At 39.1% G+C, this 57,671-nt stretch carries 53 protein-coding genes, 1 tRNA gene, 1 riboswitch and 1 other annotated feature (2 of these 56 cut by a window edge); of the genes, 7 read left to right on the forward strand and 47 right to left on the reverse strand.

Annotation, left to right across the window (positions count from 1 at the left end; all coding sequences use genetic code 11):
* From ACIQAA_RS03360 to ACIQAA_RS03400, 9 genes are all read right to left on the reverse strand, one after another.
* A protein-coding gene (locus ACIQAA_RS03360; RefSeq protein ID WP_402614949.1) for a PilN domain-containing protein crosses the window boundary here: on the reverse strand, window positions 1-365 show its beginning. It extends 424 nt beyond the left edge of the window; 365 of the gene's 789 nt are visible here — the first part of the coding sequence; it begins with the start codon at window positions 363-365; the stop codon falls past the left edge of the window.
* Entirely contained in the window at window positions 365-1,360 is a 996-nt protein-coding gene (gene pilM, locus ACIQAA_RS03365) for a type IV pilus biogenesis protein PilM (RefSeq protein ID WP_402614952.1), read from the reverse strand. The genes ACIQAA_RS03360 and pilM overlap by 1 nt, the downstream gene beginning before the upstream one ends.
* Before the next feature lie 16 nt (window positions 1,361-1,376).
* Window positions 1,377-2,129, reverse strand: coding sequence for a prepilin peptidase (locus ACIQAA_RS03370; protein ID WP_402614954.1), 753 nt, complete (start codon window positions 2,127-2,129; stop codon window positions 1,377-1,379).
* A 2-nt stretch (window positions 2,130-2,131) separates the two neighbouring features.
* A complete protein-coding gene (locus ACIQAA_RS03375; protein ID WP_402614957.1) occupies window positions 2,132-2,542 on the reverse strand; it encodes a prepilin-type N-terminal cleavage/methylation domain-containing protein in 411 nt (136 codons plus the stop codon).
* 140 nt (window positions 2,543-2,682) lie between these two features.
* Window positions 2,683-3,888, reverse strand: a complete 1,206-nt coding sequence (locus tag ACIQAA_RS03380) for a type II secretion system F family protein (protein ID WP_402614959.1) — start codon at window positions 3,886-3,888, stop codon at window positions 2,683-2,685.
* Entirely contained in the window at window positions 3,881-4,930 is a 1,050-nt protein-coding gene (locus ACIQAA_RS03385) for a type IV pilus twitching motility protein PilT (protein WP_402615603.1), read from the reverse strand. Before ACIQAA_RS03385 ends, ACIQAA_RS03380 begins: the two co-directional genes overlap by 8 nt.
* 13 nt (window positions 4,931-4,943) lie before the next feature.
* Entirely contained in the window at window positions 4,944-6,605 is a 1,662-nt protein-coding gene (locus tag ACIQAA_RS03390) for a GspE/PulE family protein (protein ID WP_402614962.1), read from the reverse strand.
* Window positions 6,606-6,623: 18 nt separating this feature from the next.
* Window positions 6,624-7,916, reverse strand: a complete 1,293-nt coding sequence (locus ACIQAA_RS03395; protein WP_402614965.1) for a G5 domain-containing protein — start codon at window positions 7,914-7,916, stop codon at window positions 6,624-6,626.
* A gap of 27 nt (window positions 7,917-7,943) precedes the next feature.
* Window positions 7,944-8,723 carry a hypothetical protein gene (locus ACIQAA_RS03400; RefSeq protein WP_402614967.1) on the reverse strand — a complete coding sequence of 260 codons (780 nt, stop codon included), beginning with the start codon at window positions 8,721-8,723 and terminating at the stop codon, window positions 7,944-7,946.
* A gap of 266 nt (window positions 8,724-8,989) precedes the next feature.
* Between ACIQAA_RS03400 and ACIQAA_RS03405 the strand changes: the two genes are divergently transcribed.
* The 3 genes from ACIQAA_RS03405 to ACIQAA_RS03415 are packed head-to-tail and all read left to right on the forward strand — an operon-like array spanning window position 8,990 to window position 11,266.
* Complete coding sequence (locus ACIQAA_RS03405; protein ID WP_402614970.1) at window positions 8,990-9,430, forward strand: type IV pilus modification PilV family protein; 441 nt, start codon at window positions 8,990-8,992, stop codon at window positions 9,428-9,430.
* Window positions 9,431-9,437: 7 nt separating this feature from the next.
* Entirely contained in the window at window positions 9,438-9,914 is a 477-nt protein-coding gene (locus tag ACIQAA_RS03410; protein ID WP_402614973.1) for a prepilin-type N-terminal cleavage/methylation domain-containing protein, read from the forward strand.
* Window positions 9,914-11,266: a hypothetical protein gene (locus ACIQAA_RS03415; protein WP_402614976.1), complete on the forward strand. Its 1,353-nt coding sequence runs from the start codon at window positions 9,914-9,916 to the stop codon at window positions 11,264-11,266. Before ACIQAA_RS03410 ends, ACIQAA_RS03415 begins: the two co-directional genes overlap by 1 nt.
* 88 nt (window positions 11,267-11,354) lie before the next feature.
* Here ACIQAA_RS03415 and ACIQAA_RS03420 read toward each other — a convergent pair whose 3' ends face one another.
* From ACIQAA_RS03420 to ACIQAA_RS03430, 3 genes are all read right to left on the reverse strand, one after another.
* Complete coding sequence (locus ACIQAA_RS03420) at window positions 11,355-13,070, reverse strand: sensor domain-containing diguanylate cyclase (protein WP_402614979.1); 1,716 nt, start codon at window positions 13,068-13,070, stop codon at window positions 11,355-11,357.
* A gap of 71 nt (window positions 13,071-13,141) precedes the next feature.
* Complete coding sequence (locus ACIQAA_RS03425) at window positions 13,142-14,464, reverse strand: bifunctional folylpolyglutamate synthase/dihydrofolate synthase (protein WP_402614982.1); 1,323 nt, start codon at window positions 14,462-14,464, stop codon at window positions 13,142-13,144.
* Between the two features lie 73 nt (window positions 14,465-14,537).
* On the reverse strand, window positions 14,538-17,183 hold the full coding sequence (locus tag ACIQAA_RS03430; protein ID WP_402614985.1) for a valine--tRNA ligase: 2,646 nt from the start codon (window positions 17,181-17,183) through the stop codon (window positions 14,538-14,540).
* A 70-nt stretch (window positions 17,184-17,253) separates the two neighbouring features.
* Window positions 17,254-17,489: a binding site (T-box leader), on the reverse strand.
* Between the two features lie 171 nt (window positions 17,490-17,660).
* On the opposite strand from ACIQAA_RS03430, the gene ACIQAA_RS03435 reads away from it, so the two are divergent.
* Entirely contained in the window at window positions 17,661-17,858 is a 198-nt protein-coding gene (locus ACIQAA_RS03435; RefSeq protein ID WP_402614988.1) for a hypothetical protein, read from the forward strand.
* 17 nt (window positions 17,859-17,875) lie between these two features.
* Here ACIQAA_RS03435 and ysxE read toward each other — a convergent pair whose 3' ends face one another.
* The 8 genes from ysxE to hemA all read right to left on the reverse strand — a co-directional run bounded on the left by ysxE (window position 17,876) and on the right by hemA (window position 26,512).
* Window positions 17,876-18,913, reverse strand: coding sequence for a spore coat protein YsxE (ysxE, locus tag ACIQAA_RS03440; RefSeq protein ID WP_402615606.1), 1,038 nt, complete (start codon window positions 18,911-18,913; stop codon window positions 17,876-17,878).
* 86 nt (window positions 18,914-18,999) lie between these two features.
* Window positions 19,000-20,100 (reverse strand): stage VI sporulation protein D, encoded by a 1,101-nt coding sequence (gene spoVID / locus ACIQAA_RS03445; protein ID WP_402614991.1) that lies wholly within the window; start codon window positions 20,098-20,100, stop codon window positions 19,000-19,002.
* 183 nt (window positions 20,101-20,283) lie between these two features.
* Window positions 20,284-21,570 (reverse strand): glutamate-1-semialdehyde 2,1-aminomutase, encoded by a 1,287-nt coding sequence (gene hemL, locus ACIQAA_RS03450; RefSeq protein ID WP_402614995.1) that lies wholly within the window; start codon window positions 21,568-21,570, stop codon window positions 20,284-20,286.
* 27 nt (window positions 21,571-21,597) lie between these two features.
* Entirely contained in the window at window positions 21,598-22,578 is a 981-nt protein-coding gene (gene hemB / locus ACIQAA_RS03455) for a porphobilinogen synthase (protein WP_402614998.1), read from the reverse strand.
* A gap of 32 nt (window positions 22,579-22,610) precedes the next feature.
* Entirely contained in the window at window positions 22,611-23,384 is a 774-nt protein-coding gene (locus ACIQAA_RS03460; RefSeq protein ID WP_402615001.1) for a uroporphyrinogen-III synthase, read from the reverse strand.
* Window positions 23,378-24,316 (reverse strand): hydroxymethylbilane synthase, encoded by a 939-nt coding sequence (hemC, locus tag ACIQAA_RS03465; protein ID WP_402615003.1) that lies wholly within the window; start codon window positions 24,314-24,316, stop codon window positions 23,378-23,380. The genes ACIQAA_RS03460 and hemC overlap by 7 nt, the downstream gene beginning before the upstream one ends.
* Window positions 24,317-24,325: 9 nt before the next feature.
* Window positions 24,326-25,159 (reverse strand): cytochrome C assembly family protein, encoded by an 834-nt coding sequence (locus ACIQAA_RS03470; protein ID WP_402615006.1) that lies wholly within the window; start codon window positions 25,157-25,159, stop codon window positions 24,326-24,328.
* Window positions 25,160-25,171: 12 nt separating this feature from the next.
* Window positions 25,172-26,512, reverse strand: coding sequence for a glutamyl-tRNA reductase (hemA, locus tag ACIQAA_RS03475; RefSeq protein ID WP_402615009.1), 1,341 nt, complete (start codon window positions 26,510-26,512; stop codon window positions 25,172-25,174).
* Between the two features lie 232 nt (window positions 26,513-26,744).
* Here hemA and ACIQAA_RS03480 point away from each other — a divergent pair, with 232 nt between their 5' ends.
* Complete coding sequence (locus ACIQAA_RS03480) at window positions 26,745-27,233, forward strand: LiaI-LiaF-like domain-containing protein (protein WP_402615012.1); 489 nt, start codon at window positions 26,745-26,747, stop codon at window positions 27,231-27,233.
* Window positions 27,234-27,264: 31 nt separating this feature from the next.
* Here ACIQAA_RS03480 and yihA read toward each other — a convergent pair whose 3' ends face one another.
* The 6 genes from yihA to ACIQAA_RS03510 all read right to left on the reverse strand — a co-directional run bounded on the left by yihA (window position 27,265) and on the right by ACIQAA_RS03510 (window position 36,315).
* Window positions 27,265-27,846, reverse strand: coding sequence for a ribosome biogenesis GTP-binding protein YihA/YsxC (yihA, locus tag ACIQAA_RS03485; protein ID WP_402615015.1), 582 nt, complete (start codon window positions 27,844-27,846; stop codon window positions 27,265-27,267).
* Window positions 27,843-30,170, reverse strand: coding sequence for an endopeptidase La (gene lon / locus ACIQAA_RS03490; RefSeq protein WP_402615017.1), 2,328 nt, complete (start codon window positions 30,168-30,170; stop codon window positions 27,843-27,845). Before lon ends, yihA begins: the two co-directional genes overlap by 4 nt.
* Window positions 30,171-30,373: 203 nt before the next feature.
* Window positions 30,374-32,041, reverse strand: coding sequence for an ATP-dependent protease LonB (gene lonB, locus ACIQAA_RS03495; protein WP_402615019.1), 1,668 nt, complete (start codon window positions 32,039-32,041; stop codon window positions 30,374-30,376).
* Window positions 32,042-32,203: 162 nt separating this feature from the next.
* Window positions 32,204-33,466 carry an ATP-dependent protease ATP-binding subunit ClpX gene (gene clpX, locus ACIQAA_RS03500; protein WP_402615022.1) on the reverse strand — a complete coding sequence of 421 codons (1,263 nt, stop codon included), beginning with the start codon at window positions 33,464-33,466 and terminating at the stop codon, window positions 32,204-32,206.
* Between the two features lie 394 nt (window positions 33,467-33,860).
* Complete coding sequence (gene tig / locus ACIQAA_RS03505; RefSeq protein WP_402615025.1) at window positions 33,861-35,138, reverse strand: trigger factor; 1,278 nt, start codon at window positions 35,136-35,138, stop codon at window positions 33,861-33,863.
* 151 nt (window positions 35,139-35,289) lie between these two features.
* Window positions 35,290-36,315, reverse strand: coding sequence for a tetratricopeptide repeat protein (locus ACIQAA_RS03510; RefSeq protein WP_402615028.1), 1,026 nt, complete (start codon window positions 36,313-36,315; stop codon window positions 35,290-35,292).
* 267 nt (window positions 36,316-36,582) lie between these two features.
* On the opposite strand from ACIQAA_RS03510, the gene ACIQAA_RS03515 reads away from it, so the two are divergent.
* A complete protein-coding gene (locus ACIQAA_RS03515; RefSeq protein ID WP_402615031.1) occupies window positions 36,583-37,164 on the forward strand; it encodes a hypothetical protein in 582 nt (193 codons plus the stop codon).
* A gap of 22 nt (window positions 37,165-37,186) precedes the next feature.
* Here ACIQAA_RS03515 and ACIQAA_RS03520 read toward each other — a convergent pair.
* From ACIQAA_RS03520 to ACIQAA_RS03575, 12 genes are all read right to left on the reverse strand, one after another.
* Window positions 37,187-37,263, reverse strand: a tRNA-Arg gene (locus tag ACIQAA_RS03520).
* Between the two features lie 110 nt (window positions 37,264-37,373).
* On the reverse strand, window positions 37,374-37,892 hold the full coding sequence (locus ACIQAA_RS03525) for a metallophosphoesterase family protein (RefSeq protein ID WP_402615034.1): 519 nt from the start codon (window positions 37,890-37,892) through the stop codon (window positions 37,374-37,376).
* A gap of 2 nt (window positions 37,893-37,894) precedes the next feature.
* Window positions 37,895-38,503, reverse strand: a complete 609-nt coding sequence (locus ACIQAA_RS03530) for an XTP/dITP diphosphatase (RefSeq protein ID WP_402615036.1) — start codon at window positions 38,501-38,503, stop codon at window positions 37,895-37,897.
* 12 nt (window positions 38,504-38,515) lie between these two features.
* A complete protein-coding gene (gene rph / locus ACIQAA_RS03535) occupies window positions 38,516-39,268 on the reverse strand; it encodes a ribonuclease PH (RefSeq protein WP_402615039.1) in 753 nt (250 codons plus the stop codon).
* A 133-nt stretch (window positions 39,269-39,401) separates the two neighbouring features.
* Window positions 39,402-40,454, reverse strand: a complete 1,053-nt coding sequence (locus tag ACIQAA_RS03540; RefSeq protein WP_402615042.1) for a GerMN domain-containing protein — start codon at window positions 40,452-40,454, stop codon at window positions 39,402-39,404.
* A gap of 136 nt (window positions 40,455-40,590) precedes the next feature.
* Entirely contained in the window at window positions 40,591-41,385 is a 795-nt protein-coding gene (gene racE, locus ACIQAA_RS03545; protein ID WP_402615043.1) for a glutamate racemase, read from the reverse strand.
* A 17-nt stretch (window positions 41,386-41,402) separates the two neighbouring features.
* Entirely contained in the window at window positions 41,403-41,852 is a 450-nt protein-coding gene (locus tag ACIQAA_RS03550; RefSeq protein ID WP_402615046.1) for a MarR family winged helix-turn-helix transcriptional regulator, read from the reverse strand.
* 196 nt (window positions 41,853-42,048) lie between these two features.
* On the reverse strand, window positions 42,049-42,273 hold the full coding sequence (gerE, locus tag ACIQAA_RS03555) for a spore germination transcription factor GerE (RefSeq protein WP_009796032.1): 225 nt from the start codon (window positions 42,271-42,273) through the stop codon (window positions 42,049-42,051).
* 164 nt (window positions 42,274-42,437) lie between these two features.
* Window positions 42,438-43,022: a class D sortase gene (locus ACIQAA_RS03560; protein ID WP_402615049.1), complete on the reverse strand. Its 585-nt coding sequence runs from the start codon at window positions 43,020-43,022 to the stop codon at window positions 42,438-42,440.
* 257 nt (window positions 43,023-43,279) lie between these two features.
* A complete protein-coding gene (gene sdhB / locus ACIQAA_RS03565) occupies window positions 43,280-44,041 on the reverse strand; it encodes a succinate dehydrogenase iron-sulfur subunit (RefSeq protein ID WP_402615052.1) in 762 nt (253 codons plus the stop codon).
* Window positions 44,042-44,047: 6 nt separating this feature from the next.
* Window positions 44,048-45,805 (reverse strand): succinate dehydrogenase flavoprotein subunit, encoded by a 1,758-nt coding sequence (sdhA, locus tag ACIQAA_RS03570; protein ID WP_402615055.1) that lies wholly within the window; start codon window positions 45,803-45,805, stop codon window positions 44,048-44,050.
* 60 nt (window positions 45,806-45,865) lie between these two features.
* Window positions 45,866-46,474 (reverse strand): succinate dehydrogenase cytochrome b558 subunit, encoded by a 609-nt coding sequence (locus tag ACIQAA_RS03575; RefSeq protein ID WP_402615057.1) that lies wholly within the window; start codon window positions 46,472-46,474, stop codon window positions 45,866-45,868.
* Between the two features lie 448 nt (window positions 46,475-46,922).
* Here ACIQAA_RS03575 and ACIQAA_RS03580 point away from each other — a divergent pair, with 448 nt between their 5' ends.
* Window positions 46,923-47,375: a YslB family protein gene (locus ACIQAA_RS03580; protein WP_402615060.1), complete on the forward strand. Its 453-nt coding sequence runs from the start codon at window positions 46,923-46,925 to the stop codon at window positions 47,373-47,375.
* A 211-nt stretch (window positions 47,376-47,586) separates the two neighbouring features.
* Here ACIQAA_RS03580 and ACIQAA_RS03585 read toward each other — a convergent pair whose 3' ends face one another.
* From ACIQAA_RS03585 to ACIQAA_RS03625, 9 genes are all read right to left on the reverse strand, one after another.
* A complete protein-coding gene (locus tag ACIQAA_RS03585; RefSeq protein WP_402615062.1) occupies window positions 47,587-48,807 on the reverse strand; it encodes an aspartate kinase in 1,221 nt (406 codons plus the stop codon).
* A gap of 119 nt (window positions 48,808-48,926) precedes the next feature.
* A riboswitch (Lysine riboswitch) is annotated at window positions 48,927-49,105 on the reverse strand.
* 69 nt (window positions 49,106-49,174) lie between these two features.
* Window positions 49,175-50,947: an excinuclease ABC subunit UvrC gene (gene uvrC / locus ACIQAA_RS03590; protein WP_402615065.1), complete on the reverse strand. Its 1,773-nt coding sequence runs from the start codon at window positions 50,945-50,947 to the stop codon at window positions 49,175-49,177.
* Window positions 50,948-51,168: 221 nt separating this feature from the next.
* A complete protein-coding gene (gene trxA / locus ACIQAA_RS03595; RefSeq protein ID WP_402615068.1) occupies window positions 51,169-51,483 on the reverse strand; it encodes a thioredoxin in 315 nt (104 codons plus the stop codon).
* Between the two features lie 165 nt (window positions 51,484-51,648).
* Window positions 51,649-52,626 (reverse strand): electron transfer flavoprotein subunit alpha/FixB family protein, encoded by a 978-nt coding sequence (locus tag ACIQAA_RS03600; RefSeq protein ID WP_402615070.1) that lies wholly within the window; start codon window positions 52,624-52,626, stop codon window positions 51,649-51,651.
* Between the two features lie 59 nt (window positions 52,627-52,685).
* Complete coding sequence (locus ACIQAA_RS03605) at window positions 52,686-53,459, reverse strand: electron transfer flavoprotein subunit beta/FixA family protein (RefSeq protein ID WP_402615073.1); 774 nt, start codon at window positions 53,457-53,459, stop codon at window positions 52,686-52,688.
* Window positions 53,460-53,548: 89 nt separating this feature from the next.
* The gene (locus ACIQAA_RS03610) at window positions 53,549-54,322 is read right to left on the reverse strand and encodes an enoyl-CoA hydratase (protein WP_402615076.1); all 774 of its coding nucleotides are present in this window, start codon (window positions 54,320-54,322) and stop codon (window positions 53,549-53,551) included.
* A gap of 30 nt (window positions 54,323-54,352) precedes the next feature.
* Window positions 54,353-54,937, reverse strand: coding sequence for a fatty acid metabolism transcriptional regulator FadR (locus ACIQAA_RS03615; RefSeq protein ID WP_402615079.1), 585 nt, complete (start codon window positions 54,935-54,937; stop codon window positions 54,353-54,355).
* A 203-nt stretch (window positions 54,938-55,140) separates the two neighbouring features.
* A complete protein-coding gene (locus tag ACIQAA_RS03620; protein ID WP_402615082.1) occupies window positions 55,141-56,844 on the reverse strand; it encodes a long-chain-fatty-acid--CoA ligase in 1,704 nt (567 codons plus the stop codon).
* A gap of 254 nt (window positions 56,845-57,098) precedes the next feature.
* A protein-coding gene (locus tag ACIQAA_RS03625; RefSeq protein ID WP_402615085.1) for an IucA/IucC family protein crosses the window boundary here: on the reverse strand, window positions 57,099-57,671 show its 3' portion. The gene runs 1,206 nt beyond the window's last position; 573 of the gene's 1,779 nt are visible here — the last part of the coding sequence; its start codon lies off the right edge, out of view — the gene reads right to left on this strand; the stop codon is at window positions 57,099-57,101.

The following is a 57,671-nucleotide window of genomic DNA, read 5'->3' on the forward strand; positions in this document are numbered from 1 at the left end:
ACTGTACCAGCCTCTGTATAAGCAAAGGTTTGGATAAAACCACGTTCTGGCAATAAACCTGTCAAATGCTGCATAACAGGGATGGTTTGAATCGGATAGCTATTAGCCCACTCAACAGCACTTTTTAAAAGTGTAATAGATAATTCTGATTCACTTTTATTTGTATTCTTTTCTTCTATCGCCTCTAAATCTTTTGTCATTTTGATTTGACTATCCATATAAGTAATATCATTTTTAGTTGATTGAATTTGCAAGAAATAATAAGTGCCTAGGGATAGAAAAATAACTGCCATAGCAGCGATAATAATAAAAAAGCTTTTTTTTCTAGGTTCTTTTTGGGGAAGCAGGTTAATTTCGACTAACATCATTTCACCTCTTTTAAAGCGAGACCTAAAGATAATAATAGATTAGCCGGTACGCTTCCTGTTTTACCATTTTCAATTCCTTCCTGTTCAATCCTCTCAACAGGTATTTCAAATCTTTCGTTCATTTCGTCAAAAATCGCCGTCAGCATTGGATGGTCGCCATTTAAAAGGAACTTCGTTATATCCTTTTTTTCGTTCGATAGTGTGTAGCGATAAAAGTCTACTAACTTATTAATTTCATTTAATATATCTTCAAACTGCAGAACTAATTCTTCTGTATCCCCCGTGTATTTAAATAACATCGAGCCGGCAATGTCTTGTTTGATATCCCATTTATCCATATCAAAAGGAAGTGGAAACTGTCTCATGACAAGAGGCACAGTCTCTTCAAAAATGCACAAGTTAACACTTGTTAAGTCAAACTGTACCGTAAACAAAACCTCATTTTCTCCAGCTTGTCCGATTTGATGGAATAAACGATACAATGCCAGCGGCGAAATATCTGCTGCAATTGGGTTCAGCTTCAGACTAGAGAATAATTCTGCATATTCCATTACATATTGTTCTGGGGCAGCAAACAAAAGCAGGTCCTTTGTTTTCCCGTTATTAGCGAGTGGAAAATAATCAAAGACTGGTTCTTCAAATGGTAAATGTATACTAGAACCAAGTTCCAAATATAAATATCCCTTGATTTCATCATCCTGAATATCAGCAGGTATAGAGACTTTACGGATAATCACTAGTGGGTCAGGAACAAGAAAACGTACCTGACGACCTTTAATTTTCCATTCGTCTATACACTCTTCCAGTATATTTGCCAGCGAATCAATATCCGTAATCTTCCCTTCGGTAATAATTCCGGGGGGAAGGAAGCGTTCGCACCATTTTTGTGCAGCAGGGGGGTTCGCTTGTTTTAATTCAACAAAACGAACCGAATGGTCATTTATTACCAGGTTAACTATTCGATTTTTTGATGAAAAGAGGGAAAATGCCATAATAATTACCCCTTACTTAAAAAGCTGTATTAAGAAACTGTAAGTATAAATCGATGAGTTCCGAACCCCAATAATAAGCCGTTAATGTCCCGGCTGCAATAAATGGACCGAACGGAATCGGCTGCTTTCTTTTAATAATCTTAAAAATAAGCAACAAACCGCCAATGACGGCTCCAAATAATGTAGAAAAAAAGAAGGATAAAAGTACTAGTTTAAAGCCTAGGACGAAACCCAGCAATGCATATAATTTAACGTCTCCCATCCCCATGCCGCCTTTACTAACAAGCGCAACGATGAGCAAGAGCACAAAACCAGTTACGGCTCCGAGCAGGCTGTCCCACCAAGGTGAGAGCGGCCAAACAATTCGTTCCAATAAAAAAATCCCTGCAAACCAGATTAAGATCTTATCAGGGATGATCATATAGTGAATATCAGATACTACAATTATGATAAACATTGAAATTAGGGTAAGTGCTACCACTAATTCCCCGGACCATCCAATTACAAGAGGTGCTGTTGCAAACAAAACGCCAGTCAAAAATTCAAAAAAAGGATAGATAGGAGAAATCCGCGACTGACAGCCGCGGCATTTCCCTTTTTGAATTAGATATGACATTACTGGTATCAGTTCATACGGTTTTAATTGGTGCCCACAGGTTGGACATGATGAGCGTGGAGCAACAATAGACTGTTTTAATGGTACTCTGAGACCAATTACGTTATAAAAAGACCCAAAAATGATACCATAAATGAAGATAATAAATTCCATTGTTACTTAGTGTATTCTAATAATTCTTGTTCTGTTGCACCGTCACTAGGGTCGTCTTGGTCAGCAAGAGCAACTGCCTCATGTGTTTTTAAAGTATACGTATATTTTCCGGATGCAGTTAAGCCAATAGCTACCTCATAGGTATCATCTTGTACTTTATCAAGGTACTCTACTAATTGGACCTTGTCTATATCACCTGCTGCAGGTCTCGTATCTGCAACATATAACTTTGCAGCATTGATTATTTGTATACCTTCTTGTACCTTTGCCTTATTATCAGATTTACCAATAACACTTGTTATTGCTGGAATTGCAATTGCAGCAATAATCCCTAAAATAACAATTACTGCTAATAATTCGATTAATGTAAAACCTTTTTGTTCCTTAAGTTTTGAACCTAATTTTTTTAACATATTCCATCTCCTCCTGGTCCTATGAACCTAGTAATATTTCTCTATGAGTATACAATAAATGTAAGCTATTGAAAAGAGAATTTTATCGCATTTTGTCTTAATTTTAACATATTTGTAATATTCTCTAATATTTTGTTACATTAGCTCATTTGGTCAAACATCGAGAACATTGGCATCATAATTGAAAGGACAATGACACCGACTACACCAGCAAGGAATACAATCATGATAGGCTCTATTAACGATTTAAGCCGATCTGTCCCTTGTTCAACTTCTTTCTCGTAAAATTCAGCGATTTTAGATAGCATCGAATCTAATGCTCCAGTGCTTTCACCGATAGATATCATTTGCGTCACCAATGGCGGGAAAGCCCAATGATTCATCATTGGTTCTGTCATTGAGCGACCTTTCTCAAGAGAATTTCGAGATTCTCGAATTACTTTAGCAATCACTTCATTTTCTACAACCTTTTCAACAATCGACATTGCTTGCAAAATAGGAACGGAACTAGAAAATAGAGAACTAAGCGTACGCATCATTCGTGCTAATGCAGCTTTTTGCAGCATATTACCAAATATCGGCATTCTTAAAAGGCAATAATCTAAATAATATTTAGTTTTTCTATTTTTCTTCATATAAATAATTGCAAATACAAAAGCTAATATAATAAGGAAAACTAACCACCAAAATGATTGCATAAATCCACTAGCATTTAAGACGAATTTCGTAATTCCTGGAAGTTCAGCACCCATATCTTCAAACATTGTAACGAATGTTGGAACCACCCCAACTAGTAAAAAGATTACTGCTCCAATTGCTAGAATCCCGATTACAGCAGGGTAGGTTAAGGCAGATTTCACTTTGGCTACAGTATCATGCTGCTTTTCAAAATCGTCTGCCAGCTTTTCTAATGTTTCATCCATATTCCCTGCAACTTCGCCAGCCTTAACCATGTTAATAAACATTGAGTTAAAAATCTTTTTATGCTTTGCAACTGACTCGGAATAAGGGTTCCCTTCACGTAAGTCCTGTTCTACTGCTATTAATGCCTTTTTCAGCGCTTTACTCTCTGTCTGAACTGCTAGAATCTCTGTTGCTTCAACAACGGTTACTCCTGCTTTTATTAAAGTAGCAAACTGCCTTAAATAAATAACAAAATGCTGAAGCTTTACCGGGTTTCCAATTGTTAACTCCATTGTCATAAGAGTTTCAGGTACTTCCTTCATTTCAATGACTCGGATACCATCTTCTTTTAGTTTAGCCATTGCCTCTCTTCTGGAAGCAGCGGTTACCGTTCCCTCTTTTTTCCCTCGTTTGTCACGGCCTGAATATTTAAATCTAGCCATCCAGCATCATCTTTTCTTGTAGATATTTATTTGCTGCTTCTTTTTGAATTAGATTACGGTCAATTAAGTCTCTAATACTCATCTCAAGCGTATGCATTCCTTGGGCACGTGACGTTTGCATTGTACTTTGAATCTGGTGTATTTTTTCATTTCGAATTAAGTTTGCGATAGCCGGGTTATTAACAAGAATTTCTGTTGCTGCTTTACGTCCTTTCTTATCAACTGTTGGAAATAGACGTTGGGAAATAACGCCAACTAAAACTGACGCCAACTGAACCCGAATTTGCGGCTGCTGTGCAGGTGGAAATACGTCGATTATACGATTAATCGTTGATGGAGCACTGGATGTATGAAGTGTCCCCAATACAAGGTGTCCTGTCTCCGCAGCCGTAATGGCAATTCCGATTGTTTCTAGGTCACGCATTTCCCCCACTAGAATGATGTCTGGGTCTTGTCTAAGGGCGCCTTTTAAACCATTAGCATAGGATTGCGTATCAAAGCCCACTTCACGCTGGTCAATGATCGAGTTTGCATGCTTGTGGAGATATTCGATTGGGTCCTCTAATGTGACAATATGCTTACGCATCGTTCGATTCACATAGTCAATCATGGAAGCAAGTGTGGTTGATTTACCACTACCAGTTGGACCTGTCACCAAAATTAGCCCCTGCGGTCTTTCAACAAGCTCCGGAATAATTTTAGGCAAATCTAGTTCTTCAATGGTAGGCGTTTTTGAAGCAACTACCCTTAGCGCTAATGACACGCTTTTCCGTTGATGATAAGCATTAACACGGAAACGTGAAACTCCAGGAATTCCATAAGAGTAATCGAGTTCCCCTTTTTCCTTAAATAAATCATACATATTTTCAGGAATCGTTATTTTTGCAATTTCCTCTGTGTCTGCAGGAAGCAATATGTCCTTCCCGTAACGTTTAATATCCCCATTAATACGAAAGATGGGCGGGACACCAACAGTCAGATGGATGTCTGATGCCTTAAATTCCAGCGCCGCCCGCAATATATTCTCTATTTTTTCTCTCATCATGTTTGTTCTCCTACTCCAAGATAGCTACACGCAATACTTCTTCTGTGGTAGTTAAACCTTGTTTTACCTTTAGTAAACCATCATCAATCAAGAAGATGGTTTTATTTTTTATGGCAACCTCTTTTAATTTATGAGTTGAGTCCTCATTCATAATTATCCTGCGCATATCATCATTGAGGACGAGCACTTCGTGAAGGGCAACCCTTCCCTTATAGCCAGTCATATTACAGGATTGACAGCCTTTTCCGCGAGTGATTTTTTCAATTTTCATTCCTCGACGAGCGAATATATCTATTTCACGTTTCGTCGCGTCCTGAACCTCTGCACAGTCACGGCACACCTTACGCACTAACCGCTGAGCAACGATCCCTGTTAGGGAAGAGGCAATTAAAAATGGTTCAACCCCCATATCAATTAACCTTGTCACTGTACCTAGTGAGTCATTTGTATGCAGCGTACTTAGCACTAAATGACCCGTCAAAGATGCTCGTACAGCAATCTCTGCAGTCTCTTTATCTCGAATTTCTCCGACCATGATAATATTAGGATCTTGTCGAAGAATCGAGCGTAATCCAGCTGCAAATGTCATTCCCACATTCGTGTTTACCTGAATTTGATTAATTCCTTCAAGCTGATATTCAACAGGATCTTCGATCGTAATAATATTTACTTGTTCGCTGTTTAAACGATTCAGAGCGGCGTAAAGGGTTGAAGACTTACCTGATCCTGTTGGCCCCGTAATCAAGACAATCCCTGTTGGCTGCTCAATCATCTCCGAAAACCGCTTCAGATTAAGCGCATTGAAACCAATCTTGTTTAAATCATTGAGGACCGCACCCATGTCCAATATCCGCATAACAATTTTCTCTCCGTAAACCGTTGGCAGAGTAGAAACACGGAGATCAATAGGGTGAAAGTCAAGATTTATTTTAATCCGTCCATCCTGTGGAATCCGGTGTTCAGTTATATCAAGATTGGACATAATTTTAACCCTTGCAGTTAGGACACTTCTCATATGACGAGGCAATACTCGCTCAACTCGGAGTACACCATCCACACGGTAACGAATAACCACTTTCGTTTCCTGTGGATCAATATGAATATCACTTGCCTTTTGTATAACCGCATTGGTTAAAATTTGGTTTACTAGACGTACAATCGGTGAATCGAGGTCATTAATATCATCGTCACGGCCTCGTTCACTCGGTGAAAGTTCATCAAATAGCTCCTCAAGTCCTTCATCAACATTGTAATATTTATTAATTGCCCTTAAGATACCTTCTTTGGTTGAAATTGCGGTTTCAATTTGGAAGCCTGTTGATAGACGGAGGTCATCTATTACGATGAAGTCCATCGGATCAACCATCGCTACGTAAAGTTTATTACCTTCTTTTTTCAAAGGAACAATTAAATTACGTCTTGCTGTTTCTTTTGATATAAGTGAGAAAAGGTTCGTATCAAATGGATACTGCATGAGATTGATATTCGGAATTCCAAGCTGAACCTCTAATACTTCCGCCAACTGTTGATCCGTAATATATCCTTTTTGCAGAAGGGCGTCCCCTATTTTTTGATTGGGAGCTTTTTCATCTAATGTTGATTGAAGCTGCTCCGGTGTAATCAACCCTTCCTCAATTAATAAATCTCCTAGTCGTCTACGTGTTTGTTTCATTTTTTATCACTACTTAAATTATTTTGGTTGTTCATTTGGTTTCCCCCAAAGGTCATCATCTGAATTCTGTTCGATACTTTCCGAAGATGTTGTTGATGGATTTCCAGTAGGATTAGTTGCTGCTGAGCTTGGTGTTACGGTAGAAGCCTGCTGTGTTCCTATTAAACCATGGACTTCGACACGATATACAGGTGGGTAATAATCTTCCGATAATAACTCACTCGTTATCATTTGTTCTCCTTGATAGGTTTCACGGAAAATCTTAACAATTTGCCCATCTAAACCATTCGATTCTACCTTCGTTTGCCCAGGCAGCAGGAATGGACTATATTGGACAATCGTTTTTGGTTTTAATTGCTGTTCCTCTTTTTTGCTAATTTTGTAATCGTATAGTAACTTTTCTCCCTTAAGGGTAACGATTAAATCCTTATTTTCTAATTTCAGATCTATCGTATATGGAGTTGTATTAGGATTAACAATTATAAAATCAGCACCATTAACCACATTAACCTTCGCTTCAAATCCTACTCCTGTATAATTCGGAAGTGCATTACTGATATTTCTTTCAAGTATTTTAAAATTAGTTGGTAAAACTGACTGATAGATACCAGTTGCAATAATACTTAAGGAAGCTGAACTTTCAATTTTTTGCAGTTTAGCGAATTCTAACAAAGAGAAAGTTGCACCTTCAGCAATTTGAAACTCAGGGTTAGCTTTAAGTATTGAACCTAAGTCATTCGGGACATCTGTTAATCTCACAATAGATTTACTAATGACATTATCTTTTTTGCTCGCTTCAACTAGTAGATAATCTTTATTCAAATTAAGTAGATAAGAACCAGCTTCAAATTTTGACGCTGTGTTTGTTAAATCAGCTAAAAGCTTCGTCAGTTCAAGTTCTTGTGTGTTAATCGTTGGAAATTGTAACTGTATTTGTTCCTCAACCGGTAACAGCTCAATGGTCATTGAAACTGCATTTCCTTGTCCGTCCTTAATTGCATAGACCGATTGGGCTGCATCAAAGCTAAAAAGATTCATATCGAATGGTACTATTTTTTCACTATATTGAAATTCAAACATTGTATTTTTTACCCATTCCACATACTTTTCTTCTAACAAAGCAATCGTTTCACTTTCTGTTTTTCCAGAAATATTTATAGAACCAATTGTCGTTCCCTCTGAGTATTTTCCATCAGAATCATTGGTTATATTTTGAAATGCTTTGGCACCAAAATGGGAAGAACTAAAAATAACAGCTGTACTTAAAAATAGTACAACAAATAATTTAATGAATGGTTGATGTTTGCTCAAACTCTATGCTCCCCCCCTCTTTAAAAGTTACTTTTGTAATTCAAGGACTTTCCTTGATTTGCTTTCATTATTATCAGATGATTTTGATGCCGCTACTTCTTTATCCGTAAACAACTCTTCTAATTCAAAATCCTCCAATTGTGGTTCCAAATTAGGGGTTTTTTCTTCATCCTTGATTACAGAGAGTTCAGCTAATTCATCTAGCCAGCCTTCCTCTTCAAGTGATTCAAGCTCATCTTCCTTTAAATCGGCCACTACTTGGGTACTATCCTCTAGTAGACTCTCAATATCAGATAAATAACCAACCCCAAGTTCGTCATCCTCGATGACTTCCTCACTAATGCTTTCAAGTTCTCTTTCCTGTAAGAAGGAAATGTCTTCGTCTAGTGAGTCATCAGATAGTATATTTTCATCTTTTTTATTAACAGGAGAAGATGAGGAAGTAATCTCCATTTCCGATAAATCCATCAATTCTATGTCTAAAGTTTTCTCAGTCTGATTTGCTGGAGTAGATGAAGATTTAGTGTCTTCAAAATCAATATCTTCAATGAACTGCTCTTTAGTCATATACATAACTTTCCCTAAACGGCTATCCATCATATAAGCCGCTAAAAAAGAAAGAGCCAGTAGAACTAAAAACGTTTGCCAAACAGGAACGGAAGTAACTGCTGCAAGTCCTCCAATTGCTAACAAGCCACTTGTTACCACAACGATAAACTTTCCTTTTTTCGTGTATCCAAGTGGTAATAACAAATGAATCAATAACATCAATAGCATAGAACCTAATACCCAAATAACTGGTAGCATTCATTCACATCCCTTTTTATTAGTGCATATATACTATGAAACTACATTTTCTCTCAAAAAGTTATATTTTTTATTAGCAAATACAAAAAATAGACAAAAATCGTCTACTAGATATTGTATAATACTTTAGGATAGTTTAAAAGAAGCTGGAAAACATTTATAGGTCATAATTACTGTAATTTGTTATTTTTTGTCTAAAAAATTTGTTAATATGAATCTATTATATTTATAATATACTATTTTCTGCCCAGAAGGGACTGGATTATATGGAGATATTGAAGGGTGAAAAAGGTGTTACCTTAGTAGAGGTTTTAACATCGATTACTCTTTTGTCTATAGTTTTAATTACATTAATGAACATATTTCCACAAATGGGAATGATGAATAATCACAACAAAATGAAAAACCAGGGAATAAATACAGCAAAAGAAGTTCTTCTTAAATGGCAGAATGACAATGACAGATTAAAGAATTTTTTTGCTACCCCAGATGTATCGGTTATTCCAGAGTATAGACCAATTACCGGTAACGCTTATAATTTCGAGTATGTAAACGGGGATTTTTTAGTAAACGTTAAAATTAATAAAAACTTTAGTAAAGAATCCGACATCTATAACGCACATCTTATTGTTGTAAAACTATATAACATAAATAAAACAGATACAGTCGTTAGTGAAACATACGGCTACGTAAAACTTAGGAGATGAGTTTTTAATGCGTGATGAACGCGGGTTAACATTAGTAGAGGTTTTAGCTACTTTAACAATACTCTCAATTGTCAGTTTAATCATTTGGAGTATCTTCTTCCAAGGTCTTAATTTTTCAAAAAAAGCAACTTCAAAAAACGTTATGATCCAAGAATCTAATATTATTATTTCCAATCTTACAACTATCCATCGCGGAGAAAATAAGTATGAGATAACCAGCACTGGAACAAATAATTGTGAGATAACGGTTACAACAGATATTAGTGATACAGAAAAACAAACTCAGACCTTCACTCATCCTCAGATGTGCTTTGAATTTACTTCCGATATTAAGAATAAAAAAGCAGGTGATCCTGAACCGAATAAAATAAATCCAAATGAGAATGATGTTAGTCTCACAATTACCGTTAAAGACAACAATGATCCAACTAACAAAGTAACTACGAGTACTTATCTTTATCGAATGAAAGGAGTTGGATATTAGTGAATAATTCTAAGAACGAACTAGGATATGCTCTCATTACAGTAATGCTAATTATAACAGTCTTTACTGTTTTAGGTTTCACCTTCACGGCGATGGCCTTTAATAGCGTTAAGCAGACACAAAAAGTAGAGAAAACATCTCAATCAGTAGCTTTAGCAGAAATGGGAGTAGCCTATTTAGATGTTGCCATTCAAGAGATCTTAAAAAATACTAAAATTGACATTGAGGGAAAAGTAGCAAGGAAAGAACTAATATCTGTACCACAAGTAATAGATTACATGAAATCATCCCTAAAAATCGGAATTAAAAATATTACACCCGAACAGTTAGATCCAAACTCATCTTATTCCATTGTTAAGGATGATGATAAGATTGATATTATAGCAATAGGCAATTTGTTGAAAATAAGAGTTAATGTTACGGGTACAAAAGTTAACCCAAATAGTACTGAGGATGCTGTTAGTACACTATTTGTAGAAATGGCAATTGATAATCTTGGTGATATAAAAATAATAAAAGCAGATGATGCAACTGCCCCTGAAATTACGTTTGGACAAGTAACAAGACCAGATGTAGCGGTTGCAGCTGAATGTACGAATCCATTATCTTTTGCAAATATTGGCCAAAGTAATGGGAACAATGGTAATGGGAACAATGGTAATACGAATAATAATATCATCTGTGCAGATGTAATAATTGATCAGCCAGTAGGCGGAATCAAAACTTATACTGGTCAAAACGATGTAAATGTCGAGAAAGTTTATTCAACAGTTGGTTTAAATTTTACTGGGAATCTTAACAATAGATCTGGATTAGAAATGTATGCTGTTTCATTGCAATTAGGTTCAAACTTTAATAATCCAAAGGATGTAGTTGTAGAAACGAAACACAACCTCACAATTGGAAGTAATGTTCAGAATACCGATCACACTAGTTTTTATGTTGGCGGGCTGCTTGATATTAATAGTCACCTCGATTTAGAAAAAAGTTCTAAAGTATTTATTCGTGGAAAAAGAACTCCAGCTGAAATTACTAATAATACAATGTCTAGAATTAATGGGAAATTAAATATATTAAGTGGTTCTAGAATGTGTGTTAACGGAGACTTAAAAGTAAAAGATGAATTAACCATACCAGAACAATATGGGCTAATCATTAAGGGGAAGGTGTATGACTTCTCTACACCTGCTAGAGTAAAAGAAAATGCTAATATATATTATGTAACAGAATCTACGAATAAAGATTGGTTAAAGACAATGTGTGGAAATACGTTTGACGAAGCCTCTACATTAAACAGTATTGAATGGGGTAACTTAACAAATGCAGTACTAAATGATGTTACTTATAATTAATATTAGAAAAGGTGAAAGAAATTAGTGCTAGTATCACTAAAATCTTTCACCTTTTCTTTTTATCTTTACTTCTCCTAGCCCACTTTTGTTAACAAGAAGAATACTCCGCTACCCGATTTCTCCCAGCCCTCTTCGCCCCAACATACAACGCTCTATCTGCATGTCGGATCAATGCCAACGGATCTTCGGCATCCTCAGGCGCTGTTGCTACCCCAATCGATACAGTTATCTTCGCCTGGTGTTGAGTAGGATCTAATGAATGCTGCAATGTAAATGGCCAATTGGCGATGGCTTGTCTGATCATTTCTGCCATCTGGTAGGCCTCTTCTTTTTGAGCCTCTGGCAATAGCACAACAAATTCCTCGCCACCGTACCTTGCGACAGTTCCACTGGTACCGACTATTTTACACAGTCTTTCAGCTAGTTCACACAGAATTTCATTTCCGCTTTGATGCCCGTATGTGTCGTTGACAGCTTTAAAATGGTCGATATCAAGAATAATCAACGATAATACTTTACGTTCAAACTGAAATAATTTATTGAATTCATCAGTCAGTATTTTTTCAAAGTAGCGATAATTATATAATTTCGTTAACGCACAGCGTTCGCTCTGAGTTTTTGTGAGTTCGTAATGCTTAGCATTTTCAATCGCCACTGCAAAGTAGGAACAAAGAATATCCACTATCATCAGCTGAGATTTTTCGTATGCTCTTTTACGCTTTGAAGCCAGCATTAATACCCCAATGACTTTTTTATTTCTGACAATTGGAACGGCTAATACACTTTCTGCATCACCTGGGAGAAAGCCTTTAGAAAAAGGTTTCCAATCTTTTTTTGAATGATATAAATAACCTTTTCGCTTATCCCATACATAACCGCTAATGCCCTGATTTTTCTTAATTTTAGCTGTCTCAATAGTAATTCCAGTACCACACTGAATGCGGCGGACTAATTGAAGCTCGTCCTCACTGATGACATCAAAAATATAAGCGTAGTCAACCGGAAGCATTTCACTTAGCTTCTGAATAAAAAGGTCAATCACTCCATTAACCTCTAGACGTTCTGCCATTTGATGACCAATTTCAGCAGCTTTTTGTAAATATTCATTGATATTTTGACTTGAATAATAGAGCTTAAAAATGACCGATAAACTTACAAATGGAACCGCCACGATTAATAAAGCTAATAAACCTTGTTGGTTATAAAACATATATAGTACAAAGCCTAGCGGCAAGGTAATAAATGTCGTGATGGTCTCAACAATGAAATCCTTCCCAAAGTAGGATTCCTTACTTTTATAAATGAAGTATAAATAAAAGGAGATAATAACCTGATTCAAAAAGTAATTTACAACTGCATATATCGCCGCAAGCCATATAGCTTGTGGGTCATTTATTAGGCTGGGGCCAGTTTGACCACCTAGTGCGTAGTAGACAGCTCCGCTTACCAAAGATACAAGGAAAAACATGATCAAATTTAGCGGGATACGGAAATATTGTTCCTTTGGAACCCGCAGCCTTAAGAGTAACAAAACAACGGCCGCTTGGGCAAAAATCATTTCTATGAACAAGCCAAAACTTAAAAATGTTGCAAGTGAAACCCATTGAATTAGAAAGATAGGAGTATTATTAATGACCATGGGCATAAATGCCACGACTGATGTTAACGTCAAAAAGGCCAATAAATCCCACCATTGTCCTGAGAAGTGAGGAGGAAAAGCTTGATAGGTAAACCACATTCCTGCAGGTACTAACAACAACCAAACAAGAAAGATTGCTTTCTTCATTTTCGGTTGAACTGCCATTACACTCCCCCTCCCACTTACATTATTTTGAAATTGAGATATACTAATATTATCAAAAATACTTTAACTTGTCATAGTGAAATTTTATTGTTTTTTAAAAATTCACTTAAATACGGCTTAGCCTCAGAGATGAAATATAAGGAACCTGTAACGACTAGTATGGAATCAGGCTGCAGGTTTTGGATACATTTGGAAAGATAAGAATCCCAATGCTCACCGATCCTTTTATTTTTCGAATGACTTAATGAAAACAAATCAATCGCTTCTGCTGCTCGTGGAAAATCAAACGATAAAAATGAGATTTCATCCGCAACTTGGTCCAATTGAGATATCATTCGGTCTAGTTTTTTATCCTTTAATGCTGCAAATACAATATGAATCGTATAGTTAGAATAACGATTTGAAAGTTCATGGACAAGTGCCGAAATTCCCTCATCATTATGCGCACCGTCAATAATCACGAGTGGACTTTTAGAGAGGATTTCAAACCTGCCTGGCCAATACGCTCTCTTTAAGCCTGTCCTTATTGCATGATCAGAGATTGTAAATTCTTCATGATGATTGATAGATCGTGCTGCCATAACCGCTAATGCGGCATTTTCTGTTTGATGCTGGCCAATCATGCTAATTTCTAATTGCTCGAATAGATGATTAGCACTACTTAATGTAAACACCTCGCCAGTTTCTCGTGGACTGTGAGTAGTAATGGCGAAATCCTTGTTCAATGTAAAAAGTGGAGCATGCTTTTTATCTGCCTGTTCTTTTATTACCTTAATGGCTTCCTGATTTTTTACAGCAGTAAAAACAGGAATCTGTTCTTTTATGATACCCGCTTTTTCAAATGCAATTTCCTCGTACGTGTGACCAAGGATGTTCGTATGGTCAAGACCAATATTAGTAATAACAGAAGCTATTGGCTGAATAATATTCGTTGAGTCAAATCTTCCCCCTAAACCTACTTCATAAAGTACAATATCCACCTGATTTACATTGGCAAAGTAATAGAAAGACATTGCTGTGATGACTTCAAACTCAGTCGGACCGCCAAGCTCCGTTTCTTCTAATTGATCTGCAAGCGGAACAATTACATTGGTCAGTTCCAAAATCTCTTCATCACTGATCGGCTGGCCATTAACTGAAATTCGTTCATTAAATTGTTCGATATATGGTGAGGTAAAGGTACCTACAGAATAGCCAGCTGCTTCGACAACCGATCGCAAGAAGGTTACAGTCGAACCTTTGCCATTTGTACCGCCAATATGGACGGTTTTCATTTTTAATTCAGGAGACCCGAGTTTCTCCATCATCCATTCCATGCGGGCAAGACCTGGTTTAATGCCGAGTCTTAATCTTCCATGAATCCATTCAAGGGCTTCGTTATAGGTTGTAAACATTTCTGGCACCCCAACTTTACTTTTCTAAAAGAAGACGAATCCTTAATGAAGGACTCGTCTCGATTTGTTTTTATTATAAACCTTTTAACTCATTTAAACGAGCCTCTACTAACGCTCTTTTTTCGCGATAGTCTTTTTCTTTTGCCCGTTCTTCGGCAACAACACTTTCAGGCGCCTTTTTCATAAAGCCTGCGTTGTTGAGTTTCTTTTCTACTCTTTCTACTTCTTTTGTAAATTTATCGTATTCTTTTGTAAGACGGGCAATTTCCTCTTCGATATTAATCAATCCTTCTAGCGGAAGAATGATTTCCAATCCGGTAATGACTGCCGTCATAGCCTTTTCTGGTGTTTCGAGGCTGGTTCCCATTTGTAATTCTTCTGGGTTACAGAATTTTTCAATATAGGCACGATTTTTTTCGATTGCCTTCAGAACTGAATCATCCTTTGCCTTAACAAGCATTTTAATTTTCTTGCTCATTGGTGTGTTTACTTCAGAACGGATGTTCCGAACAGAACGAATCATTTCCATTAACATCTTCATTTCTTGTGCAGCTTGTTCATCACTGTATGCTGGATTTACCTCCGGCCATTTTGCTGTTGTGATTGATTCTCCACTGTGTGGAAGGTTCTGCCAGATTTCCTCGGTAATGAATGGCATGAATGGATGTAACAAACGCATCGTCTGATCAAGAACATGTGCAAGAATCGAACGAGTTGTTTTCTTGGCAGCTTCGTCCTCACCATATAATGGAAGCTTTGCCATCTCAATATACCAATCACAGAAATCATCCCAGATAAAGTTGTAAAGAGCGCGGCCAGCTTCTCCGAATTCATAACGCTCTGAAAGCTTTGTAACAGTTTCAATGGTTTCATTTAATTGAGTTAAAATCCATTTATCTGCAACTGATTTTTCACCGCTAAAATCAATTTCATCGTAGGTCATGCCATCCATATTCATTAAGGCAAAACGTGAAGCATTCCAGATTTTATTGGCGAAGTTCCAAGTAGATTCAACCTTTTCAAAGCTAAAGCGTAAATCCTGACCTGGAGAGCTTCCTGTTGAAAGGAAGTAACGTAAGGAATCAGCACCGTATTTTTCGATAACATCCATTGGATCCACGCCGTTTCCAAGGGATTTACTCATTTTACGACCTTGTTCGTCACGAACTAAACCGTGTATGAGAACGTCTTTAAATGGTCGTTCACCTGTAAATTCTAGGCTTTGGAAAATCATTCTCGATACCCAGAAGAAAATGATATCATAACCGGTTACGAGTACATCAGTTGGGAAGAAACGCTTGAAGTCCTCTGCTTCCACATTTGGCCAGCCCATTGTGGAGAACGGCCATAACGCAGAACTGAACCACGTATCCAATACGTCTTTATCCTGCTCCCACTTTTCGCTATCTGCTGGTGCTTCGTGTCCAACAAATATTTCACCTGTCTCTTTATGGTACCAAGCAGGAATTCGGTGACCCCACCATAGCTGCCTTGAAATACACCAGTCGCGGATATTTTCCATCCAGCGCAGGTAGGTTTTTTCAAAACGATCTGGAACAAAATTCACTTTGTTTTCTTTACTTTGGAGAGCGATTGCCTCATCCGCAAGCGGCTGCATTTTAACAAACCATTGTGTTGAAAGGTATGGCTCAACTACTGCCCCGCTGCGCTCGGAATGACCAACGGAGTGCAAATGCTCTTCAATTTTGAAAAGAACGCCTTGTTCTTGAAGATCCTTCACAATTTGCTTACGGCATTCAAAACGGTCCATCCCTTTGTACTTACCGGCTCTGTCATTCATTGTGCCGTCTTCGTTCATAACAAGAACACGCTCTAAATTATGACGGTTACCGATTTCAAAGTCGTTCGGGTCATGTGCTGGTGTAATTTTAACAGCGCCAGATCCGAATTCCATATCTACATAGTCATCGCCAACAATTTGGATTTCACGGCCAACGATTGGAAGGATAACGGTTTTGCCGATTAAGTGTTTATAGCGGTCATCCTCCGGATGAACGGCAACTGCTGTATCTCCCAGCATAGTTTCTGGACGTGTTGTTGCTACTTCAATGTGTCCTGAACCGTCTGCTAACGGATATTTCATATGATAGAATGCACCTTGAACATCCTTGTAAATAACCTCGATATCAGACAATGCTGTCTTCGTGGATGGATCCCAGTTGATAATGTATTCGCCGCGATAAATAAGTCCTTTGTTATAGAGAGTAACAAATACTTCACGTACCGCTGCTGACAAGCCTTCATCTAAAGTGAAACGCTCACGGCTGTAATCTAATCCTAAACCTAGCTTTGCCCACTGCTGGCGGATATGGGAGGCGTATTCTTCCTTCCACTTCCATGTTTCTTCAACGAACTTTTCACGTCCTAAATCGTAACGGCTTTTGCCTTCGCTGCGGAGTTTTTCTTCAACTTTTGCTTGCGTTGCAATTCCAGCGTGGTCCATACCCGGGAGCCAGAGAACATCGTAGCCCTGCATTCGCTTCATTCTTGTAACGATATCTTGTAATGTTGTATCCCAAGCATGCCCTAAGTGCAGCTTTCCGGTTACGTTTGGCGGTGGAATAACGATTGTATAAGGCTGTTTGCCCTCGTCATTCTGTGCTTCAAAAAACTTTCCTTTTAGCCACCAATCATAACGACCTTGTTCAATCGACTGAGGATCATACTTAGTCGGCATGGTAATTTCCTTTGTTTCCATTTGACCATCTCCTTAATTTCTCTTTCTGTCTCTTAAGTAAAACAAGACAAACAAAAAACCCCATTCGTCATAAAAGGACGAATGGAGTTTGCTTCGCGGTACCACCTTTTTTCCAACCATAAAAAATGATTGGCTCTTAAATGGATAACGGATTTGCTCCGTCTTCAACTAGCGGGATTGGTTAATCCGTTCATTGAAGAAGCTCAAGGGCGACCTTCCGAGTGTCTGCTTAGGAAACCTTTCAGCTAATGGCATCCCTCTCTTAAAGCAGGTGAACATCGTACTCTTCCCTGTCTGTGCTTTTGTGTTTTTAATTATATTGTTTATACTACCCAAAAAGTGTTCTAGACGTCAATAATGATAACCAATTTTTTTATATTATATACCATTTTGTAAAAAACGTTAAGGAAATAGGGGAATTCATTAGGTGGGAAGAATATACATAAAAGAAATGCCATTTTGGAGAGGAAGGAAGAGATGAAGCGGAGGAAATTTATCACCAAATACTCCTACACTCCCTGGTATCGAACCTGCAGGAGAGTTTGCGAGCAGCTGATTTTGCCGTTTACGATATTTCAATTAATCCGAACAATATTTATACCAACTGTCTTTGACGTCTTATTATTAGCAGTGTTTATTGCGATTGCCGTATCGATTTATTTTGAAATTGTTTAAGAGCCCAATTAGCAATTTTATTGCTGCTGGGCTCCTTCTTTTGCCTGCTTTTCTTGCTCATCGAGTTCCGTCATTCTCATTACTACATATTCGGAATTCTTTAAATGCCAATATTTGCGCTGGAGCATTCGGACAAATTTCAGCTCGTTTTTTGGCTGTTCTTTTTTATAATAGCGTTCGACTACTTGGATAATTGGAATTGGATAAGCTAAATAACTAAAGAATAGCAGTTTTTCATTTGTCTTGAAGGGAAAAAATTTAAAGTAGTGGTAAACCCATTCAACGGCTTCATCATTTCTTTGTGGCTGGGTATTAAACGAACGAGATAAATATGGTAATAAATCATGAATCGGCGAGCCATAGCGGGCATTTTCAAAGTTAATAAAATAGCCGTACCCTCTATCGTCATAAAGAAAATGCTCGGATGATATTTTTCCATGCGTTATAACCATTCGTGCTTTTTCTTCTTCCTTTGTTTTTTCATACCATTCTTCGAATTTGGTTTTTGAAAAGCGAAGTGCCTGACTTATTTCGTTATAGTACAAGCAAAACACCAATTCAAATGGGGACATATAGGTCTTTTTTTCACATTCACCGATAAATCCGTCCAGAAACTCCTGATTCTTATCGAGCACAGCTATCGTTTTTTCGTAGTGCTCTGTCCGCTCCTCTTTATTCACCGTGATGTCTTTAGCAGAAATCGTGTGCAGCCTTGCCAGCTCACGAAAGAGCTGCTGGTGCTTCTGCGTCCGGTCTTCCTTTACTTCATTCGACATCCACGGCATTAAGTAATATAAGGCTTTATCATGGAGAACGGCATATCTTCCGTCCAAGGTCGGATAAATGGGGACAATCCGATTGAAGCCCTTTTGGTAAAGAAGGTGAACATGACGAATAAAATCGGTACCATTTGTCGGTTCAATTTTCTTTAATGCAAAGGTCCCTTTATTGGAATAGATTTTCTTAATATTGCCGTGTTCCTCAACAAAATAAGGTTTTACTTGGTAGTTATTTAAAATGGGTATAAGTGAATCTACCTGATATGTGTCGCGCATCAACATTCATCTGCCTTTCAGCCAGAGCAAAATCCTTAAAAAGATGTGAGCAGGTTAAAAACCCGCTCACCATGTTGTTTGGTTGATTATTTTTTTGCTAATGCGACAGGTACATATAATACTTGACCCTCATATACATCTTGATTGAGCTCAAGATTATTGTAACGCAGCAGATTAGGAACTGATACGTCATAACGGTCGGCAAGACTATCTAGTGTATCACCCTTTTGGACAATACAAACTTTTATTCTAGCTTGATCAGAGCTGTCTTCCTTGCGGGCAAAGAACTCCGTTAATGTCATGGTTTTCTTCTTTGAGGCCTTCTTTTTGACTTGTTTCGGCGGTGCCTCTGGCGAAGAAGAACTCTCCTCTAGAACTGGTTCTTTTGCTTCTACAGGCTGCTCTGCCTCTTGTTCTGCAATTGGCTGTACTGGAGCTTTTTCGAGGATTTCTTCCTCTTGGACGGGCTCACTCGCTTCACTTCGTGCATGTTCAAAAACAACAGGCTGCTGTGGCTGCTGAGGTTCTTCCTCTTCTTCAGGCTCTTGATACGTAAAGGTTGGGAATTTTGGAAAAGCTTCAACCTTTTCCTCTTCTGGCTGTTTTCTTGCTTCAGCCTCAAACAAGAAAGTATCCTCAAATTGATTCTCTTCTGGTTCCGCTTCTTCTTGTTCTTCTGCTCTTGGAACTTCTACTTGATAACGATGGAGAACTTCATATTCCTCTTCTTGTTCCTCAGTTTCTTCCTCTTGTTGTGTTGAATCATACAAACCGCTGATGGTTAATTCTGCTGACAGTTTAAGACAACTGCGCTCTGGAATGGAATAATCAAATGACTCCACAATGACGTCGATATCATAAATGCTTTGAATCCGATTGTTGGGAATGGTAATATCGACAGGAAAACGGTGTGAGAATTCACAAATACCTTCCTCTTGTGGATCCACTCTTTCTACATACTTTTGGTTAGGTACATTTTCTTCCTCTTCCACTGTACTTTCTTCGTCATTTCTATATTCGCCAGTTAGTTCCAGCGAACCACGTATGGTTACGTATTGATCATTTTCCTGGATGGTGATATCCGGGTCTAGAGAAATCGACACAAGTTCAGCCACTTCCTGTCCTTTTCTAAACCACAATGACTCCTCCAAGGAAAATCGCAGGCACGATTGATTCTCCTGAGACAAAGCGACTCCTCCTTTCGTTTCCTTTTAAGCAAAATCACTATGTCACTTACACTCTATGAACCAATAGTTTTATTTATGATAAAAAAGCCTTCTTATGTGAAAAAGTTTGGGTTTTGTTGCATTTAACTATTCACACGAATAAAAAAACACCCGCCAAATAAATGGTGAGTGCCTTAAAAAGTGTTATTTTAGTTTTGAAAAAGCAATTTCTACAGCTTTGATCGTCTTTTCAATATCCTCATCGGTATGTTCCGTAGATAAGAATAGTCCTTCGAATTGAGATGGTGGCAGGAACACACCTTGTTCAGCCATTTCACGATAGTAAGCAGCAAAATACTCTAGGTTAGACGTTTTGGCTGTTTCATAGTTGATGACAGGTTCATTGGTGAAGAAGAAACCAATCATCGAACCAGCACGGTTAAAGGTAACAGGAATATCATATTTTTCAGCCGCTGCTGTAATTCCTTTTTCAAGTAAATCACCTAAGCGCTTGAACTCTTCGTAATGCTCTGGTGTTAATTGACTTAAGGTCTCATAACCAGCCGTCATCGCAAGCGGGTTTCCTGAAAGTGTACCTGCTTGATAGATTGGTCCTGCCGGAGCAATCTGCTGCATGATTTCCGCTTTACCGCCGTAAGCGCCAACTGGCAGCCCGCCGCCAATTACTTTTCCAAGACAAGTGATATCAGGTGTGATATTGAAATAGCCTTGCGCACAATTGTAGCCAACACGGAAGCCCGTCATTACCTCATCAAAAATCAGCAATGCTCCGTTATCAGTCGTAATCTCACGAAGTCCTTCTAAGAATCCAGGAAGCGGCGGTACCAGACCCATATTCCCTGCAACTGGTTCAACGATAATACAAGCAATATCATCACCGAACTGTTCGAACGCATATTTAACACCTTCAAGGTCATTGTATGCCACTGTAATCGTGTTCTTAGCCACTCCTTCAGGTACACCAGGGCTGTCTGGTAATCCAAGTGTAGCGACACCAGATCCTGCTTTAATTAATAAGGAATCACCATGTCCATGGTAACAGCCTTCAAATTTCAAAATTTTGTTACGGCCTGTGTAGCCGCGTGCTAAGCGCAGTGCACTCATGGTTGCTTCTGTACCGGATGAAACCATCCTGACCACTTCAATTGATGGTACACGTTCAATCACAAGCTTTGCCAGTTCATTTTCCATTAATGTCGGTGCACCATAGCTTGTACCAAGCTCAGCAACCTTTTTAATTCCTTCAACCACTCTGTCATTTGTATGACCGAGGATAAGCGGTCCCCAAGATAATACGTAATCGATATATTCATTACCGTCGATATCATAGATTTTTGAACCTTTTCCTCTTTCCATGAAAATCGGATCCATGTTTACAGATTTAAAAGCACGAACCGGGCTGTTAACACCGCCAGGCATTAAGTTTTGAGCTTCTTTAAATGCTTCTACTGATTTTGTATATGAGCGCATGATCTGTTCCTCTTTTCAAAGTCGTTATTATTTGTCTTCTTTTAACCAGCGGCACGCGTCTTTTGCTGCATACGTAATAATTAGGTCTGCGCCTGCACGTTTGAATGCGATTAACATTTCCATCACCGTTTGTTTCTCGTCAATCCAGCCGTTTGCAGCAGCTGCTTTGATCATGGAATATTCACCGCTGACGTTATAGGCTACTACAGGTAGATTAAAGTTATTTTTAACATCCCGAACAATATCAAGGTAAGGCATACCTGGTTTCACGATTAGGAAATCAGCACCTTCTGCTACATCGGATTCTGCTTCCCTGAATGCTTCCATTCGGTTTGCAGGGTCCATTTGATACGTTTTACGATCACCGAATTGTGGTGCACCTTCTGCTGCCTCACGGAAAGGTCCGTAAAAGGCAGAAGCATATTTAACTGCATAAGACATGATCGGGATATCTTTAAATCCTGCTTCATCCAAACCAGCACGAATCGCTGCCACAAAACCATCCATCATATTCGAAGGGGCAATAATATCCGCACCTGCTTCGGCTTGGGCGATGGCTGTTTTTACCAGTAATTCAAGAGACTCGTCGTTTAAAATTTTGTCACCTTCAACCATACCACAGTGTCCGTGGCTGGTATATTCGCACAAGCACGTATCCGCAACAATAATTATTTCTGGATAATGTTCTTTAATCCATCGGGTTGCCACTTGGATAATGCCATGGTCATGAAATGCTTGTGTACCGCACTCATCTTTTGTGGTTGGAATACCGAATAATAAAACAGACTTAATTCCATGTACAACGATATCGTCCATTTCAGCTTGAAGATTATCCATTGACACTTGGAATACACCTGGCATTGAAGAAACTTCTCTGCGAATGTTTTCACCTTCATAGATGAATAACGGATAGATGAAGTCGTCTGGTGTTAGGTGGTTTTCTCTAACGAGTGCACGCATATTAGCGCTTGTACGTAATCGGCGATGACGTGAAAATTGAAGTTCCATTAATATTTACCCCCAAATTCTATTTTCGAATATCATTTTTCTAAAAATTGAATCGTGCATTTAATCATTTCTTTTACTGTATACTCCTCTGGAGAAACGTGGACGGGCAATCCATATCCAAGTAATCTCTTCTCTGTAACGGGTCCAATGCAGCTAATCACACATCTTTTTATATGATTTTCGAGTTTATACTCTTTTACAACGCTCATAAAGTGATTAACAGTCGAAGGACTCGTGAACATTAAGATATCCAGTTCATCATCAGCAAGCATTTTTGCTAGTTTTTCACGACTCTCATCAGGCATATAAGTCTCGTAGATAACGATTTCATCAACGAGGACACCATGGTTACTAAGAGAAGCAGAGATATATTCCCTTGCCAGATTTCCCTTTGGAATCAGCACTTTCGAACCACTCGGTACTATAGGCAAGAACTCGTCCGTAAATACCTCGGTCACATAGGCGGAAGGTACAAACGCTGCTTTAAATCCTTGTTCCTGCAGTACCTCTTCCGTTTTCCTGCCAATCACAGCAATTTTCGGAAATGGTTTTTGATTAATATTTTTATAAAAAGAAAAGAACGTTTCGACAGTGACATTGCTAGTAAAAACAATCCAGTCATATGTATGAATCTGATTCATAGCAGATTGTAGCTGCTCTGTGATTTCAATTGGCCGAAATGCAATAAGAGGGATTTCGATTGAAATCCCTCCATACTTTTCGACAAGTTGTGAAAAGGATTTGGCCTGACCTGCACCACGAGGTACCAGGACCTTTTTGTCTTTCAAACCTAATGGTTTTAGCATTGACCTTCGAGCTCCCGTTTAACCTTCTCAATCAGGTCCTTAGCTCCTTTTTCGATTAATAGGTCAGCGGCGGCGATACCAAGCTCTTCAGGATTCGTCCCTCGAAGTTCTTGTTTGAAGATTTCCTTACCCTCAGGCGAACCCACCAAGACATTAAGAACGATTTCATCATTATCAGCAATATAGGCAAAACCAGCAATTGGCACTTGGCAGCCGCCTTCCATTTTATGAAGGAAAGAACGTTCTGCTTTAACGGCTCTTTCTGTTTTCTTGCAAGTGAATTTTTCAAACAGTTCAAGAAGTTCTTTATCATCCTCACGGCATTCGATGGATAATGCCCCTTGACCAACGGCTGGAACACACAGTTCGGCATCGATAAATTCAGTGATCGTTTCTTTTGCCCAGCCAAGACGGGAAAGACCTGCAGCAGCTAGGATAATAGCATCATACTCTTCATCTTGAAGCTTTTGTAATCTAGTATCAACATTTCCGCGGATCCATTTAATTTCTAAATCAGGGCGTTTTGCTAAAAGCTGTGCACTGCGGCGAAGGCTGCTTGTACCAATGATCGCACCTGGCCTCAAATCCATTAATTTAATATGATCTCTTGAAATTAGTGCATCACGGTGGTCCTCACGGAAAGGAATGCACCCAATTGTAAGACCCTCTGGAAGAATAGCTGGCATATCTTTCATACTATGTACTGCCATATCTATTTCTTTATCCATCATGGCTTGCTCAATTTCCTTAACAAACAAACCTTTTCCGCCTACTTTTGACAGCGTAACGTCTTGGATTTTGTCCCCTTTTGTGACAATTTCTTTTACTTCAAATTCAAAGTTGCCGCCAAGCTTTTTAAGCTGTTCTATGACCCAGTTTGTTTGAGTTAGAGCCAATTTGCTGCGTCTAGAACCTACGATAATTTTTCTCATGACTGCCTCCTACGAGTACCAAAAATGAAATGATGATAATTGACCAAATAGAAAAAAGTTAATTAATACAATTAAAAATGAACCGACGTTCCAAAAGGCTAGTTGTCTGCCTGACATATTTTTAACAATACGGAGGTATAAATAGATACTGTATCCGGTTAATAGAATAAATGAACCAATAATTTTCATATCGTACCATGGCATTCCTGGAACCTTTAAAAAGGCCCATTGTAATCCGAGGATTAGACTTAACAACAGCATAGGAACCCCAATTACTACTAATATATAAGAGGATCGTTCCAGCTTGCTTAAATCTGCAAGTCTCAAAAGCCTTGTCCCCCATTTTTTCCTTTTCAATAAATCATATTGAATCAGATAGAGAAGGGAAAGGACAAATGACACAGAGAAGGCCCCATAAGATAGAATGGCCATTGTGATATGTATAAGCAAGAGCTCAGACATTAGCTGATTGCTAATGACATGTGATTCATGGTTAATCGGAGCAAATGTATGAATCGCGATGACGATAAAACCAAGTATATTTGTAAAAAAGACGATGAAATCTACTTTTAATAGACGGTTGATTCCAAGTGATAGAGTTACCAACACCCAGGCATAAAAATAAAGACCTTCAAAGATTGTTAATGCAGGGAATCTTCCCGTTTTTAACATATAGGAAGTTAGAAAGACTGTTTGTAAAACCCATACAAACGCAAGTAACCAGAAGGCGATACGGTTTGCCTTCCGGTTATGGTGAATGAAATCGAAAAAATATAACAACACACTGAAGGCATATAGGACTACTGTCAATTCGTGCAGCCGCGTCATATGGAAGTCAAACATATTCAGTACCTCTTATGACTGAAAGGAAGCCTGCGGTACATGAACCACTGCATTATTCGTTTCGGCTGCTTTCGTTTGTTTTTCTACAAGCTCTTCAATATTAAATATTTTCATAAATAAATCCAATGCCTCTTCAGCGTCTGGACGAGCAGCCAATTCTTTTGCTTGTAAGATAGGGTCTTTTAACAGCTGGTTGATAATGCTCTTTGTATGTTTATTTAAAACCTTAATATCTCTGTCCGATAAATGAGGGAGCTTGCGTTCAATGCTGACCATCGTTTCGGATTGAATCGCAGCTGCCTTATCTCTTAGAGCCGAGATAACAGGAACTACTCCCAGCAATCCGAGCCATTGCTTGAAATCAACAATTTCCTTTTCAATCATCAGCATGATGACTTGAGCCGCTTTCTTCCGCTCCTGAAGGTTTGCCTCAACAATTCCTTCTAAATCATCGATATCATACAAAAAGACACTTTCAAGCTCTGCGATTCTTGGATCTAAGTCACGCGGAACAGCAATATCAACCATAAATAATGGCTTGCCCTTACGCTTTTTCTCAACTTTTTCCATCATTGCTTTTGTAATGACGAAATCTTTTGCTCCTGTTGAACTGATCAGGATATCAGCGTCGATCAAAGAATTTTGAAGATTATCAATCGTTTTGGCCTCACCGGCGAAACGGTTAGCAAGAACTTTCGCCTTTTCAAACGTACGATTGATCACGGTAACTTTTCTTACACCATTGCCATGCAGGTTTTGCGCCGCCAACTCACCCATCTTACCGGCACCAAAAATGAGAACATGCTTATTCTCAAGAGAACCGAAGATTTTCTTCGCTAGTTCAACAGCAGCATAGCTGACTGAGACTGCATTGGCACCAATATCTGTTTCAGCATGCCCGCGCTTCGCAAGTGTAATCGCCTGCTTAAATAGCTGGTTAAAGACGGTACCTGTCGTTCCTAGTTCTTGAGCTAACATAAAGCTGGTACGAACCTGCCCTAATATTTGTGTTTCCCCTAATACCATTGAATGAAGGCCGCATGCCACCTTGAATAAATGCTCCATTGCACCGTCTTCTTCATAAACAAAAAGAAAAGGTGAGAACTCAGATTGTTCAATGCCGAACCATTCAGATAAAAATTCTTTAATATAATAGCGTCCAGTATGCAGCTGATCGACAACCGCATATATCTCTGTACGATTACATGTAGATACAATGATATTTTCTAGGATGCTTTTTTTCGTATTTAATTTTTTTATTGCATCCCCAAGCTCGGCTTCATTAAATGTCAACCGCTCACGGATTTCCACAGGGGCAGTTTTATAGTTTAGACCGATCACTACAATATGCATTTTTGAAGTACACCCCCAATAAGTAATACAAAAACTACTAATACATTATTAACTAGTCTGATTATAACACGGGTTTTTTCAACATTTACCCGAAAAATGTGAACAGAAAACGAAACTATATGTTACTATATATAGGAAAAAAAAGTTGAGTAATAAATAAATATATCATCTTATGTACAGTACCAAAAAAATAGACTAGATTCAAGTAAACCTTTCTGGAAGTGGTGTTAAAATGAAGAATCAGCGTATTTTCCCTGGAATTATTCTTATAGGCTTTGGAGCCTTTCTATTTTTACAGCAATCTGGCTTTACGGCTCTACAAACATTGTATTCCTGGCCGACACTTCTTATTATTATCGGTATCGCTTTTTTAGGACAGGGATATTCTGCAAAGGATCATGAAGCAATCTTACCTGGAGTCATCATCGCAGGTTTTGGCCTTCATTACCATTTAGCCGGTAAAATCTTAATCTGGCCAAACAATACCATCGGCATGCTGGTATTGTTTATATCAATTGGCTATTTTCTTCGTTTTCAAAAAACGAATAATGGCTTGTTTCAAGCATTTCTCTTTTTAGTATTGGCATTATTGCTATTATTTTACGATAAAGTTGCCGAATATCTTGGATTACTTCAAAATGGTCTGAGTTTGGTTTGGAAGTTTTGGCCTGCGGTCATTATTCTTATTGGAATTTACTTTCTTTTTAAAAGAAAAAAATAAACGTCAGGCGAAATCCGCCTGACGTTTTTTCTTACATATAACTTTGCAAAATAGACCACGCTTTATCTTTTCCTTCACCCGTTTCGGATGAGAAAAGGACGATTTGATCATTTTCATCTAGATCCAGCGTTTCCTTCGTTACTTTTAAATGTTTCTGCCATTTCCCTCTTGGGATTTTATCCGCCTTTGTCGCGATGATGATACAGGGTATTCCATAATGCTTTAAGAAATCATACATCATGACATCATCCTGTGTTGGAGGGTGTCGTAAGTCAACAATCAAAACTGCGGCTCTTAATTGCTCTCGGGAGGTAAAATACGTTTCAATCATTCTTCCCCAAGCAGCGCGCTCGGACTTCGAAACTTTAGCGTATCCATAACCAGGAACATCGACAAAGTGAAGAATTTCATTGATCAAATAAAAGTTTAACGTTTGTGTTTTTCCGGGCTTTGACGAAATTCTCGCAAGCCCTTTTCGGTTTAGCATTTTATTGATAAAAGATGACTTACCAACATTCGAACGGCCTGCTAAGGCAAACTCAGGCAAATCTGTTTCGGGGTACTGCTCTGGCCTGACGGCACTGATGACGATATCGGAACTTACTACTTTCATTGCAATCCACCTTCTATTAGTGCATGCCGAAGAACTTCATCGACATGTGAAACAAGCACAAACTCTATTTCATTTCTTACACTTTCTGGAATATCATCAATATCCATTTCATTATCCTTAGGGAGAATGACTTTGGTTAAACCTGCTCGATGAGCACTAAGTGTTTTTTCTTTTAATCCGCCAATCGGAAGCACACGGCCTCTTAGCGTAATCTCACCTGTCATCCCCACTTCACGGCGAATGGCTTTACCAGTGAGTGCAGAAACAAGAGCAGTCGCCATTGTAATACCTGCAGACGGACCATCTTTCGGAACAGCACCTTCTGGAACATGAATGTGAACATCATATTTTTCATGGAAGTCTTCTTCAATTCCAAGTTCACCGACTTTAGAACGGATATAACTAAAGGCAGCCTGGGCTGATTCTTTCATGACGTCCCCTAGTTTTCCTGTCAACACGAGTCTTCCTTTACCTGGCGATAGAGAAACTTCGATTTGCAGCGTATCTCCGCCAACTGTCGTGTAAGCTAGACCAGTGGCAACTCCCACTTGATCCTCTGTTTCTGCCTGCCCATAACGGAATTTAGGTTTGCCAAGGAACTCCTCTACATTCTTTTCGGTAACAACGACACGTTTTTTCTCACCTGAGACAACGATTTTTGCTGTCTTACGGCAAATGGTAGCCATTTGTCGTTCGAGGCTCCGCACTCCTGCTTCACGGGTATAATATCTAACCACCTTAAGAATCGCGTCATCACGGACTTGGAGAATTCCTTTTGTAAGACCATTTTCTTTAATCTGTTTTGGCAGCAGATGGTCTCTTGTAATATGAACTTTTTCAATCTCTGTATAACCGGCAATCGTAATAATTTCCATTCTGTCTAAAAGTGGACCTGGAATCGTTGACAAGTTATTGGCAGTAGCAATGAACATGACTTTTGAAAGGTCATATGTTTCTTCGATATAATGATCGCTAAAATTATGGTTTTGTTCCGGATCCAATACCTCAAGCATCGCAGAAGAAGGATCACCACGGAAGTCGCTGGACATCTTATCAATTTCATCTAATAAAAAGACTGGATTAATCGTACCTGCTTTTTTCATTCCCTGAATAATTCGGCCAGGCATTGCCCCTACATAGGTTCTACGATGACCGCGAATTTCAGATTCATCGCGAACACCGCCAAGGGACACACGGACAAAATTGCGATTTAATGAATTGGCAATCGAACGGGCTAAGCTTGTTTTTCCTACTCCTGGAGGTCCAGCAAGACATAAAATGGGTCCTTTTAAGGAATTGGTCAGTTTCTGAACAGATAAAAACTCCAACACTCGTTCTTTTACTTTTTCAAGACCGAAATGATCCTGATTGAGGATTTTTTCAGCTCGGAGTATATCGATATCATCGTCTGTCTTCTTTGACCATGGAATCGTAATCAGCCATTCAATATAGTTACGAATAACCGCACTTTCTGCTGAGCTTGATGGCACTTTTTCATAGCGGTCAAGTTCTTTTAATGCGGTCTGCTGGACATGCTCAGGCATACCCGCGTTTTTAATTTTTTCAGTAAGTTCAGCGATTTCGCCAGTCTTGCCTTCTTTATCGCCTAATTCCTTCTGGATTGCCTTCATTTGCTCACGCAAATAATATTCCTTTTGCGTTCTTTCCATGGAACGCTTCACACGCTGCCCAATCTTTTTCTCAAGATTAAGCACTTCTTTTTCATTTTGAATAGTAGAAATAACCATATTCATTCGCTGCTTGACATCAATCATTTCAAGAATTTCTTGTTTTTCCTTCAGTTTGATTGGCAAATGTGAAGCAATAATATCTGCCATTCTTCCTGGTTCCTCAATATCAACCACAGAGGCATAGGTTTCCGCGGAGATCTTTTTAGATAACTTTATGTATTGCTCGAAATACTCAAGCATTGTTCTCATTAATGCCTGATCTTCTACATCCTTTGTTGTTGCTTCTTCATAGGTCACAATGCTGACAGCATAATATTCGTCCTCATCATGAAATGATTGTATTATTGCTCTGTTTAGTCCCTCAACCAATACTCTAATGGTCCCATTTGGAAGCTTAAGCATTTGTTTAACCTTCGTTAATGTACCAATTTGGTATAAATCCTCTTCTGAAGGATCGTCTATTGCAATATCCTTTTGTGTTGTTAAAAAAATTAAATGGTCATCTACCATCGCTTTTTCAAGAGCTTCCACCGATCTTTCACGTCCAACATCTAAATGAAGGACCATTGTCGGATATACAAGCAACCCTCGAAGTGGCAGGAGGGGGACGATCAATTCTCTCTCTTTCGCCATTAAATTGCACCTCCACATGCATCAATCAATCTTTCTTGCTGATAAAAGCAGAAATCGTCTTTGTACAATTCTATCTCATTTGCAAATATGTGTCTAATAATACGAAAGTTACAAGATCTGCTTGTCAATATAATTAATTTTCCCCAACTAGGTGGATTTCTTTCATAAAAAACACTTCGGTCAGACAACCGAAGTGAAGAAAGTTAAATGGATTCTTTTTTAGACAGCTCGATAGAAGCCGGAATCACCTGATTGTGCGCCAAATTATTGACGAGTGCGACGTCAAAAACTTCACTCAAATGAGTAACTGGAACAATCCGGATTCCCTTAATTTCATTTAATATCGATTGCATATTTTCTTCAGGGATAATAACGGTTGTGGCACCCGCTTTTTGAGCAGCCTTTACCTTAGGGTATACGCCGCCGATTGGCTTCACATTTCCATGAATGCTGATTTCTCCCGTCATCGCCACTTTGTTATCAATCGGTACTTTGTAAATGGCAGAATAAATCCCCGTTGCCATTGCAATTCCTGCGGACGGACCATCAATTGGAACCCCGCCTGGGAAATTAACATGTATATCGAAATCACCAGCTGGTACACCCATTGACCGTAGAACGGTAATAACATTTTCAATCGAACCCCGTGCCATACTTTTCCTGCGGATGGATTTCCCTTGTCCGCCAATACTTTCTTCATCCACAATCCCGGTAATGTTAATCGTTCCCTTATCTTTGGCAGGGATGACCGTTACTTCGATTTCCAGCAATGCCCCCGTATTTGGACCATAAACGGCTAGCCCATTTACAAGGCCAACTCGGGAATCAGCATTAATCTTTCTTTCCATTCTTGGTGACAGTTGACTGGAATGTGCCACCCATTCTAAATCTTCGTCTTTTATAAAATTTCGTTCATCGGTAATGGCCAGCCCTGCAGAAATTTGAATCATATTAACCGCTTCGCGCCCATTTCTCGCATATGTAGATAAAATATCTAATCCGGTTTCACTAATATCTAATTTCACTTTTTCAGCTGCTTTTTGCCCTACTTGAATGATTTCTTCTTGCGTTAAGTCTCTGAAAAAAACTTCCATACAGCGGGAACGAATCGCAGGCGGTATTTCACTTGGAGTTCTTGTTGTTGCACCAATTAAGCGAAAATCTGCCGGCAGTCCATTCTTAAAAATATCATGGATATGTGTAGGGATCTGATTATTTTCTTCATGATAATAGGCACTTTCAAGAAATACCTTACGATCCTCAAGAACTTTTAATAACTTGTTCATTTGAATCGGATGCAGCTCGCCAATCTCATCAATAAATAGTACACCGCCGTGAGCATTGGTAACTGCGCCTTGCTTTGGCTGTGGAATCCCCGCTTGTCCCATTGCTCCTGCACCTTGATAGATCGGATCATGAACAGACCCAATTAGCGGATCGGCAATACCTCTTTCATCAAACCGAGCCGTTGTCGCATCTAATTCAATGAATACAGAGTTTTGTTTAAATGGAGATTTTTGATTTTTCTTCGCTTCTTCTAAAACTAATCGAGCAGCTGCTGTTTTCCCTACCCCAGGCGGTCCATAAATAATGACATGCTGAGGATTCGGTCCGCATAGCGCTGCTTTTAATGACTTTATACCATCTTCTTGTCCAACAATATCTTGAAAGCTAGTCGGACGTACTTTTTCAGCTAATGGTTCTGTTAATGATATTGATCTCATCTTTCGAAGCTGTTCCATTTCCTTACGGGATTCCCGATCAATGGAAACCTTTTGTGTCCGTTGGTTCCTTAGCAAATTCCAAAAATACAGCCCAATGATAATTCCAAAAAACAGCTGTATAAATAAGGCAATCCCCGTCCAACTCATAATTTTCCCTCCTGCTACAGTAAACTTAAGTAGTTGTTTATAAGTATTTCCTGCATAGAGAGGGAATAAACCACAAATTGTAAGAAACTGTTTTTGTTGTCATGTATAATCTGCAAAAAAAAGAACCCAGCGATTATACTGGGTTCTCTAGGGTTGCATATTTTAAGCAGATTTTTCTTCTGCTACAACGGTTCCGTCTTCTAAGACAAGCTTTGGAAGACTATTGTCGACGACCGTTTCTTTGGTAATGATACACTTCTGAATATCATCACGAGAAGGAAGGTCAAACATAACATCTAGCATGATTCCTTCAATGATAGAACGTAATCCACGTGCGCCTGTTTTACGTTCAATCGCTTTCTTCGCGATCTCACTAAGGGCGCCTTCCTCGAATTCCAATTCTACTTCATCGATTTCAAGCATTTTTTGATATTGCTTAACTAATGCATTCTTAGGCTTCGTTAAGATTTCAATTAATGCTGACTCATCTAACTGCTCAAGACTTGCAATTACAGGAAGACGACCAATAAATTCAGGAATTAAACCGAAGCGGAGTAAGTCCTCAGGTAATACTTTAGAAAGAAGCTCTTTCTGTGTAATTTCCTGTTGTTGCTTAACATCAGAACCAAAACCAATAACCTTTTGACCTAAGCGGCGCTTAATGATTGGTTCGATTCCATCAAACGCACCACCGCAAATAAATAAAATATTTGTTGTATCGATTTGAATGAATTCTTGGTGTGGATGTTTACGTCCCCCTTGAGGTGGAACGCTCGCAACCGTACCTTCTAGAATTTTTAATAATGCTTGCTGTACACCTTCACCAGAAACATCTCTTGTGATCGATGGATTTTCTGATTTACGGGCAATTTTATCAATTTCATCAATATAAATAATACCCTTTTCAGCTTTTTCCACATCGTAATCAGCAGCTTGGATTAATTTTAAAAGAATATTTTCAACGTCTTCACCTACATATCCTGCTTCAGTAAGAGACGTTGCATCAGCGATTGCAAATGGAACATTTAGAATGCGCGCTAATGTCTGAGCTAATAAAGTTTTACCACTTCCAGTTGGTCCAATCATAGCGATGTTGCTCTTAGAAAGTTCAACGTCATCAATTTTACTGTTAGAATTGATACGCTTGTAATGATTGTAAACTGCAACCGATAGCGATTTTTTAGCTTGATCTTGACCAATGACGTACTCATCAAGAATTTCACAGATTTCTCTCGGCTTTGGAACGTCTTTGAATTCTACTTCTTCTTCTGTTCCTAGCTCTTCTTCAACGATTTCTGTGCAAAGCTCGATACACTCGTCACATATATAAACACCTGGTCCGGCGACCAATTTACGTACTTGGTCTTGTGTCTTTCCACAGAAGGAACACTTTAATTGGCCTTTTTCATCATTAAATTTAAACAATTCTTTCACCCCTTGAAAACGTGTTGTAACACTATTTAAAGTTGCGTAACACAAACAAAAATCATTTCATTTTTCGATACGATTCAGTGGTATGTATTGCATTGTAACACATGGACCCAGCGGACTGGTAATAAAAAGCCTTCTTCAACTATGTTTTTGTGAAAGCGGATTTTTGTTTGGACACACTTTAAATGATTCCTATGTACCCATTAAGCATAACCACTTTTCAACAAATTAAATCTTTGATAAAGCTGGTTTTACTTAATTCGCTATGTAATTCTGTTTTTCCTGCCTGCTTGTTAAAAAGGTTTCCCTGTCCTTATTATAATATGTAATTGAAAAAATGTATAAAAACAGGCACGATAAAATCGTGCCATGTTTTAACAATACTTATTTATTTTTTATTTTCGATTAAGAATTCAACCGCTTTTTGCTTTTGAAGATCGCCTTTGATACCATCAACGCCGCCAAGTGCTGCCTTAATGTTATCAACCGTCATGTTGTACATGCCAGCCATTTTTTCAAGCTCAGCATTAACATCTTCGTCAGATACTTCAATGTTTTCAGCTTTTGCAATTGCTTCAAGCGTTAACGCAACGCGAACACGGTTAACAGCTTCTTCTTTCATTTGCTCACGTAAAGCATTTTCATCTTGACCTGAGAATTGGAAATACAGCTCAAGGTTCATACCTTGCATTTGCAGGCGTTGTTCGAATTCTTGAAGCATACGGTTTACTTCGTTTGTTACCATAACTTCTGGAATATCAACTTGTGCATTTTCAGCCGCTTTTTCAACTAAAGAATCACGTAGGTTGTGCTCAGCTTCGTGCTTCTTGCTGTCTTCTAAACGAGTTTTGATTTTTTCTTTTAATGCATCTAATGTTTCAACTTCGTCATCAACATCTTTAGCAAACTCGTCATCTAATGCAGGAAGTTCTTTACCTTTGATTTCATGAACCGTTACTTTGAATACTGCTGGCTTACCAGCAAGTTCAGCTGCATGGTACTCTTCAGGGAAAGATACTTCTACGTCTTTAGATTCGCCAGCAGCTACTCCTACTAACTGCTCTTCAAATCCTGGAATGAAAGAGCCAGAACCCAATTCAAGTGAATGATTTTCAGCTTTTCCGCCTTCAAATGCTTCACCATCAACGAATCCTTCAAAGTCGAGTACAACAGTATCGCCAAGTTCAGCCGTACCTTCTTCTTTCACTACAAGCTCAGCTTGACGGCTTTGAAGAGTTTCTAATTCTTTTGCTACATCTTCGTCAGTTACAGTTGTGTCGAACTCTTCTACTTCTAAACCTTTGTACTCGCCTAATGTTACTTCAGGCTTAACTTGTACAGTCGCTTTGAAGATAAGTTCTTTGCCTTTTTCCATTTGCTCGATATCGATATCAGGACGGTCGATTGGCTCGATACCTGCTTCGTCAATTGCATTTCCGTACGCTTCTGGAAGAAGAATATCTAATGCATCTTGATAAAGTGATTCTACGCCAAAACGCTTTTCAAACATTGGACGAGGCATTTTTCCTTTACGGAAGCCAGGTACATTTACTGTCTTAACAACTTTATTAAAAGCTGCAGTTAATCCTTCATTTACTTTTTCTGCGCTTACTTCAACAGTAAGGACACCCGTGTTTCCTTCTAACTTTTCCCATTTTACTGTCATACTATTTCCCTCCAACAATCTATTATCATTTCATTCGTAACGAAATTGGTAGGATATGCCTTGTACATGATCCTTTTTTATGTAAAAGATAGTTTTACACAATGCAACCCTTACATTATAACACAGGATTTTTTTCTTTCAACAGAGTTACCTATATATTGGGATAAGAAATTTCTTCTAATTCTCTTATTTTTGCGAGTGCCAGCTCTATTTTTTCGGTAGAAATCTCGTATTCATCTGAAATATCATCGGCATCTGGTTCTCCGCCTAGATAATTAAGAACTAGCAGGTTAAAGGCCGCAGCCCAGGCCGACACAGCTTCAGGCTTGAGCTCAAAGGGATAACTTATAAAGAAAATCCTTTCTACCATCCCTTTAATATTTTCAAATAGAACAGGGTCACTATTTTCTAATTTTGCTTCTAGTATATTTTCTATTTCCTTCATTCGCGGCTGCGTTTGAATGTCTGGAAGTTCTGTGGGGACAATGCTTAAGTCCTCATTAAACTTTTTCACCACTACTTCCTTATCATATTCCTGCTCTTTTAATAGGGTCAGGAGCATAGTTTTTAAGAATGGATGGCCATCCTCTGAGTTTAAATACTCTTTGATTTCATCCATATAGGGACGAATATTTTTCTCTGCCAAACTCGAAATCGCCAGCATTTGCTCATTTAAATTTTTTAGAGAAGATAGTTTAAGCTCTTTCAGATGGGTCTCTTTTTTTGCTTCTTCAACTGGTTCCTGCTGACTATTGTCAGCCATCCGTTTGCTGAATTGCAGGATGGTGAGGAAATGATCATGCCTGTCCGGTGGAATCTCTTTTTCGTCAAACAGGGCTTCAATGGTTGAAACAATTTCCTGATATTCATGCAGCTGTATTAAGATGGTCAGATACAGATCGACCATATGAAAATAATCGCCAATACCTTTTAAGAGCATTTCATTCGCAAGTTCTTTTGCTTTTATATAGGCTCCTGCTTCAAAGTAAGCAAGCACGAGACCTATTAATATGTCACTATTTTCTGGGTCATGGACCCTCGCTTCTTCAAGCAGGGTAATGGCTTCTTGATATCTCTTGTTCTGAAGGCTCTCAAGTCCCTTATCCGTCAATCTCTTTTCGAGTCCGGGAAGGAATATTATATTATCTTTCCGTTTCGCTCGTTCCCGTTTTTTCATACTTTGTACCGTCCTCTGCACGAAAAGCGTCAGCGCCTTGTCCAAGGAAAAAAGTAGTTCATTTTTTCCCTGGGGCGACCAGCGCTGGAGGGCCTGCAGGTGAAGTCTGGTTTTTGACTTCATTAGCAGGACCGAAGCGCTCGAGCCCCTAGGCGCTAAAGCTAGACATAATCTATATGGAAAATAGTGTAGCATGAATTGTAAGAAAAACAAAAAAACTCACCTTGTTAAAGGGGAGGGAGAGCAATTGTTGCCGTAAATCCGATATTGCTTGTTTACGGGCACAATTACGAGGTTATTGTTACCCTAAATCCATTACTGCTGATTTATAGGCACAATCATGGGATTATTGTTACCCTAAATCCATTATCGCTGATTTATCGGCACAATCATGGGATTATTGTTACCCTAAATCCATTACTGCTGATTTATAGGTACAATCTTGGGATTATTGTTACCCTAAATCCATTACCGCTGATTTATGGGCACAATCCTGGGATTATTGTTACCCTAAATCCATTACCGCTGATTTATGGGCACAATCATGGGATTATTGTTACCCTAAATCCATTACCGCTGATTTATCGGCACAATCATGGGATTATTGTTACCCTAAATCCATTACCGCTGATTTATCGGCACAATCATGCGATTATTGTTACCCTAAATCCATTACTGCTGATTTATCGGCACAATCATGGGATTATTGTTACCCTAATTCCATTACTGCTGATTTATCGGCACAATCATGGGATTATTGTTCCCCTAAATCGATTTCTGCTGATTTTCGGGCACAATCCATTTGCAGGATTAACAAAACAAAAAAACTCACCTTCTGAAGGTGAGTAATATTTATTGGTATGTAGTTAAATGGCGTCCCAGGAGAGATTCGAACTCCCGACCGTACGCTTAGAAGGCGTATGCTCTATCCGGCTGAGCTACTGGGACGTAATAAGTATTTCAACGACAAGATTTATTATATAATCCATATACATTAAAGTCAACATCATTTTAAAACTTTTTTAAAAAATAAAATGGGGGGAAGAAGAAATCTTCCCTCATCCTTTTGGCAAATCAAATTCAAACGCCAAATCTTTAAGTTCCCGTCCACTGATGTCATAGACAGACATTTTGATTTTTGCATCTAATAACTCTAAAATGACATACGTTTTTTCTAAGCGTTCCCTTGGCATGCGTATGCTCCCTGGGTTCAAGAACAAAGTATTTCCAATAACTTCTGCTCCTAATACATGAGAATGTCCAAAACAGACAATATCTGCACCCATCTCTGCTGCCTTGTATTGTAAGTTCATTAATGAGGATTTAACTGAATACTTGTGACCATGAGTAACAAAGAACTTACGTTCAGCAATCTCCGTGGTAGTTTCCAGCGGATAAGCGCCAAAATCGCAATTTCCCTTCACCGTCAAATAACCATTCATCACTTTCTCGTCTGGCATCATTTCAGAATCGCCACAATGAATCATTAAATCTACTTCGTTCATGTGCCGCTCTCTTAAAATCTCGAGCTCATTCGTTAAACCATGGCTATCACTAACAATTAGAACTTTGCTCATGATTATTCCGCTCTCTCCACTATAGAATCTAAGATACCTTCAAGCTTTTTCAATGCATTCGCTCGATGACTTATTTTATTCTTTTCATCGGAAGATAGTTCTGCCATCGCGCGGCCTTTTTCCGGCACATAAAAGACAGGATCATACCCAAATCCATTTGTTCCCCTTTGTTCCACAAGAATTCGTCCTTCACATGTCCCGGCTACGGTGATGGTTTCTTGCCCTGGCACAGCTACTGCCAGTGCACAATAAAATCGAGCCGTACGCTCTTCTTCAGGAACCCCCTGCAATTCAAAAAGTACTTTTTCAAGATTTTTCTGATCGTTTTTAGGCTCCTCACCAGCATATCGTGCTGAGTATATACCTGGCCGGCCATCTAAGGCGTCTACGATTAAACCAGAATCATCGCCAATCACCATTTTATTTAATTGCTGTGAAACCGCTTCTGCTTTTAACGTGGCGTTTTCTTCAAAAGATGAACCCGTTTCTTCTACATCCTCTATTTCAGGATAATCAAGCAGTGTACGGACTGCTATCCCTCTCGGTGCAAAAATATGTTCAAATTCTCTTGCCTTGCCTGGATTTTTGGTGGCAATTATAACTTCCTTCATCTCCGTATCCCCTTATTTCTTTCGTCTTGCTTCAATTTTCGCTATAATTTCTTCCCCTAACGCACTTTTTTGATGTTCGAAAAGCTCCATCAGTCCTTCTTGAGCAGCACCTAAAAGGTCCTGAAGCTGTTGGTAAGAGAAAGTGGATTCTTCGCCGGTCCCCTGTAATTCTACGAATTCACCATTTCCTGTCATAACGATATTCATATCGACCAGCGCTTTAGAATCCTCTGCGTAATTTAAATCTAGAACGGTTTCGTTATTTTTTAAAATTCCCACACTGGTAGCCGCCAAATAATCTGTAATTGGGAATTTTGTCCCCTTTTTCTCACCGAGTCGATGGAGGGCAATCGCCATCGCGACAAATGCTCCTGTAATCGAAGCAGTCCTTGTTCCACCGTCAGCTTGTATGACATCACAATCAATCCACACCGTTCTTTCACCCAATGCAGATAAGTCAACAATGGCTCTTAATGCTCGTCCAATTAATCGCTGGATCTCCATCGTTCTGCCGGTGACCTTCCCTTTTGAAGATTCACGAATGTTTCTTGTTTCCGTTGCACGAGGGAGCATAGAATATTCAGCTGTAATCCAGCCTTTGCCTTCGCCGCGCATAAAAGGCGGAACTCTTTCCTCAATGCTTGCCGTACAAATTACCTTTGTATTCCCAACGGAAATAAGCACTGAGCCTTCCGGGTGCATTAAATAACCTGTTTCAATATGTATGGGTCTTAATTGCAGTCGTTCTCTTCCATCAACACGCAAATTTGTTTCCTCCTTATGTATGGGAACACCTCTCCCACCGTTTTTCAGGCAATCTTTAAAAATCAAATAAAGAAGAGGAAGCCTAAAGGCAACCTCTCTGATTGTCACTATATAGTATATCAAAAATCTATTTTTAGAAACTACCTGTATTGACTTTTTCTGGACGAGTGACTGGCTCGGATACTTTTTCACCTTTATCGTTTACCAGTTCTGCCTTGCCATCTACTGTAACGGCAACACTTTCAATCCCCTTTTGTTCCGTTAATGAAAGGACAAGAGCGTTTAATAAATGTTCAGAAACAATTTTTTCTTCAAAGCTTCCATAGATGGATTTATTAAAGTTTAAGGTTACCTTTCCATCTTCAATTTTCGGAGCTTCTAGAAGTTCAACGTCTGGCATAAACTCCGAAGCCAAATTAGATTTAATATTTGGTCCTTTTACAAGTTCATTCACAACTGCGACGACATTATTCTTTTCGCTCGTGCTAACCCGTTTTGTAACAGGTACATAATAATAAGCTCCTTCTTCACCGCCGATGTAATAAACGGTGACTGGCTTTGTGTTTGTAATATCTGTAACGCCGGCAGTATCATGATTGATACCTGTAGCTCTGGATAGATTCTCACTGATTGGCGTTCCATTTACAGGCATTTCTGTTAAATCATGTCCGTTCATCTGAAGCTTTACCTTTTTCACTGTATCAAATTGTGTGAGTGTCCAAGTTACTGCTTCAAGGATCTTTCTTTCATCTTCAGGCTGATAGTTCTTAAACTCCTTCGAGAAGTCAACCACCGCTACACCATCTTTAATGTTAACGGAAACTTGTGTTTCTTCAGGCAGCACAGCGCGAAAATCATTAGGCAGCATGTCTGTAACTGGTCCGTTTGCAACCAAGTATTCTAAGGCTTGCTTCGCTACGGAAGAAGTTTTTGGCAGTGTTAATGTTTGCGGCACCACTAACCCATCTTTATTAATTAAGTATAACTCTGTTTTTACTGTTCCTTCCACTTCTTCACTCTCACTCTTACCGGTGGTTTCCTTAGTCGGGTTTGTATCGGTTACGGTAACCTGCTTTGGCGGATCCACCTTTTTCTGCTCTTCACTACCGAACAAACCACACCCCGATAATAGAAGTGTTGAAGCAAAAACGGCTGTAACAAGGGGTTTTACTTTATTTTTAGACATATTTTTTCCCTCCTAAGACAGTTTGTACTATCATGTATACGAGCCTATTAAAATAATTAGACCGCCTTTAGAAAGAAAAATAGGACATTCTTTCATTTTTTTGAAAAAAAAATAAGCTCCTTTAATAGGAACTTAATTATAATTTAATCTTTTTAACATTATTGATGGGTACTCCGAGCCACTGCGAAGCGATTTTTGAAAAGATATACCTAGACCCCGTGGTATAAAATTCATGCTCTGGTTCAATCTCATCTGATTCCAGTATATTGTTATACTGGAGAATGGCACTAATTTCCCTTGCCGTTTCATCTCCAGAGCTGATTACATTCACCCTTTCACCCATTACCTTTTGAATAAGTGGTTCAAGCAAAGGGTAATGGGTGCAGCCGAGGATTAGCGTATCTAAATTTTGATTTTGCAAAGGCTTTAGCGCTTCGATGACAATTCTTTCAGCAATCTCCCCGTCATATTCACCACTTTCAACGAGAGGAACGAACTTCGGACATGCTTGTCCAGTCACATATAACCGGCTGTTTAATGCTTTCAAGGCTTTTTCGTAGGCACCGCTTTTGATCGTACCCACTGTGCCGATAATCCCTACTCGATAGTTCTTTGTCCGCTTGATAGCAGTGCGTGCTCCAGGGTAGATTACGCCAATCACTGGTATGCTTAGCTCATTTCGAATTTCATCCAGGACAGCGGCCGTTGCTGTATTACAGGCAATGACGAGCATTTTTATATTTTTTTCTAACAAAAATGTTGTTAGTTCCCAGGTGAATCTTTTTACTTCCTTCAGAGGTCTAGGGCCGTATGGGCACCTTGCCGTATCCCCTAAGTAAATAATTTTCTCATTCGGAAGCTGTCTCATAATCTCTTTTGCAACCGTTAATCCACCAACTCCGGAATCTATGACACCAATTGCTTGTTTCAAAATCTTCGCCTCTTTTTTTAACGCATATCTTCATGCAGTTTCATCAAGTTGGTTTGAAGTTGTTGAATTTCTTCTACTGAGAAATTAGTTAAAACTTCCTCTAAGTAAACTTGACGTTTCTTTATTACTTCATCTATGATTCTTTCGCCTTCTTCAAGTAAGTGTATTCTGACGACACGGCGGTCCTTAGGATCCTTTACCCTAACAACCAGCTGGTTTTTTTCCATCCGGTCGACAAGGTCGGTTGTCGTACTAAAGGCCAAATACATTTTAGTAGACAGCTCTCCAATGGTCATATCGCCATCTTCAAAAAGCCACTGCAGTGCCACAAATTGCGGCGGGGTAATTTTATAATGGCTGAGCATTTCTCTGCCTTTTTGCTTAATAATACCTGAAATATAACGTAAATCTTTTTCTATCCTTGCGACAATCTCAGCGCTAACCTTTTGTGAGTTTTCGACAGTCATTTCTATAACACTCCTATTTGAGGCTCCCTTTGCCTTGTTTTCGTAGACTTTAACCGTTCTTTCATCTTGCTCTATTTTCTACTTTTTTCGATAAAATTTCAAGTTGAAACATATCCCACTGTAAATTCATATGTATATATCTAGGTTTTTCCCTTATAAAAACATGAACCGGCCTCCCGTAGGATGCCGGTCATGATTAAAGTTCTAGCTCTCCCATACGAAGGAGCTCTACAACTGCTTGTGAACGCCCTTTAACACCAAGCTTTTGCATAGCATTGGAAATATGATTTCGAACCGTCTTCTCGCTTATAAATAATTCACCAGCGATTTCCTTAGTAGTTTTATCCTGTACTAAGAGTTCGAATACTTCTCTTTCACGTTTGGTGAGTAACGGCTTGTGAGTATATTCATTCTCCTTCAAGTATTGTGACCCTCCTTGCCTTCGCCAGTTATGAACCGTGGGGTGGGTATATATTTAGTCACGATATCTTATGTAAATGACACACCTAGAGTGACTAGAAATGCTTTAAGGAGAATAATTTTGTGAAAAAAATCAAATAAAAAAGTCCTCATGTTAAAAGGACTTTAAATGGGTTTAGCATATATGATATAGCGTTGTGGTGCGTTACCTACAAAACGGAATGGATAACAGGTGATGACGATTAATTCTTCCTTTATATTTTGCAAGGTAATGATAGTCCTATCTTCTGCATCTACAATCTTTGTATTCGTTAATTCATATTTAAATTTCCCGTTTGGCATTTGAACTTCAAAGATATCTCCAGGCTCCAGCTCTCCTAAACGACGAAATACAGTATCTCGATGTCCAGATAAAACGATCTGTCCATTTTCACCTGGAAAGTACGATCCCTTATAATGCCCGACTCCTTTTTTTAAATCGTTCGGGTCGGTACCTTCAATAATTGCTAATTCAGATTTAATCTTCGGTATCGTCAACAAACCTACCGTGTCCCCGAATTTAGGAGGATCGATTTTTTTTAGGTTCTTGACAGGTTCCTCTTCATCATATTTAGACTCTGCCTTGGCTACTATTCTTTTAGCCTCTTTTAATGAAGCATCCTTCATAAAATTAGTCTCAACGATTTGCCAAACACCGATTCCAATTACAACTAGTCCTGCCAATATTATAAGTAAAGGTAGCCTCTTCACCCTTCTATACCATCCTTTTTCCAACTTTGAAAAGATCTTACTATCAGTATACTAAAGGCAGTTTAAAAGTCCTACCCATAAAGATACAAAAACCTCCTTTTCGTCTAGAAAAGAAGGTTTTAAAAATTCACGTATCGATCCAGCTCCAGCGCCTAGGGGCTCGGGTTCATAAGCCAATCCGGCAAAAAGGTTAAAAACCAACCTTCTCGCCGGCTCGTCTTATGCCTGTCGCCCCTGAACAAGGCGCTTCCGCTTTTCTACGCATGGTCGCTTCCGAAGAAGTTTCTAAATGCTTGGATCGTGGTATCACGGTTTAATGCTGCAATTGATGTTGTTAATGGGATTCCTTTTGGACATGATTGGACGCAGTTCTGTGAGTTACCACAGTTAGCCAGTCCGCCATCGCCCATAATCGTTTCTAAACGCTCAGCTTTATTCATCTCGCCAGTTGGATGAGCATTGAATAAACGCACCTGTGAAAGCGGCTGAGGTCCAATAAAATCAGAATTGCTGTTTACATTCGGACAAGCCTCAAGGCAAACACCACAAGTCATACATTTTGAAAGTTCGTAAGCCCATTGACGCTTTTTCTCAGGCATACGAGGACCAGGTCCTAAATCGTATGTTCCATCGATTGGAATCCAAGCTTTTACTTTCTTTAATGCATCAAACATTCTGCTGCGGTCAACCTGAAGGTCACGTACAACCGGAAATGTTCTCATTGGCTCCAGACGGATTGGCTGCTCAAGCTGATCAACAAGTGCCGAACATGATTGGCGAGGCTTACCGTTAATCACCATAGAACATGCACCGCAAACCTCTTCAAGACAGTTACTATCCCAGGTAATCGGAGTAGTAGCTTGTCCTTTTGTGTTAACAGGATTTCTTCGAATTTCCATTAATGCAGAAATTACGTTCATATTTGGACGATACGCTAGCTCAAACTCCTCTTCATAAGGAGCAGAATCAGGGCTATCTTGACGGGTAACAATAAATTTTACTGTTTTATTTTCAGACATGTGTTCCTACTCCCCTTTCTTTTTTGCGTAGTTGCGTTCACGAGGCTTGATTAAAGAAACATCAATATCCTCATAATGGAAAGCTGGTGCAGATGTGCTATCAACAAATTTTGCCATTGTTGTTTTCAAGAAGTTTGCATCATCACGGTTCGGGAATTCAGGCTTATAATGTGCGCCGCGGCTTTCATTACGATTGTAAGCACCGATTGTGATTACTCGTGCCAATTGAAGCATGTTTTGTAATTGACGCGTAAAGACTGCTCCCTGATTGCTCCATTTGCTTGTATCTTGAATGTTAATATTTTTATAACGTTCTAATAACTCTTGAATCTTGTCATCTGTTTTTAATAGTCTGTCATTGTGGCGTACAACTGTCACGTTATCAGTCATCCATTCGCCAAGCTCTTTATGAAGAACGTACGCATTTTCCGTACCATTTAAAGACATAACGGAAGACCACTTTTCTTCTTGTTCCTTCACGTGACGATCAAATACTGTAGATGATATAGCATCTGAACTCTTCTCAAGGCCTTTGATATATCTAACCGCATTCGGTCCAACGACCATACCGCCATAAATAGCAGAAAGTAATGAATTCGCACCTAAACGATTGGCACCGTGCTGTGAATAATCACACTCACCGGCAGCAAAAAGTCCAGGAATATTTGTCATTTGGTCATAATCAACCCATAGCCCGCCCATTGAATAGTGCACGGCAGGGAAAATTTTCATCGGAACTTTACGTGGATCGTCACCCATGAATTTTTCATAGATTTCAATGATTCCACCAAGTTTAATATCTAATTCTTTTGGATCCTTATGTGAAAGATCTAGGTATACCATGTTTTCGCCATTAATACCCAGCTTCTGATCCACACAGACAGAGAAAATTTCACGTGTCGCAATATCACGTGGTACCAGGTTTCCGTACGCAGGATATTTTTCCTCTAAGAAGTACCAAGGTTTTCCGTCTTTATATGTCCAAACTCGTCCGCCTTCACCACGTGCTGATTCACTCATTAAGCGAAGCTTATCATCACCAGGAATAGCAGTTGGATGAATTTGAATCATCTCACCATTTGCATAATATGCACCTTGTTGATATACAATTGATGCAGCAGAACCTGTATTGATAACAGAGTTAGTTGTTTTTCCGAAGATGATTCCAGGGCCGCCAGTTGCCATAATAACAGCATCGCCCGCAAAGGATTTAATCTCCATCGTTGTGAGGTTTTGAGCAACAATTCCGCGGCAAACTCCATCGTCATCGACAACTGCGCCTAAGAATTCCCAGCCTTCGTACTTTGTTACTAATCCAGCTACTTCATGACGGCGAACCTGCTCGTCCAAGGCATAAAGCAGCTGCTGACCTGTAGTTGCACCAGCAAATGCTGTTCGTGAATGCTGTGTCCCGCCGAAACGGCGGAAGTCCAAAAGTCCTTCTGGAGTTCGGTTAAACATAACACCCATCCGGTCCATTAAATGAATAATTCCTGGTGCTGCTTCACACATCGCCTTAACTGGCGGCTGGTTAGCCAAAAAGTCTCCGCCATAAACGGTATCATCAAAGTGAATCCATGGAGAATCGCCTTCTCCTTTTGTATTTACTGCTCCATTCATACCACCTTGGGCACAAACAGAGTGGGAACGTTTAACTGGAACAAGTGAGAATAATTCTACTGGTGTTCCTTCTTCTGCAACTTTGATGGTTGCCATTAAGCCGGCTAAGCCGCCGCCAACTATGATCACCTTACCCTTACTCATTGTGACTCACTCCCTTAATCCAAAATCCGATATTTTTCAATACAGAGTATGAAGTTTTTTTTAAACAAAAGCTAAAAGTGTGCTGATTCCTACGATTGATAGGACAATGAAAACGCCAATGGTGAAATATGTAGAAATTACTTGTGAACGTGGGGAAACTGTAATACCCCAGCTAACAAAGAATGACCACAAACCATTTGCAAAGTGGAAAATAGTTGAAATGACACCAACCGCATAGAAACCAAACATGAATGGTGAAGATAGGATGTCTGCCATCATGTCATAGTTAACATGCGCACCAAATGCTGCTGCAACGCGAGTCTGCCATACGTGCCATGTAATAAAGATTAACGTAATGACACCTGATACACGCTGTAATAGGAACATCCAGTTTCTGAAATATCCGTATTTTCCGGCATTATTTTTTGCAGTAAAAGCAATATAAAGGCCATAGATTGCATGAAATAAAATTGGTAAATAAATAATCACTGTTTCTAGGACAATTCTAAAAGGAAGGTTCCCCATAAAATCCGCCGCATTGTTAAAGGCCTCTGGCCCTCTTGTAGCAAAATTGTTGACCACTAGATGCTGCAGTAGGAATACTCCTATTGGAATTACTCCTAGTAATGAATGCAATCTTCGATTCAAAAACTCTCGATTCCCCGCCATAATTAACCCCCCTTGAATTTTTAAAATGATGATAAGCCTTTTTTCTCTATTGATTTTAAATAGAATTTTTAACTTAGCACCAGTGTGACAATTATGTGACAAGTCCATTTTACTCCCATCGGGAAAGAGCGTCAAGAAAACGGATACACAAAAGTCGGTAAAAAATAAAATTTTTAAAATATATTGATATTATAATAAATTATAAGTTTTATTTCTTGCAAATGGAATTATCTTGTATTAAATCCAGTAGAATTACAATAAATAATTCAATTTTATCAATAGCCCATTGTCTTAAATGGGAATGTTAATTATGATGAAAGACATGCTATTATATTGCAAAATAACAATCCTTTACCACTCTAACGCTTTACACTATATTTCATAAAAAGTGTTCTTAACTTAAAGCCGTAATTGTATATAATAGAATGGTAGAAAGAGGGGAAGCAAAATGAATGAAAGTACTGCCGTCGAACTTAATTTACAATCGAATGAACCAAGAAATATTTCACTGTTTGGGTATGAATTGATTCGAGAATTCATACTGCCGGAAATCTTAGGAAAAGACACACCTGAAATCCTTTACTGGGCTGGAAAACGATTAGCTCGTAGTCATCCTTTAAATAGCCTTGATGAAATCATCGATTTTTTCTCAAAAGCCTCATGGGGGCAGCTCGAATTAAAAAGAGAGCGTAAAGATGAAATTGAATTTGAACTTGTCAGCCCGCTGATTGTTTCGCGAGTCAAATCAAAAGCTGAACATTACTTCCAAATTGAAGCAGGCTTCCTAGCCCAACAAATTGAACTCCAAAAACAAGTCATCGCAGAAACCTTCGAACACCCAGTAAAAAAAGCAAACAAAGTCCTATTCACCGTCAAATGGGATCGTAAAGACACCATTTAGATTAGGGTGTAGTTGTTGGTGCAGTTGTTGGTGTTGATGGTGCCTGTCACCACCCGTGGACACTGTCCACCTCAGGCGGACAGTTTGGGCAAAAAGCTTTCCTTGGAGTTTTCTCCAAGGAAGGTTTTTTTTATTTGCTAGAGGTGGCATGTCTTAATAGGAAACCTGTCTGAATACTAGCCTCATTCAGGCAGCAATTAAGCCTTTCAGCCTATGCCTGGTTGTTTAGACCAAATGCTTGGTGCAGTACTTCTACTGCTTTTAGCATGTGTTTTTCTTCGACTACTGCTGAAACTTTGATTTCAGAAGTGCTGACCATTTTAATTTGAATTTGGTTTTTTGCAAGAACTTCAAACATTTGCGCTGCTACCCCAGGGTTTGAAATCATCCCTGATCCAACGATTGATACTTTTGCCAATTTATTTTCAGCATCGAGCTGTTCGTAGTTCAGTACACCCTTGTTATTTTCAAGGACATTTAATGTCTCCATAAGGTCCTGGGTTTTAATAGAGAAAGCAAGATTTGCTGTTTCTGCTTCTGTTGTGCTTTGAACAATAATGTCTACGTTCAAATGGTTTTCAGCCAGGGTTGTAAAAATGGTTGATAAACTTGTTAAAGAATTAGCAAGTCCTATCACACTTACCTTCGTAATTTCATCTTCAAATGCCACTCCACGGACTACAAGGTTTTGTTCCATTGACGCTTCCTCCTCAATCACTGTTCCTTCTACTCTTTCCATACTTGAGCGAACCTCAAGTTTGACTTGATAGTTTTTCGCAAATTCCACTGCTCTTGGATGCAGTACTCCAGCACCTAAATTGGCAAGCTCGAGCATTTCATCATAAGACACTGACTGTAATTTACGTGCACTCTTCACATATCTCGGGTCAGTGGTGAATACACCCGTTACATCTGTATAAATATCACATTTATCGGCCTTTAGTGCAGCAGCGAGGGCCACCGCCGTCGTATCTGAGCCGCCACGGCCAAGAGTAGTAATTTCTCCATTTTCTGTAATCCCTTGGAAGCCAGCGACAATTACCACTTTACCAGCAGCAAGCTGATTTTTTACCGCTTCTGTATTAATGGTCGTAATGCGGGCATTTCCATGAACCGGCTCCGTGACAATTCCTGCCTGCCATCCTGTAAACGAAACAGCAGGAAGATTCTGTTCATTTAGAGCCATTGACAATAACGCAATCGTTACCTGTTCTCCTGTACTTAACAGCATATCCATGTCCCGTTTGTTAGGAGCTGCGGAAATTTCTTTTGCCAGATCCACCAGCTGATCAGTGGATTTCCCCATTGCGGAAACAACCACAACAACCTGATTCCCTTGATCGGTTTCATCTTTTACTCTTTGAGCTACATTTAGAATTCTTTCTACACTTCCAACCGAAGTACCGCCAAACTTTTGTACAATTAAACCCATCTTTTCCCCTGCTTTCAGTTATAGGTTTAGCTATCATTATATGTTTCCCCGCAAAAAAATAAAAAAGCAATGAGAGGGCATCTCATTGCTTGAATACACAAAAAAATTCTGCGTCTACAATGTAAGATAGCTCTCCAAGGCATTAAGCCTTGACAATCCGGCATTTATTAAATGCAAGACCAGCAAAGAAAGAAATGAGACTTTCTTCACTTCGGCGAACATCCCCTTTCATGATTCATCACCGAAGCTCATCCTTCTCCGAATCACTACTATTGAAGCTCGCACCTCTACCTTCACTTTAGTATTAAAAAGTGATAGTAATATAATTTTCACTCATTATAGCATAGTGTCATTTTTCTGACAATCACTAGGATTGAAGTTTTTTAATTAATTCCTCCGCTACAGGAGCGGGAATTCCGATGGCTCTAAACTCTTCAAATGTGGCCTCCTTCATTTTCTTAACCGAACCAAATTCCTTTAACAGCTGCTTTTTACGTTTTTCACCGACACCTGGAATGTCGTCCAACAGTGATTGAAACGCACTTTTCCCGCGTGTTTGACGATGAAAGGTAATCGCAAACCGGTGAACTTCATCCTGAATTCTTTGTAATAGATAAAACTCTTGGCTGTTCCTCCCAAGAGGGATAATTTGAAGTGGATTTCCATATAAAAGCTGAGAAGTCTTGTGCTTATCATCTTTCACTAGACCAGCCAGTGGAATATCTAAACCAAGCTCGTTTTCTAAGACATCTCTGACAGCCTCCACATGTCCTTTTCCACCATCAATAATAATGAGATCCGGCAGCGGCAGTTCCTCTTTTAACGCCCTAGAATACCTTCTTCTTGTTACTTCACGCATCGATTCGTAGTCATCAGGTCCCTTAACCGATTTAATCTTATACTTTCGGTATTCACGCTTATTTGGCTTCCCGTCGATGAAGACCACCATTGCAGATACAGGGTCTGTCCCTTGAATATTCGAGTTATCGAAAGACTCAATTCGATGCGGGGTATAAATACCCATCAGCTCGCCAAGATTTTCAACAGCCTTTATCGTCCTTACTTCGTCCTTTTCAATCAGTGAAAATTTTTCATTCAAAGCAATTTTTGCATTTTTGATCGCCATCTTAATAAGATCTAGTTTCTGGCCGCGCTGAGGCTTTAGGACTTTAACTTGAAGGAGCTGTTCGGCAAGATTTAAGTCAATTTCATCCTGAATCAGAATTTCCTTCGGCTTAATATGATTCGATTTTTCGTAAAATTGACCTAAGAAGGTAAGAATTTCTTCTTCTGGCTCATTGTATATAGGGAACATGGAAACGTCACGTTCAATTAGTTTTCCTTGGCGTACAAAGAATACTTGAACACACATCCAGCCTTTATCGACGGCATAGCCAAAAACATCACGATCCGTAAAATCAGTCATCGTGATTTTTTGCTTTTCCATAATGGTTTCAATATGAATAATTTTATCGCGGAATTCTTTGGCTCGCTCAAAATCCAATTCCTCAGAAGCGCTGGTCATTTTCTCCGTTAGTTCTTTTTTAATCTCTTTAAATCCCCCATTGAGGAAGCGAGTGATTTCGTCCGTCATTTGTTTGTATTGCTCTTCATGTACTTCATTTACACATGGTGCCAGGCACTGCCCTAAATGGTAATATAAACAAACCCTGTCCGGAAGGGTTGAGCATTTTCGTAATGGATAGATTCGGTCTAACAGCTTTTTTGTTTCATTCGCTGCCATGACGTTAGGGTAAGGACCAAAGTATTTTCCTTTATCCTTTTTGACCTTCCTTGTAATAATAAGTTTCGGATGTCTCTCCGCTGTCAATTTTATAAACGGATAGGTCTTATCATCCTTCAGCATGACATTGTATTTTGGGTCGTATTTTTTAATTAAATTTAATTCGAGTAACAGTGCTTCGATATTTGATGAGGTGACAATATATTCAAAGTCCTCAATCTCGTTGACGAGCCGCAGTGTTTTACCATCGTGTGACCCGGTAAAATAGGACCGTACACGATTTTTTAGTATTTTTGCCTTTCCTACATATATGATCGTTCCCTGACGGTCCTTCATCAAGTAGCAGCCAGGCTGATCAGGCAGCAGTGTTAATTTTTGTTTGATAGTCTCATTCATTTCAAGCTGCTCCTCTCCGTCTTTTATTTATCTATCCTAAAATTTTAAATGATAAAGCGGATAAAGAAAAGCCTGATTCTTTTTCCAATGGCTGTGTAAAACTGGCCTGTTGATTTCCGCTCCAATCAACAGGGTGCCAAAATTAATATTTTGGCTTTAACACAGTCTTTCAAAAAATAAAAAACCTTAGCTAGAACGATCCTAGCTAAGGTTATCTATGCTTATACGTGCTTTTCTAATACACCTGCTAAAGCATCTTTTGGCTGGAAGCCGACTACTTTGTCAACTACTTCGCCGTTTTTGAAAACAAGTAATGTAGGGATACTCATAACGCCGTATTTAGCAGCTGTTTCTTGGTTATCGTCTACATCTAATTTAACGATTTTAACTTTGTCGCCCATTTCTGAATCAAGTTCCTCAAGAACTGGAGCGATCATTTTACAAGGTCCACACCATGGAGCCCAGAAATCTGCAAGAACTAGACCAGAGCCTGTTTCTGTAGAGAAATTTGCATCAGTTACATTTGAAATAGCCATTTGTTTATGCCTCCTAAATAAATACTAATTTCTATCGAAAGTATAGCATTGTTTAAACCATCATGCTAATAATCTGTCTCGGATGTAATTTTCCCTAAAAAACGTTTCATATTCTGGCTTATTATATGTAATAAGGCGAACAGTTTCCACTGCTCGCCTTATCTATTATGAATGAACTTTTAACTTTTTAAACTCTTCTGTTAAAAGTGGCACTACTTCAAATAGATCACCAACAATACCGTAATCTGCTACTTTAAAGATATTTGCTTCTGGGTCTTTATTAATCGCCACGATTACCTTGGAGTTAGACATCCCTGCTAAATGCTGGATTGCGCCAGAAATTCCACAAGCAATGTAAAGGTCAGGTGTTACAACTTTACCAGTTTGACCGATTTGTAAAGAGTAGTCACAATAGTCAGCGTCACAGGCACCACGGGATGCACCAACTGCGCCGCCTAGTACATTCGCTAATTCTTTAAGTGGTTCGAAGCCTCCTGCACTCTTAACACCACGTCCGCCAGAGATAACGACTTTGGCTTCACTTAAATCTACGCCTTCACTCGCTTTTCTAACCACTTCTTTGATAATCGCACGAAGATCTTTAATTTCAACGGATAAGGAGGCCACCTCACCTGATCTGCTTTCATCCTTGGCAAGAGGTGCAATGTTATTTGGTCTTACCGTTACAAAAATTAACCCGTCCGTAACAATTTTCTTTTCAAACGCCTTACCAGAATAGATAGGTCTCGTAAAGACAACATTTCCGCCAGCAACTTCAACAGCAGTGGCATCTGAAATTAAGCCGGATGACAGCTTAGCAGCAATTCTTGGGGAAAGATCCTTTCCTAGTGAAGTATGACCAAAAACCAAACCTTCTGGGCTTTCTTTTTCTAGTACAGCAAGTAATGCTTGCGCAAAACCGTCAGAGGTATATTGTTTTAATTTTTCATCTTCAACCACTACCACACGGTCCGCACCGTATTGAACTAACTCTGTTCCTAAAGCGCTAACATTTTCGCCGATTAAAACACCAACTACTTCTCCGCCCTCAGCTACCGTTTTTGCTGCAGCAATTGCTTCGAATGAAACATTACGTAAAGAGCCGTCACGCGTTTCCCCTAATACTAATACTTTTCTAGTCATTCCTTTACCCTCCTGCAAATCGTTTTTGGCTATTCTGAATGAATTCGTGGATTTTACGCTTAAACTACTTTTGCTTCTGTATGAAGAAGGTGAACAAGTTCTTTTACCTGATCATTTAATTCTCCAGATAACACTTTTCCAGCTTCCTTTTTAGCTGGCAAATAAATTTCAATTGTTTTTGTTTTTGCTTCAACATCACTTTCTTCTAGATCTAGATCATCCAATTCTAGTTCATCAAGCGGCTTTTTCTTCGCTTTCATAATACCAGGTAAAGATGGATAACGAGGCTCGTTCAAACCTTGCTGCGCAGTTACCAATAACGGCAGGCTTGTTTCGATCACTTCAGAATCCCCTTCAACGTCACGGGTAACGGTTACATTGGTTCCATCGATTTCAAGCTTCGTAATGGTCGTAACATAAGGAATGTTTAACAATTCAGCAACACGTGGACCTACTTGACCAGAACCGCCATCAATCGCTACATTTCCACCGATAATAAGATCCGCTTCTTTATCCTTTAGATATTCAGCGATGATTTTAGATGTTGTAAATTGATCGCCATTTTCAACATCATCTTCTGTATTAATTAATACAGCTTTGTCTGCGCCCATAGCGAGTGCTGTACGTAATTGCTTTTCAGCTTCTTCCGTACCCACTGAAATAACAGTTACTTCTCCGCCATTTGCATCGCGGACTTGGATTGCTTCTTCAACTGCGTATTCATCGTAAGGATTGATGATAAACTCTGCACCATCCTCATTGATTTTTCCGCCGGAAATAGTAATCTTTTCCTCAGTATCAAACGTTCTTTTCAATAGTACATAAATGTTCATGATTTCCCTCCTATTAATGCAAAGATTTTTTCTGTTTCAAAGATTAAGAAAATTTAACATAAAAAAATATTTTAACTTCTATTTAGAAGTTATTCACCTTTAAAATTTGGCTCCCTTTTTTCAATAAAAGCCTGAATGCCTTCTTTCGCATCAGGAGAAACAAATATTTCTCCGAACAACTCCGCTTCCTTTTTAGAGCCTTCGTAAAACTCTTCGTTTTTTGCATAATTTAATAATTCGATCGTGGCTTTTAATGAACCTGTGCTCTTCTTAGTAATCTTACCAGCTAATTTTAGTGCTTGTTCTAATACCTCATTTTCTTGATACGCATGGTTCGCCAAGCCGAATTGAACCGCTTCCAATCCTGTGATCGGCTCAGACGTAAACAGCATTTCTGCGGCTCGTGCAACCCCAACATATTTCGGAAGACGCTGTGTTCCAGCAAATCCAGGGATTAATCCAAGCTGTAATTCTGGAAGACCAAGCTTGGTATTTTCTCCTACTAATCGGATATGGCATGCCATTGCCAGCTCCAAGCCGCCACCAAGAGCCGCGCCATGAATAGCGGCAATGATTGGTTTAGAAAACTTCTCCATCCGATCAAATAAATCTTGACCATACTTTCCAAGATTGGCAAATCCCTCGGAAGATGAAACCGTAGTGAATTCTTTAATATCTGCCCCCGCAGAGAAGAATCGCCCTTCCCCATGAATCACGATTACCTTAATGTCACGATTAGGTTCAATTTCGTCTAGAACAGCCGACAGTTCTCTTAATAGTCCTTGTGAGAGGGCATTTGCCGGTGGACGTTGAATGGTGATCGTCGCGATAGAGTCTTGATTAGACCATTTTAAGTATTCCAATAGAATCCCTCCTCCTTTTACTCTCGAAAATTAATGACTTCCGCAGCCCCTAATCAAGAGCTGATGAACCGGTTTAGCGAGTGCCACTAAATCGTATTTCTCCTCATTTAAAACCCAGGTTGTCACGGTTTCATCCATCGTGCCAAAAATCATTTGTCTGGCAAGGCGGACATCGAGGTCGCTTGAAAACTCACCCGTTTCTTTTCCTTCAATGATGATCTTATCAATCACTTGTAAATAGCCTTTTAAAACATTGTTTATACGTAAACGTAATTCTTTATTGGATTGTCGTAATTCAAGCTGGGTTACGATTGCCATGTGATGATCATCAGAAAGGTTTTTAAAATGAGCTTCTATCATCATTAATAACTTCTCCGCCGCCGTCTGTTTTCCTGCTATCATTTCATCTATTTTTTCAATAAAGCTTCCCATTTTTTCTTCGAAGAGTGAGATGAGAATGTCTTCTTTGTTTTTAAAATAAAGATAAATGGTGCCATCAGCAACACCAGCCTGCTTTGCAATTTTAGAAACCTGTGCCTGATGATAACCTACTTCTGCAATAGCAATTACTGCTGCGTCAATGATTTGCATGTATTTTGGTTTATTTTTTTTCATAATAATTCTCCCTCCTCCCGAAGAAAGTGCAATTAGTAATTTAAAAAAGAAAAAATATGAATGAATAATCATTCATATTTTTATAATAGATTTTAGTTGTATTCCTGTCAAGAATTACAGGACATTTTTATATTACTTTACTGCCAGCCTAGGGACAAGCTTTTTTATGCAAAAAAAAAAAAGAAGTGCAGTAAATGAGGGGATTAGGCATGTTTTTTGTTTTCTTCCTCTATTTTTCTCATTTCTTCTTCGACAAGCGTTCTTCTTAAGATCTTTCCAACAGCTGTTTTCGGCAATTCTTCTCTAAATTCATATAATCTTGGTGCCTTATATGCCGCTAGATATTTCCTGGCATATTGGTTTAAGTCATCCGAGGTAACCTGTGAGCCTTCTTTTAAGACAACGTATGCTTTAACAGTTTCGCCCCGATAAGGGTCAGGAATTCCCGTAGCAACAGCTTCCAAAACATCTGGGTGTTCATATAATACTTCTTCAATTTCTCTAGGATAGATGTTATACCCTCCTGCTATGATCATATCCTTCTTTCTATCTACTACATAAAAATAACCTTTATCATCCATATAGCCAAGGTCACCTGTATACAGCCAGCCATCTTTTATCGTTTCCTCCGTTGCGTCAGGACGGTTCCAATAGCCTTTCATAATTTGAGGACCTTTAACGATAATTTCTCCTATTTCTCCAACCGGCATGTCTTCGCCATCATCCATTGAAACGATTCGTACTTCGGTATTCGGCCAAGGAACACCAATACTGCCTTTTATCCGTTCACGATCCCATAGGAAATTAGCATGTGTGACAGGAGAAGATTCTGTTAGTCCATATCCTTCAACGAGTTTCCCTCCTGTAATGGCCTCAAACTCCTCTTGGACTTCAATAGGGAGTGGAGCAGAACCGCTTAGACAGGAATCAATCGATGATAAATCATATTTTTTCAAATCAGGATGATTTAATAGTCCGATATAAATCGTTGGCGCACCTGGAAACAAGGTAGGACGCTGCTTTTGGATTGTCTTTAGGGTGGTCAATGGATCGAACTTAGGTAATATAATCATCTTATACGCCTGCATAACCGATAAAATCATCACGATTGTCATTCCATAGACATGGAAAAATGGAACAATACCTAAGACAGATTCCTCACCCGGTTTTGCTTTGTATAGCCATGCCGTGCACATGGAAGAGTTCGCTACTAAATTCCTATGTGTCAGCATAACCCCTTTTGGAGAACCTGTTGTACCGCCCGTATATTGAAGCAGCGCAACATCCTCTTCAAAATCAAAGTCATATTCTACGAGTTTTTTAGGCTTTAATTTAACGATCTCTTTAAATAAATGGGTATTGCCTTCATGTTTAACGTTAACGACAATTCCATATTGTTTTTTCTGGATAAAGGGATAAACTAGATATTTTGGAAATGGCAAGTAGTCTTTGATAGCGGTTACAATAATGTGCTGCAAATCAGTTTGCGGCATCACCTTAGAAGCGCGTGGATAGAGGATGTCGAGTGTGATGATCGCTTTCGCTCCGGTGTCTTTCATTTGGTATTCAAGTTCACGTTCGGTATATAACGGGTTCGTTTGAACGACAATCCCTCCAGCCATTAATATACCAAAATAACTTATGATCGATTGTGGTGTATTGGCAAGCATAATCGCAACTCGGTCACCTTTTGAAATACCAATCTGCTGAAGATAGCTGGCAAAGGATAACGCTTCATCGTAAAGCTCTTTATACGTCATTTCCTTTCCCATAAAATGAATCGCCGTTTTTTCTGGAAAACTTCTTGCTGCATCTACTAAATACTGCTGAACAGGTTCTTTTCGAAATTCCAGTTCTGCAGGAATTTCCTCAGGATAATGCTGCAACCATGGTTTAGAATCATACATAGTAACCCTCCTTTTTATTCTACTGAAAAATTTCCCACTACTCTTTCATTATAATATAGTCAGACTGTTTAAACAATTGGAATAATAATATATGTTTACTATTTCACGATAAATAAATCACCGCTGATTGGGGATAAATCTCGGGGCTTGCCTGCACGGCTTGTTGTCGTTGTGCATTGATGTTCTAGGCGATATGCAGGTTATGACAACAAAAAGGGTGGCAGCATCTATTGAATGCTGTCACCCAAACTTTTTTAAACAACTGCAGGCTTTTCAGCAGCCAGCGGGTTTTTTACTCTTCCAAATTCAGAAGCATGAGGCCGGTCATCGCCATCGCCATATCCATATTCAATCATCCGGTTCCGGTTGAGGCAAAGTTTTTTAAAGGATGGTCTCAGCAGATCAAACAGCCCAAATCGTTCTTTCAGTTCAGGGAACTGCGCCTGATAAGAAAGAATCGTCTCTCTTAGCATGTTCCAGAAAACAGCTTCATCCAGTTCCCTGCTCCGATGAAGAATGTCTGCGAGATAGCGGAAGTGGCATACGAACAATCCGGTAAAGATAAATTGACAGAGTCCTTCCGGAGCCTCGCTTCTCAGTACATTTTTTAACTCTGCTGAAATGTTTTCCAACTCGGACAGCGGCTGATCACTGATGTTCACATCATCCACAAAATCTTTAATGGCGAGACGATGCGGTTTGCTGTCCTTTAAAATGACAACGGTATTCTGACCGTGCGGCGAAAAAACGGTTCCATATTGATATAAGTAGTGCAGAAGTGGCGGAAGTACTACATCAAAAAGCTGTTTTGTCCACTCTTCTGCGTT

The organism is Neobacillus sp. NPDC093182 (assembly GCF_044754045.1).

Excerpts from the sequence above, each read along its gene's own strand:
- pilM (WP_402614952.1), bottom strand. The coding sequence starts at position 1,360 with ATGGCATTTTCCCTCTTTTCATCAAAAAATCGAATAGTTAACCTGGTA.
- ACIQAA_RS03370 (WP_402614954.1), bottom strand. The coding sequence starts at position 2,129 with ATGGAATTTATTATCTTCATTTATGGTATCATTTTTGGGTCTTTTTAT.
- ACIQAA_RS03375 (WP_402614957.1), bottom strand. The coding sequence starts at position 2,542 with ATGTTAAAAAAATTAGGTTCAAAACTTAAGGAACAAAAAGGTTTTACA.
- ACIQAA_RS03380 (WP_402614959.1), bottom strand. The coding sequence starts at position 3,888 with ATGGCTAGATTTAAATATTCAGGCCGTGACAAACGAGGGAAAAAAGAG.
- ACIQAA_RS03385 (WP_402615603.1), bottom strand. The coding sequence starts at position 4,930 with ATGAGAGAAAAAATAGAGAATATATTGCGGGCGGCGCTGGAATTTAAG.
- ACIQAA_RS03390 (WP_402614962.1), bottom strand. The coding sequence starts at position 6,605 with ATGAAACAAACACGTAGACGACTAGGAGATTTATTAATTGAGGAAGGG.
- ACIQAA_RS03400 (WP_402614967.1), bottom strand. The coding sequence starts at position 8,723 with ATGCTACCAGTTATTTGGGTATTAGGTTCTATGCTATTGATGTTATTG.
- ACIQAA_RS03405 (WP_402614970.1), top strand. The coding sequence starts at position 8,990 with ATGGAGATATTGAAGGGTGAAAAAGGTGTTACCTTAGTAGAGGTTTTA.
- ACIQAA_RS03410 (WP_402614973.1), top strand. The coding sequence starts at position 9,438 with ATGCGTGATGAACGCGGGTTAACATTAGTAGAGGTTTTAGCTACTTTA.
- ACIQAA_RS03420 (WP_402614979.1), bottom strand. The coding sequence starts at position 13,070 with ATGGCAGTTCAACCGAAAATGAAGAAAGCAATCTTTCTTGTTTGGTTG.
- ACIQAA_RS03425 (WP_402614982.1), bottom strand. The coding sequence starts at position 14,464 with ATGTTTACAACCTATAACGAAGCCCTTGAATGGATTCATGGAAGATTA.
- ACIQAA_RS03430 (WP_402614985.1), bottom strand. The coding sequence starts at position 17,183 with ATGGAAACAAAGGAAATTACCATGCCGACTAAGTATGATCCTCAGTCG.
- ACIQAA_RS03435 (WP_402614988.1), top strand. The coding sequence starts at position 17,661 with ATGAAGCGGAGGAAATTTATCACCAAATACTCCTACACTCCCTGGTAT.
- ysxE (WP_402615606.1), bottom strand. The coding sequence starts at position 18,913 with ATGCGCGACACATATCAGGTAGATTCACTTATACCCATTTTAAATAAC.
- hemL (WP_402614995.1), bottom strand. The coding sequence starts at position 21,570 with ATGCGCTCATATACAAAATCAGTAGAAGCATTTAAAGAAGCTCAAAAC.
- hemB (WP_402614998.1), bottom strand. The coding sequence starts at position 22,578 with ATGGAACTTCAATTTTCACGTCATCGCCGATTACGTACAAGCGCTAAT.
- ACIQAA_RS03460 (WP_402615001.1), bottom strand. The coding sequence starts at position 23,384 with ATGCTAAAACCATTAGGTTTGAAAGACAAAAAGGTCCTGGTACCTCGT.
- hemC (WP_402615003.1), bottom strand. The coding sequence starts at position 24,316 with ATGAGAAAAATTATCGTAGGTTCTAGACGCAGCAAATTGGCTCTAACT.
- ACIQAA_RS03470 (WP_402615006.1), bottom strand. The coding sequence starts at position 25,159 with ATGTTTGACTTCCATATGACGCGGCTGCACGAATTGACAGTAGTCCTA.
- hemA (WP_402615009.1), bottom strand. The coding sequence starts at position 26,512 with ATGCATATTGTAGTGATCGGTCTAAACTATAAAACTGCCCCTGTGGAA.
- ACIQAA_RS03480 (WP_402615012.1), top strand. The coding sequence starts at position 26,745 with ATGAAGAATCAGCGTATTTTCCCTGGAATTATTCTTATAGGCTTTGGA.
- yihA (WP_402615015.1), bottom strand. The coding sequence starts at position 27,846 with ATGAAAGTAGTAAGTTCCGATATCGTCATCAGTGCCGTCAGGCCAGAG.
- lon (WP_402615017.1), bottom strand. The coding sequence starts at position 30,170 with ATGGCGAAAGAGAGAGAATTGATCGTCCCCCTCCTGCCACTTCGAGGG.
- lonB (WP_402615019.1), bottom strand. The coding sequence starts at position 32,041 with ATGAGTTGGACGGGGATTGCCTTATTTATACAGCTGTTTTTTGGAATT.
- tig (WP_402615025.1), bottom strand. The coding sequence starts at position 35,138 with ATGACAGTAAAATGGGAAAAGTTAGAAGGAAACACGGGTGTCCTTACT.
- ACIQAA_RS03510 (WP_402615028.1), bottom strand. The coding sequence starts at position 36,315 with ATGAAAAAACGGGAACGAGCGAAACGGAAAGATAATATAATATTCCTT.
- ACIQAA_RS03525 (WP_402615034.1), bottom strand. The coding sequence starts at position 37,892 with ATGAGCAAAGTTCTAATTGTTAGTGATAGCCATGGTTTAACGAATGAG.
- ACIQAA_RS03530 (WP_402615036.1), bottom strand. The coding sequence starts at position 38,503 with ATGAAGGAAGTTATAATTGCCACCAAAAATCCAGGCAAGGCAAGAGAA.
- ACIQAA_RS03540 (WP_402615042.1), bottom strand. The coding sequence starts at position 40,454 with ATGTCTAAAAATAAAGTAAAACCCCTTGTTACAGCCGTTTTTGCTTCA.
- ACIQAA_RS03550 (WP_402615046.1), bottom strand. The coding sequence starts at position 41,852 with ATGACTGTCGAAAACTCACAAAAGGTTAGCGCTGAGATTGTCGCAAGG.
- sdhB (WP_402615052.1), bottom strand. The coding sequence starts at position 44,041 with ATGTCTGAAAATAAAACAGTAAAATTTATTGTTACCCGTCAAGATAGC.
- sdhA (WP_402615055.1), bottom strand. The coding sequence starts at position 45,805 with ATGAGTAAGGGTAAGGTGATCATAGTTGGCGGCGGCTTAGCCGGCTTA.
- ACIQAA_RS03575 (WP_402615057.1), bottom strand. The coding sequence starts at position 46,474 with ATGGCGGGGAATCGAGAGTTTTTGAATCGAAGATTGCATTCATTACTA.
- ACIQAA_RS03580 (WP_402615060.1), top strand. The coding sequence starts at position 46,923 with ATGAATGAAAGTACTGCCGTCGAACTTAATTTACAATCGAATGAACCA.
- ACIQAA_RS03585 (WP_402615062.1), bottom strand. The coding sequence starts at position 48,807 with ATGGGTTTAATTGTACAAAAGTTTGGCGGTACTTCGGTTGGAAGTGTA.
- uvrC (WP_402615065.1), bottom strand. The coding sequence starts at position 50,947 with ATGAATGAGACTATCAAACAAAAATTAACACTGCTGCCTGATCAGCCT.
- trxA (WP_402615068.1), bottom strand. The coding sequence starts at position 51,483 with ATGGCTATTTCAAATGTAACTGATGCAAATTTCTCTACAGAAACAGGC.
- ACIQAA_RS03600 (WP_402615070.1), bottom strand. The coding sequence starts at position 52,626 with ATGACTAGAAAAGTATTAGTATTAGGGGAAACGCGTGACGGCTCTTTA.
- ACIQAA_RS03605 (WP_402615073.1), bottom strand. The coding sequence starts at position 53,459 with ATGAACATTTATGTACTATTGAAAAGAACGTTTGATACTGAGGAAAAG.
- ACIQAA_RS03615 (WP_402615079.1), bottom strand. The coding sequence starts at position 54,937 with ATGAAAAAAAATAAACCAAAATACATGCAAATCATTGACGCAGCAGTA.
- ACIQAA_RS03620 (WP_402615082.1), bottom strand. The coding sequence starts at position 56,844 with ATGTATGATTCTAAACCATGGTTGCAGCATTATCCTGAGGAAATTCCT.